The organism is Gardnerella sp. DNF00038 (assembly GCF_049262855.1).
Lineage (GTDB): Bacteria > Actinomycetota > Actinomycetes > Actinomycetales > Bifidobacteriaceae > Bifidobacterium > Bifidobacterium vaginale.
On the sequence record NZ_CP058407.1, the window covers coordinates 749,728 to 807,398 of the forward strand.

Here is a 57,671-nt window from a genome sequence, read left to right on the forward strand (position 1 = left end):
CTCGAAGGGTACGGAATGACAGAAACATGTGCTCCGTCAATGGTAAATCCAACGAAAGGCTATAAAATCGGAACAGTTGGTTTGCCAGTACAGGGAGTGTCTGTAGCAATAGATGATGAGGGAGAGCTTTGTATTAAAAGTCCCGCTGTTTGCAAAGGATATCATAATCATCCAGAGATAACTGAAAAACAAATAGTAAATGGATGGTTGCATACAGGAGACTTCGGATCTTTAGATTCCGACGGTTTTGTAAAAATTACTGGTCGCAAAAAAGATCTGATAATAACAGCTGGCGGGAAAAACGTTTCACCTAGCATACTCGAAGCATCAGTTATGACTTCTTCAATTATTTCTCAATGCGTTGTTATTGGAGACAGAAAACCTTTTATCTCTGCGATTATTGCGTTAGATCTTGCAGAAGTGAATTCTTGGCTGAAATCTCGAGGAGCAAGCCCAGTGCGCTCACTGGAAGAGGCAAGAAAAAATTCAATCGTCATAAGTTCCGTAGAACAAAGCATAGTTAAAGCAAATTCTAATGTTTCTAGAGCAGAATCAATCAGAAAATTTGAGATTGTTCCAGATGCTTTTACTCAAGAAAATGGTTTAGTTACACCAAGCCTTAAAGCAAAGCGCAATGCTGTTATAGAACGTTATAACGATCTTATCGAAAATAAGATTTACGCTCCAAGACCAAGAAAATAACGTACTTTACAGTCCTGCATCTGCAAGAGTTACGTATCCAGGGTCAATCAAAAGAGCTTTAAGATTAGTTGCGCTTACAGCGAGAATTGGTTCTGTTATTACAGGTATATCTTTTTCTGATCCACTGTTATTTACAAAAATAGAAATATCTTCGAGTTGAGATAATTTTCCATTAACATTTAGAGAACTACATTCTTGAGCAACATCAGTAGAGATTTTCTGAATGTTTTCGATAGAAGTCATCCATTGCTTTCCATTTACAAGATTTGGTAAGGCATCTTTGTAAGCGCCGTAGCCAGTAATAACAGGCCATTTTGAGTCGTTTAACAATTCATTCGCTGAATCTTTAAGCTCAGAATCTTCAGTATTTTTATTCTCTTTATTGGATTCAGATGAATTCAAATCATTATTTTTTGTGGTAGATTTTTGTGATTCATTATTTTTCGCAGTAGAAGCAGGCGTTGGAACCTTTTTCTTAGTCAAATTTCGTTTTCCTATAAAGCTTCCGATTATATCTGGAAGAGTAAAGGAAGGGTTAATATCTGCAGAGCTTCCCTTATATCCAAGGTCTTCAAGAGCTTTTTCCACTTGCATAACAACTTGATCATCTAAAGCAATAATGCCATCTACGTGTTTTGTGGAAGTTGTTCCGTTATCATTCTTTATTACTAATCTCGAATTAAGTTCTGCCTTAACAGAGTCAGAATTATCTGCGTCGAAAGCAGCATTTTCCCAGTCATTCTCTGTTGAATCCTTACTAAGTTTTCCAGAAGGTGAAATCATTAATCCAGATGCGAAATAAGGTTTTAGAATTTTCCAGATTCCAGCAAAAGCAAGTCGCGCGAATTCATCATCAAATTCTTGAATTTTGGAACTTGAATTATCAGAATCTGAATTACCATGAGTATTTACTCCAAAATGCATATGAACATCTTGTTTTTGATTGTGGCAAGGCAAAAGTACTTCTACGCTTTTTGGATTATCTTTAGAAGCCTGATTTAATGCTAATTTTTGCACAAGAGTATACGCTTGAATTTCTCCAATGCTCTGAGCAGAAGAAAGTTTGAAGAATGCATCTGGCTTAAAATCTCTAGTAAGCCTAGATAACATAACGACATGCATGCCAGCTTTTTTAGCCAAATCTAATGACGATGTAAGTCTATTTTCTGCTTCCTCTTGTGATTTTAGATCTTCTTCTTTTAGTTGCTCTTTAGGTGTTGTGGGTTGAGTTACGTAATCACCATAATTATTATTACCGTTTTTATTACTCCAAGGAGCAACAACAATAGTCGTATTAGAAAGTTGCTTTTTTACGATGCTATGGATATCTCTGATACTTGTTTTCTTGTTTTTATTTTTAGAAGAATTTTTTGTTTTTAAAGATGTAATCATGCTTACAACGTAATCTTGAATATCTTGACTTTGATCGTATAAGCTGCTGGACGATTTAGTAGTAATAGAATTTTCTGAAAATCCTTGCTTTTTTAACGATTTTACTATTTCTGGAACAAGATTATCCCATGTACTTAATGGAGTTTTTCTACTTAAATTTAGACCATCAGAAGGCGTAAAAACTATAACGTTGCCGTGATTCACTTGAGGCTTTGCGCTAGGCGATGCGTTTTTTGCATTGCTCGATCCGCATGCGCAAATCGCAAGAAGCATTGTACTAGATACTACAAGAGCAATAGTTTTGCGCAAAATATGCTTATGCGTGCGAATCATAGTAGTTAAGGCCTTTCGTAAATTTTAGTTTTGTGCTTACTTTTATATTAGTGTCTATTAAATTATCTAATGCAAATTTAGCGATTAAGCAAATCCAAGCACATATCTCGGTATTCGCTAACGTAGCCTCCACCAAAGAAGACACAATGTCCAGCAATAGGGTAGAGCTGCCAAATTGTCATGCGATTTTCAAAACCAGATTTTAATGGATGAACAGATTGATAGCCATCTAAAATCTGCTTAAAATAGCTAATCCCAAACAGTTGCAGCATTGCTAAGTCTTCCTCACGATGGCCGCCGTGAGCTGCAGGATCAATTAAAACAGCTTCTGTGTGTTCGCCATCTTCGCTTTTAGTCCAAAGCACATTTCCACTCCACAAGTCTCCATGGACTCGCGCTGGTTTATCTTCAGATGCTTTTCCCAGCAAATCTGGCATAGCATCAATAACTTTATTTGTAAGATCTAAATCGTTTTTTGTAAGGCTTCCTCTAGAAATACCAAGATTTACCATTGGTAAAAGTCTGCCTTCTGCCAAATAGTCAATAACATTACTCCAAGTGCCACAATCCATTTTTACAGGGTCGCTTAATGGTCCAAAATAGCATGTGCCATCATAATCTGCAGGTGGCTCCCCAAAATATTTCGCACCGAAATCGTGCATATGCGCCAAAGATGCTCCAAATTCAAACGATGCTAAAGGAGTAGGGCTTGTAGTTTCAATGCGTTCAATGTTTAAGTAGTCTTTTCCCCAATCAAAAACTTTAGCTACTTTAGGCCCGCCATAGTCGTAAGCTTCTCGAAGCCAATTAAGGCCACGACCTTCGCATTCAAAGAATCGTTCTGGTGCGTATGATCTACTCTTTTTATACACGTTATTACTCATAGCAACCTTCTTAATGTAGTAGCATATGCGGCTTATAGTTACACACTTAATAAATATTTTATGAATAAACTAAATTATTCCTATCATCACTATTCTAATGAAGTATTAGCACAATGAGCGATGCTGCGTTTAATTTGCAATAAGATTAGTACAATACTTACGCCAAGTAGGATGTGTCCGATTCCTGCTAAACCAGTTATGGAAAAATCTATAGATGGACTGAGATGTAGACGCATTACTTGTGCAATTCCACGAGTAATCATCATTACTGCTGTTAGGTTGAGTCCAATATGATAAGTTATTAAGATTCTCGTAGTTTTTTCGTTACTAAAACTGAAGTTTTTCTCAAATAGTATGAGTAACAGAAAAACAACCATTCCAAGCATAAAGTAGTGTGTGTGAACTATAGCAAGCACAGTCTTTTCATGGAAAGCATTAAATTTTGTAAATTCGCGATAAAAGACGCCGCCAATCATGGCGAAGACAGCATACAACAAAGACGTATTAATATAACGTTTCATAACATGGTTCATAGTAACTTCCTTACGTAGAGTGATAGTCAAATATTTCTTAGTAATGTTGATGTTGTTACAAGTGTTTGTAAGCGCTATTGCATAGTATGAGTGTTTTTGTAACGCGGACATGCAGTTTTAGCAAAATGATACCCAAAAAGCAATCCTGCTAGAGTAAGAGCAGAACCTAATCCCGTATAAAATACGGCTATAAATTGTTCTGGAGCTATATTTGTTGCACGAAGAACAATTCCAAAAGTCATCATAAAAGCCATGATTATAAAAGATTTAACGTCAAAGAATTTAAGGAAAAATTGCTTGTTTTCTTTGTATGCGTTAATCCTAGCAGTATGTTTTTTAACAAGTTTTCCGAAAATAAACACTTGGAATATTGCAAAAACAGCTAAAGATAAAGCGAAATTAATAGGAGATAAAAAGTTTGAGTAAGCAATAATACCAATCCTAAGAATGTTGAATCCGGCAAAACACCATACAATGCATGCGATTAATAAAAGTGTGTTCTTTGATACCTTCATAACTAACCTCGTTAAATCACATTATTCTTAATAAAATCTTATGTTGAACGTTTAAAACAATTGTAGTAATGATTTTCATGAAAAACGCTAAATAAGAGTATTTTGTGAATTGTGCATTAAAACTTTCAAAAAACACAATAAAATATGGATAAAAGTTGTAAAAAGTGTTGCAAATTGACGATATGAGTCGCTATAGTGCTTGTTTATGGAAGACAACGATCAACAGTATTCAACAGCTGACAATAAAGCTACTATTGCTGAGCCAGCTTTTCGTTACAATGCGCAGCTCGCACAAGATATTGAGCAGCGCTGGCAAAAGACTTGGGACGAGCAAGGCACGTTCTGGGCTGCTAATGTTAAGGGCGATTTGAAGGATGGCGAAGGCAGATTGGCTTGTGGCCGTCCTTCTTTCTTTGCAATGGACATGTTCCCTTATCCTTCTGGAAAGGGCTTACATGTTGGACATCCTCTTGGATATTTGGCAACGGATGTTGTGAGCCGATATCACCGTATGAAGGGTGAGAATGTTCTTCACGCGATGGGCTACGACGCTTTTGGACTTCCTGCAGAACAATATGCTGTTCAAACAGGTCAGCATCCTCGCATTACTACTGAGGCAAATATTGCAAATATGCGCAGGCAGTTGCATCGCATGGGATTGAGCTTTGACGATCGTAGATCTTTTGCAACTATTGATACAAACTACGTTCGTTGGACTCAATGGATTTTCTCGAAGCTTTATGACGCTTGGTATGACCCTGATTTTGTACGCAAAGATGGCGGTAAAGGTTCTGCTCGACCAATTGCTGAGTTAGTTGATGAGTTTAAGAGCGCAAAGCGCGAAATTCCTGGTTTTGCTGACAAAAAGTGGGAAGAGCTCAATAAAGTAGAGCAAGCGGATGTGTTGAATGACTTCCGCATTGCTTACATTTCTAAGTCTCCTGTAAATTGGTGTCCAGGATTGGGAACTGTGCTTGCAAACGAGGAAGTTACTGCAGAAGGTAAATCTGAGCGCGGAAACTTCCCAGTATTCCAGCGCAATCTTCGTCAGTGGTCCATGCGAATTACAGCTTATGCTCATCGCTTGGTTGAAGATTTGGATACTATTGATTGGCCAGAAAAAGTTAAGCTTATGCAGCGAAACTGGATTGGCGAATCTCACGGTGCTTCCGTGCATTTTGAAGTTGAATGTGCAGATGGTGAAATGCGCGATTTGGAAGTATACACTACTCGTCCAGATACGCTTTTTGGTACAACTTTTGCTGTTGTTTCTGTAGATCACCCGATTCTTGAGCACGTTCCAGAAGCGTGGGAAGCTAGCGTTCCAGAAAGCTGGAAGGGTGGCTACGCAAGCCTTAAGGAAGGATTGGCAGAGTATCAGGCTCAAGCTCGCGCTAAAACCGCTAAAGATCGTACGGAAGACGCTGGTGCAAAAACTGGTTTGTTTACTGGTCTTTACGCAATTAATCCTGTAACTGGAGCAAAACTTCCGCTGTTTGTTGCAGATTATGTGCTTATGGGTTATGGAACGGGCGCAATTATGGCAGTTCCTGGCGGCGACCAGCGCGATTATGATTTTGCTAAAGCTTTCGGCTTGTCTGTAATTTACACTGTTAAGCCTTTGCCTGATTCTGTCGAAAAGCTAGAAGATTATGATGGCAAAGCTCCGTTTGTTTCTCACGATGGAATTGTTATTAACTCTTCTGTGGAGCATACTTATAAGCTCGGTGACGCTTTGTCTATTAACGGTTTGCGAGTAGATGAAGCTATTAAAAAAGTGACGACTTGGCTTGAAGCAGCAGGCGTAGGCGTTGGTAAGGTTTCTTACAGACTTCGCGATTGGCTGTTCTCTAGGCAGCGCTACTGGGGTGAGCCATTCCCAATCGTTTATGATGAGGATGGTGTTGCTCACCTTGTGCCGGATAGTGAGCTTCCAATTGCATTGCCAGACGTTCCAGATTATCAGCCAAAAACTTACGCTCCAGACGACGCAAATTCTGAGCCTGAAGCACCTTTGAGCCGAAACGAGGATTGGGTTAAAGTTCAGCTTGATCTTGGTGACGGTGTAAAAACCTACTATCGCGACACCAACACTATGCCAAACTGGGCTGGTTCATGCTGGTATTACATGCGTTACTTGGATCCAAACGACGCTGAGCATATGGTTGACAGCGACGAATACGACTATTGGATGGGTACGAATCGACCAGGCAAGGAACATATTTCTGGAGGCGTTGACCTTTATGTTGGAGGCGTAGAGCATGCAGTTTTGCACTTGCTTTACTCGCGCTTCTGGCATAAGGCGCTTTACGACTTGGGTTACGTTGATTCTGCTGAGCCTTTCCATCGCTTGTTTAACCAGGGTATGATTCAGGCTTACGCTTACACGGATGAGCGCGGGCAGTACGTGCCAGCTGATGAGGTTGAGGAAGGCGCTAATAACGGCGTTGGTGAGCCAACATTTACGTGGCACGGCGAAACCGTGAATCGCGAGTTTGGAAAGATGGGTAAGAGCCTAAAGAATATTGTGACTCCAGACTACATGTACGAAAACTACGGTGCAGACACGTTCCGTTTGTATGAAATGAGCATGGGTCCACTTTCTGAGTCTCGCCCATGGAATACGCGTAACGTTGTTGGAGGCATGCGATTCTTGCAACGCTTGTGGCGTAACGTTGTAAACGAAGAAACTGGCGCTTGCGTAGTAACAGAAGATGCTTTGGACGAAAAGACGCTAAAGCTTCTTAACAACACGATTGCAGAAGTAACTGTAGAAATGGAAGCAATGCGTCCAAACACTGCGATTGCTAAGCTGATTGTGTTGAATAATCACTTAACGTCTCTGCCTCACGTGCCTCGCGCAGCAGTTGAGCCGCTTGTTCTTATGCTTTCTCCAATTGCACCGCATATTTGTGAAGAAATGTGGAGCAAGCTTGGACATACTAAGTCGATTGCTCACGCAGATTGGCCAGTTGAAGATTCCCGCTACGTTGGTGCGGATACTGTTACAGCTGTTGTGCAAATCAAGGGCAAGGTTCGCGCAAAGCTTGAAGTTGACCCGAATATTGATGCTAGTGAGCTTGAAAAGCTTGCTTTAGAGGCCGTAGCTGATCGCTTGGGTGGAAAGAAGCCGCGCAAGGTAATCGTGAAAGCACCAAAGATTGTGTCTATTGTGCCAGATGAAAGTTGAAACTCAATGTTTTCTAGGCAAAATAGCCTTTAACCACATTGGTTAATTTTACTTGAAAGATGCTTATCTTCATTTAATAGTGGAGGTAAGCATCTTTTTTTTTTATTTAACAATCAAAAATAAATAGTCTGAAACGAAGGAGGTGGTTAAAATGAACAAAAACAATAGTAACGTTCTAGAAAGATTGGCAGCTATTGATGCTTTAAATAATAATTATGAAAATTCAAATTATTTGCAAAATACTTTGAATGATGATTCTAAAAATCGCATATTGGCACAAGAGAAAAACAATTCTATAGATTATCAGCTTGCTGATTTTTGCATAAGCTCAAAAGATTCTGCTTCAAATATTTATAATCTTAATAAACGAAATAATTTTGAAACAAGAAATCTCGTTAGATTACGAATAAAACCAGTACATGCTTTGTCTATTATGCTAATTCTCGTAGTATTCTTAGCATCAAGTTTAACCATGCTCATATGTCAATCTAGAACTTATAACAAGATTTATTCTTATCAAGCAAAGAGAGAATCTAAAGTTAAATCTTTAAGTAAAAAATTTGAATCAAATAATAAAGATGATGATGAATATAGCAATGATTCTAAAGAGGATTCTAAAAAAGACTTACATACAAATGAGACTAAAGATTTAACTGTTAAAAATAAAAATGAAGATTTTAGTGATAGCACGCACAAAATTAATGAAAATGATATAAGCAAAAATAATAGTGTCAACAAAGATAAAAGCGGTTGCATAAATATAAACACAGCAGGGTTGGAAGAATTACAAACTCTAAAAAGTATAGGGCCAAAAATGGCTCAAAGAATATTAGATATGCGTAAAAAGTTGCGTGTTTTTAAGCGGGTTGAAGATCTTATGCAAGTTAAAGGAATTGGGCAAAAGACTTTTTTAAAACTTAAATCAGCAATCTGCATTAAGTAAATTTATGTTATTTTTAAGGTTGGAAAATGAAAGAATTATATTGGGATCTTGAAAATGGAAACAAAGATTTTAGGCTTGTTCCTATTGCATTTAGCGTATGGTTTGGTTGCTTATTCGCTCGATTTATAGTTGATTCACAACAAGATTTTTTCTGTATGATAATCGCAATATTATCATTTGCTCTTTTGTGCTTTTATACTATTTTTTCAATGGGGAATTGCATTTTTACGTGCCGCTTAAAGAATACAACTGATTACAAAAGTCGCATAAAATCAAAGTTTTATGAGTTAATTAAAAAATTAAAAATAATAGGATACAAGCATGCTTTTTTAACAAGTTTTTGTACGTTTCTAGCAGCTTTTATAATGTGTTCAATTATTCTAAACATAGAACATATGGACCCTGTTTTTAATGCTATTAAAGATCTAAGACAAAGTGATACAGAATATAAATTTAATAGAAAAAACGATGTTCAATCCATCAGATTGCTTATGGATATAACGTCTCCTCCAAGAGTATCGCAATCCTTTAAGGGGGATTGCGTATTAAACGTGAATGTAAAACAGATTGAAATTATGGATAAAGAAAAAGTTATTAGTAGGAGTAAAAGCTTTGTGTCTGCTAAACTTTACGCTTTTAATCCAGATTGCAAAATAATGAACTACGGATACAAGATAAGTAGTTTTGGAAAAATTTCGATTTCAAAATTTGACTCTCATGCGATAGACATTCAAGTTCCTAAAGCAAACAAAACAGATAAAACGAAATTATATAAAGTAGAAGTTATTGAAAAAGCTAATCTTTTTAAGAGATTACTAAATACATTGTGGAAAGAATTTTACAATGTGACTAGTTCTTTAGATGAACAGGGTCAAATGCTTGTTCCTGGTCTTACTGTAGGACTTTTGGGACAAGAGCATTTAAGTGATGTAGAAGATTTACGAAAAGTTAGTATCGATAGCACTTATGCGAATACTATGAAACAAAGATTCAAAATAGCTGGAATAATGCACCTTATGGCGGTTTCTGGAGGACATTTTTTGCTTTTATCTTGCGTTATTCGTAAGACATGTGCTTTTTTGCTTTTGCCAAGAGTAGTGAGCGCAATATTTGAAGCTTGTGGTCATATTCTTTTATCGTGTATTGTGTATCCGTCGGCATCTGTTCTTAGAGCGCTTATAATGGGTTTAATTTCTGCCGGGGCATTAATGTTTTCTAGACAATACCAGTCTGCTAGTGCTTTAAGTATAACTGTTATAAGTGTTCTTTTTATTTGTCCAAAATATGCATGGGATTATTCGTTTGCTCTTTCTGTTTGCGCAACTTTTGGAATAATTGTTTGTGGAATGTCTTTAAGAAGAATCTTTTTAAGATATATGCCGTCTAGTCTTGCAAGCGCATTAAGCATAACGTTGTGTGCACAGTGTTTTACGCTTCCTGTACAAATATTAATGCAACCGCAAGTATCTTTTATATCTGTTATAGCGAATTTAATTGTTGCACCTTTTGTTGATTTTGCAACAATATTTGGTCTGCTTTCGCTTATATGCGCTAATTGGAGTTATTCTATTTCTCTGATTTTTGCCACAATTTCATCTTTTGGAACAAACATTATGGCAAATTGCGCATGGTATTTGGGAGATTTACAAATTGGAACAATACCTTGGGTTAATGGATCTTTAGGTGCGTGGCTAATTGCGTTTGCTGAATTCGCTATCTTTTTATTAGTACTTATCATAAATAAATATTTTAGAAAAAGTGAATCATATAATAGTTTAAGGATACTTTTACAAGTTAAGTCAAATCGTTTTAAGCAGCTTATAAATGATTCAACAAAACTTTTTGAATGATTAAGTGTTTTAAGTTTTATATAGTTTGTACAATTAATAGGCGTGCAAAATTAAGCGGATTAAATAAAAACAAGGATAGTCGCGTTAGTTAAATCGTGAGAATATAAATATTCTTAAGGAGTACGTATGCAAGCGTTAAAAAAATTTGCGCCATTTACAGTTGTGGTTGGCGGTGATGCGTATTTAAATGATTTAAACGCGCGCGACTTAAAAACTCGCATATTAGGCTCCTACCCAGATGCAGATGTTATAAATTTAGACGCATTAAATGCCGATAAATATGCTTTTATAACTGCTACAGGACCATCACTTTTTTCTAGCGGAACAATTGTTGTTATTAATAATCTTGAACAAGCTAATGAAGATTTAGTCGAAGCAATAATAGGGTTTTGTACTAGAGAATCTAAATCTAATAACAATGATTGCTGGGTTATTGCGCGCCACGAAGGAGGTGTTAAAGGAAAGTCAATTGTTACAAAACTTGAAAAAGCTGGAGTAAGTAAAATAACTGTACCAGATCTTAAAAAAGATGATGCAAGATTGAATTTTGTGCTAAGTCTTTTTGAAAGGCAAAATCGTAGTATAGAGCCTGCAGCAGCTGGACGCATAACAGAAGTCTTAGGTGGGAAAACCGATCAATTAGCGGCTCTTTGTTCTCAATTGTGCTTTGATTTTGAAGATAACCCAATCACACTAAAAATAGTTGACCAATATTTAATATCGGATCCGCAAGTAACTGGATTTTTTGTAGCAGATAAAGCTGCAGAAGGTAACTATGCTCAAGCTATTCTTGCATCAAGAAGAGCGATTTTACAAGGCGTTGATGCTATAGCATTGATTGGGGCTTTGGCTGCAAAAATGCGAATAATTACAAAGGCTATAGCTGTTAAAAACGGGGAAATTTCTAATGCTCAAGCAAAAGTTAACCCTTGGGCGTTAAAAATGGCTATGAGAGATTTAGGTGGATGGAACGATGATGGGATTCGTAAGTGTTTTAAATGTTTAGCGTGGGCAGATGAGCAATGCAAAGGCGGAACAAGTGATGCTGATTACGCTTTAGAAAAATGCATTAGCATGATTGCTTGTCGTGGGCGTTAATGTGAAAATTTTAAAAGCATAAAGTGTTAAAACATAGAGTGTTAAAAGTCTAATATGAAAGTGTGTGATTTTGGAAAATCATAATATCAAAAAGCTAGTAATTCCAACTGATTCGTGTATGCGAGATCTTGGAAAAACTATTGCAAAAATAGTGCATGAGACAGATGTTATTTTGCTTTCTGGTCCACTTGGTGCTGGAAAAACAACGTTCGCGCAAGGTTTTGGACAGGGCTTGGGAATAAAAGATCCGATAGTTTCCCCGACTTTTACTATTGCTAGAGAGCTAAAAGGCACATTTTCTGATGGAAAAGTTGCGAATCTTATTCATGTAGATGCTTATAGGCTTGGTGGAAAAGATTATGCTCCAGGGCAAGACACTGTTTCTAGGCTTTTAGATGAGCTTGAATCTTTAGGTTTAGATGAAGCATTGGAAGAACCAGGAGAGGGAACTGTTGTGCTTATGGAGTGGGGAGAACAGATGGCTGGTGTTCTTGCTGATGTTCGTCTTGAAATTCATATTGATAGACCGATTGATAAAGAAAAGTCAAATGAGTTTACAAGTGAAGGCAAGCGCGTTGTAACGCTTGTTCCAGTCGGAGGAGACTGGTGCGATCGCTTAAAAATTCTTGATTAAGAGTAAGCTAAATTGGTTGGTTAATTTAAGGAACAAAAATGAGCAATACGCTGATTATAGATACGTCATATGGTTCAACAGTTGGAGTTGTAGGTTATAAGCCAATAGTGGAAACGGATTCGCGTACACATGTTGAAAAGTTGCAAGTAAACATTGATTTTGCAGTAAAAAATGCTGGTCTAGAGCTTAATCAAATAGACGAGATTGTAGTTGGAGTAGGCCCTGCTCCTTTTACAGGTTTAAGAGCTGGGTTGGTTGCAGCTAAGGCGATTGCTTTTGCGAATAACGCAAAGATTCTAGGATGCAACAGTTTGCTTCCACAAAGTTTAATGATTCGTTCTGGCGCTTTTGAAGAATCGCTTAAAGATGGCGTTATCTCTAATAGTGAAATAGTCGAAAATAATGAATCTTGCGTAGCTAAACACACGTATGTTCTTTCGTTAAATGACGCTAGAAGACGCCAAGTTTATATGAGTTTATATGACGATAGTGGTTGTGCAGTAATAGAAATGGACATTGATTATCCTGCAAATATTGTTGAAAGAGTAAATCAATATTTTGAATCAAATAATATTTGCGATTATTGCGTTTGCGTTGCAGGCCATGGTGCTAAAAAATACGCTGAAGATTGGAAGAAAATCGGGAATATATGCTTAATTACAGAGGCGAGTGCTCTTGATTTAGGCGTAAAAGGATTAGAGATATTTAAGCTGTGCGCAAGTCAAAAAGACGTTATTGAACCGCTTTATTTAAGAAGACCAGACGTATCTGTTCCAAACCCGTTGAAGCACGTTTTGGGATCTGGCGCTGCTACAAAAGTGGCGGAAAAATAGGATTCAAGCGAAGTACACATATGATTGTAGACATAACTCGCTCAAAATATCCAGCTTGTGCATCAAATAGTCAAAGCTGCGCAATAGAGAAAATTGATTATGCAAAATATGAAGCAATAGTTTCTCAAATTGCAAAAATCGAAGCAGACTTGTTTGGACCAGGATGCTGGAACAAGAACATGATTTTGCAAGAGTTACAAGCACCAATGCGCGCGTATTATGCAGATGTTGATCTAAACACAAATACGGTAGCTGGGTATGCGGGATTTTGGTTTGATGGCGACGACGCTCAAATAATGACAATAGGTGTTGCAAAAGAATATCAAAAGCGAGGAATTGCAAGCAATCTTCTAAAAACTATGATTGAAAATGCAAAATCAATAGGCGCAAAACGAATGCTTTTAGAAGTTAGGGTAAATAACAATCCAGCGCTAAAACTGTATGAAAAATTCGGTTTTACAAAAATGGGATTAAGAAAAAGATACTATATGCCAGAAGGAATAGACGCATATACAATGTGCGCACAAATAGACGATTTAGAAGACTTAGAAAATTTAAAAAGCTCAAAAAGCTTAGAAGAATCTAGCGAAGCTTATAACAGCGCTAAAAGTGAGGATAATAATGAGTGAAACAATGAATAAAACAAGCGAGCCAATAGTTTTAGGCATTGAATCAACTTGCGATGAAACGGCAGCCGCAATCGTTAAAGGAAGAACATTAGTTTCTAACGTTGTAGCATCCTCAATGCAAGAACACGCACGCTACGGTGGTGTTATACCAGAAATCGCATCACGCGCGCATGCAGAAGCATTCGTGCCAGTGGTATCAAAAGCATTAGCAGATGCAAATATGGATTTAAGCGATATTGACGCTATAGCAGTAAGTGCAGGTCCGGGATTAGCAGGATGCTTAGCTGTTGGAGTTTCGGGAGCTAAAGCACTAGCAAGTGCAGCAAAAAAGCCGATTTATGGAATAAACCACGTTATTGGACACATTGCAGTAACACAATTGCAATTTGGCGATGTACCTAAAGACGTTCTAGCGCTTATAGTTTCGGGAGGTCACACTTCTCTTTTGCATGTTAATAACATTGCGCGCAGTATAGATGTTGTTGGAACAACATTAGACGACGCAGCTGGCGAATGCTTTGATAAAGTAGCTAGATTGCTTGGATTCCCTTACCCAGGGGGTCCGCATATTGATAGGCACGGGCGCCTTGGAAATCCAAATACTTTGAAAGTTCCACAAGGTCTTACGCAAGGTCGTTCTGGCAAAGAGCATCCTTACGACTTTAGTTTTTCGGGTGTCAAAACTGCTGTTGCGCGTTGGGTGGAAGCTCGCCAAGCACAAGGCTTAGAAATACCAGTTGACGACGTTTGTGCGTCTTTAGCAAACTCTGTTGCGGATGTTCTTTCTCGCAAAGCTATGATGGGCTGCGAGCAATACGGTTCAAAAACTTTGTTGATTGGTGGCGGATTCTCTGCAAACTCGCAACTTAGAGAACATCTTTTAGAGCAAGGCAAAGAGCATGGAATCGAAGTTCGTTTGCCAGAGCTTAAGCTTTGCACAGATAACGGAGCAATGGTGGCAATGCTTGGTGTGAATTTGGTGGAAGCAGGCGTTCGTCCGTCCGCTCCAGATTTTGCAATCGATTCAGCAATGCCACTTACAACCGTTAGCTTATAATAGTAAAAGTCGTTCTGAAGATAAGCGAGGTGTTTTGTGTACGAAAGCTATGCACGTAGAGGAGTTTTGCAAGTTGGTGAAAAAATCCAATTCACCGATAGAAAAGGCAAGCGAATCACAGCACAGCTTACTAAAGGCGGAGTTACACAAACCGAACACGGCATTATTTTGCACGACGATGTTATTGGCAAAACTCAAGGTGTTGTAGTAACAACAGTTAGCACAAAACGTGATTTTGAGCGTAGCAATAAGCAGCTTGACGCATCTAAAGAATCAAACAAGCCATGGATGGCAGCCCGCGCAATAGGCGGATGGGATTATGTAGTTATGCGTCCGCGATTGGCGGATTACGTTTTATCTATGCCAAGAGGCGCTCAAATCATGTATCCAAAAGATATTGCACAAGTGATTTCTTTAGGAGATATTCGCTCTGGAATGCGTGTTTTAGAGTCGGGAGCAGGCTCTGGTGCAATGAGCTTAAGTCTTTTAGACGCTGTTGGTCAAAGTGGTGAGCTTACAACAATAGAGCTTAGACCTGATTTTGCTAGAATCGCGCAACTAAACGCAACAATTTACTATGGCGAAAAACCAGAATGGTGGAATCTTTTAACTGGAGATTTTGACTCAGTAGCAAAGTCTCTTCCAGAAGGCTATTTTGATCGCATTATGCTAGATATGCTTGATCCTTGGAACAGGCTTGAACAGGCTTATAGAGTTATTGCTCCAGGTGGAGTATTGGTTGCGTACGTAACAACCACAACGCAAATGTCTAGAATGGCACAAAGTTTGCGTGCTTCTGGAGTTTGGACAGAACCAGAGATTCAAGAAACGTTAGAAAGAACTTGGAAAGCACAAGATTTAGCAGTTAGACCAGATCACGCAATGATAGGTCATACTGGTTTTCTGGTTATTTCGCGCGCAATGGCGCAAGGATTTAATGCGTTAAAAAAGCGCGATCGTGCTACAAAAGATACTGTTAGCGATATTGATGACTTAACTCCCGAAGAGCGCGCAGAACAGTTAGAAGACTTGTCTCTTAGAGATATATCCGATAGAAAGCTTAGAAAAGTCCTTAGAGATTTAGATTTGCAAATCGCACAATTACCTAACTCAAATCCAAAGCCTGATAAGGCTAACTGAAGACTGAGGAGATTAAAATGGCGGCGTCAATCAAAAAAATCGTTAAAAAAGTAAAGCACGCAAAATATGTGCTGCTACTAATGCGCCACGCAAAAGCACAGCCGCCAACAATGGGAGACGATTGGGGAAGGGACCTTAGCGATAAAGGTTTAAAACAAGCAAAAATCATGGCAAAAGGTTTGCAATCTCTAAAGCTTGTTCCAGACTACATTATTTGTTCAAGTGCAAATCGCACCGAACAAACGATGCACAAAATGCTTAAAAAGTTCGGAGATTCTCCAATAGTAGCGTCAAGAAAAAGCTTATATGATGGCGGAATGCAGTCTGTAATGGATGAGCTTTGTGCGATTAGGAGCGATTCTAGAATAACAATGATTATTGGTCATGAGCCAACAATGTCGATGGCTGCGCAATGGCTTTCTTCTCCAGATTCAGATCCTGATATATTAGGAACAATGCGACTCGGGTTAGCTAATGCTTCGATTATTGTTTTAGTATCCGACGTACCTTTTGCATCTTGCGGTTTGCGAGGAGCTAAAGCGTTGGGAATTATAACCCCAAAGGATTTTGAATAGTAAAATACGCATAAATTTGCATAAAATCCTTATAAAATTTGCATAAAATCCACACGAATCATCTGCATAAATCTGCATATAAGTTTAGGTTATAACGACACCCCCAAATAGCTAATGACCTCATTAAGCCAAATGTTTGCTAGGCTGAATCAGGTTGTTAATTATTTGGAGGATATATGCATACTGTTCTTACGTCCGTACAGGGATTCCCACGAATCGGCGCAAATCGCGAGCTTAAAAAAGTTATTGAACGCTATTGGAAAAAAGACGCAACTCTAGAAGAAGTAAGACAAGTTGCAAAAGATTTGCGCAAAAAGCATTGGAAAATCCAAACAGAATCTGGAATAGAACTTATACCAAGTAATGATTTTAGCTATTATGATCAAATGCTAGACACAGCAATCCTGCTTGGTGCAGTGCCAGAACGGTACAAGAATCTAGAGTTTGAAAATGCAGAAGATACGCTTTTTGCAATCGCACGCGGATATCAAGGTGAACGCGGAGACGTAACAGCGCTTCCAATGAAAAAGTGGTTCACAACCAACTACCACTACATTGTTCCCGAAGTAGAAAATCCGCAAGATTTGCATTTAGCTGGCACAAAACCATTCGACGAGTTCAATGAAGCAAAAGCACTCGGAATTGAAACAAAACCAGTGTTGATTGGACCATACACCTTCTTAAAACTAGCGCGCACCCCGCAAGCACAAGAATTAGAAGCAAACAAAGAGACGATTGAAGCATTAGCAAACGCGTATTGCGATATTGTAAAACGATTTGCAAGTCTTGGAGCAAAATGGTTGCAATTCGACGAACCATACTTGTGCTTAGATAAAGAAGATGGAGATTTAAGGATTTTTAGCGACTTATATAATCCGATTCTTCAAAGCAGATTTGAAAGCGCGGATAATGCTGAAAACGTTAAAATTTTGCTTAACACTTATTTTGGCAATATTTTAGACTCGTACAAAACACTAAACGATTTGGCATTTGATGCAATTGGCTTAGATTTTGTAGAAGGCAAAGAAGAAAACCTTGAAGCTTTGCAAAAATATGGAGTAAACGAGAAAACAACTATTTTTGCAGGAGTTGTAAACGGCAGAAACATTTGGAAAAATGATTACGCGCAAAGCCTTGGCTTGCTAGATGCTTTGCAAAAAAACGTTACTAATCGCATAGCTGTTTCCACTGCATGCTCGCTTTTGCATGTTCCATTTAGTACGGATGGAGAAGAGCTTGGCGAAGACGTATTAAAGCATTTTGCGTTTGCTGTAGAAAAGTTGAAAGAAGTAAGCGAAATCGCTAAGCTTTGCGTTTTGAATGATGATGAGCTTAAAAATAGCGAGGAATTAGCGCAAAATCAGGCATTATTCGATGGGTCTAGAGTAAAAGTAGACGAAAATGTTAAAGCGCGAATCGCAAGTCTTAAGCCAGAAGATTTTGAGCGAAAGCCATCTCGCGCGGAGCGTCAAAAATTACAAAAAGAAGCATTAGGATTGCCTGATTTGCCTACAACAACTATCGGATCCTTCCCTCAAACAAAAGAAATAAGATCGATTCGAGCGCTTTATAGAAAAGGCGAAATTAGCAAAGAAGAATACAACGCGTTTATTGCCAAGCAAATAGACGAGTGCATAGAACACCAGGAGCGCATTGGCTTAGACGTTCTTGTACATGGCGAATTTGAGCGAAACGACATGGTTGAATACTTCGGCCAGCATTTGCACGGATTTAAGTTTACAAAAAACGCTTGGGTGCAGTCTTATGGAACTCGATGCGTAAAGCCTCCAATCGTTTGGAGCGACGTTTCTAGAGCGCAGCCAATCACAGTAGAGTGGAGTGCGTATGCTCAAAGCCGCACAAACCATGTCATGAAAGGCATGCTAACGGGGCCTGTTACGATTCTTAACTGGTCTTGGCCTCGCGAAGATATTACGCACGAAGAGCAAACTCAGCAGCTTGCTCTTGCTATTCGAGATGAAGTCTTGGACTTGGAGCGTGCTGGAATTCGCGTAATTCAAATCGATGAGGCAGCGCTACGAGAAAAGCTTCCGCTTAGACGTTCGGATTGGCATAAGAAGTATTTGGACTGGGCGATTGCAGCTTTCCGTCTTGTGCACTCTGCTGTAGCTGCTACTACGCAAATCCACACTCATATGTGCTATTCGGAATTCAACGACATTATTCGAGACATTGATGCAATGGATGCGGACGTGATATCGTTTGAAGCTTCGCGCGGAGATCTAGTTGTTTTGGACGCTATTCATAACGCGAACTTTGAAACAGAAGCTGGCCCTGGTGTTTATGATATTCACTCTCCTCGCGTTCCTAGCGAAGATGAGATTGTTAACAGGATTCACGAGATTTTGCACAAAATGCCAGCAGACAAGCTGTGGATTAATCCAGATTGTGGCTTGAAAACTCGCGGAAATGCAGAAACTTGGGTTAGCTTGCAAAATCTTGTTTCGGCAGCTAAAACAGTTAGAAGCGAATTGGGCGGTAGTCTAAAATGACGTACAAACCAAAGTTTTCGCTAGAGGTGTTTCCGCCTAAAAGAACATCTCCAATAGGTACGATTTACGACACTTTAGATGGCTTAAGGGGATTGGATCCAGATTTTATATCTGTAACTTATGGAACTGGAAAATCTTCGGATCGAACTGCTACTGCTAGAATCGCCAACACTATTCGATCGGAGTATGGCATTAAAACTGTTGCTCACTTAACAGCAAGATACTTGGATTATGACGATGTTGACGAAGCTTTAGATATGTTTGATAAGGCAGGCGTTAGTGGCGTTTTAGCTTTGCGCGGAGACGTTATTGAAAATCAGAATGCTGCTGGAGTATTTAATCACGCAAGCGATTTAGTATCATATATTCACTCAAAGCGCCCAGATTTGCCTATTTTGGGTGCATGCTACCCAGAAAAACATCCAGAAGCTGTTACTTTGCAAGAAGACATCGATAATCTAAAGCGAAAAGTTGATGCTGGAGTAACTCACTTGATTTCGCAACTTTTTTACAATAATGATGACTTTTTGCACTTTAGGGATTTAGCTAGAAAAGCTGGCATTAACGTTCCAATTGAAGCTGGAGTTATGCCTGTTGTAAATGCTAATCAAGTTAAGCGAATGACAAAAATGTGCTCTTCTAAAATAAGTGAGCCAGTTTTAGCAATGATTGAGCGATGGGGAAGTAACCCAGAAGTCTTGCAAGACGCTGGAAGCATATTTGCGTCTCAACAGATTAACGATTTAGTTGCGGAAGGCGTAGATGGGATACACTTGTACACAATGAATCGTCCTGGTGTTACCAGAAGCATTTGGTCAAACGTTAAGCCACTTTTTACTAAGATAGTGTAAATTTGTAGATTTGTGGTGCAGTGCAAGGATTATGTTGTACTGCACCACAATGTACAGTGGCGGTATGAGCAGTCAAAAAAGCAGTAATAGCGATTTAGATCATAATTTAGGCGCTGATTTAAAACAGCATGCGGATTTTAATTTAAGTTTTGCTAAAGAAACTGACTTATCATACAGAACTCTAGTTAAAGCTGGATTTGCTCGTCCAGAATCTGCTCGTAAAACCATAGAAGATATTTGCAAAAATTGTGAGAATAACTCAATTAATGTGCTCAAAATCTTAGAAAGCATAAATAGAGTAGAAGATCCAGATTACGCAATTTTAGCGTTTAAAGATATATATCAATCTCAGAAAAAAACTGTTGAAAATATTGCGGAGAACTCGAATAATTCATTAATAACAGGCCCACTTGCGTCTTTAATGCAAGTTCTTGGAGTATCTAAATCATTTGCGATGCTAATGAGAACGCACACCGATTTAATAAACGCTGCAGCAAATGACCCAAATCACTTACTACACATGACTTTAGAAGAACGTGTTTCGGATTTACTTCAAGCTATTCAATCTTATAGTGCAACAGTAGTAAACGAAGAAAAAGATGACGAAAAGAATTGCAATTCGTGCACTGTTCCAATAAGCTCTATGCCTTTTGCACAAGCTGTTTCTGCTCTTAGAGCGAGATATCGCCAGCATATTGCCGCAATTATGGCATATGATTTGGCGAGCGCAGACCCTGTAGAATTACAGCCAGACATAAGTCGTAAACTTTCGGATGCTGCGGATGCGGCTCTTGAAGCTGCGCTTGCGATTGCGCGCGGGCAAGTTTCTGGATCTTGTTGCTGCAGGTTTGCAATAATAGCAATGGGAAAATTGGGAGCGCAAGAAATAAACTACGTTTCAGACATTGACTTAATATATGTAGTAGAACCAACTAATGGCGTTAAACAAGATGAAGCTTTGCGAGTTGGGTCTTCTATTGCACTTGTTTTGCAAAAAGTGTGTCAATCGGTTGTTATGGGTTGTGCGGAGCCACCATTATGGCAAATTGATACAGCGCTAAGACCAGAAGGCAAAGATGGACCTCTTGTTAGGCGCTTGGAATCACATCACGAATACTACGAAAAGTGGGCAAGTAGCTGGGAGTTTCAAGCATTGCTGAAGTCGAGGCCAGCTGCAGGAGATGCGCAGCTAGGTAAAGATTATAGACAAATGGCAGATTCGCTTATTTGGAAAGCGTCTGGTAGAGAACACTTTGTTGCAGATTGCCAACATATGCGACAGCGAGTAGAGTCTTTGATCCCTGTGTCTCAGCGAGATTTAGACATGAAGCTTGGGCGCGGAGGATTGCGAGATGTTGAGTTTACAGTTCAAATGCTGCAACTTGTGCACGGAAGTGAAGATAAGTCTTTGCGAGTTAGAGATACTTTAGGCGCGCTTAATGCACTATCTGCTGGAGGATACGTTTCTAGGTCGCAAGCTGCAATTTTGGCAGAACACTACCGTTTTGAGCGTGTTCTTGAACATCGCCAGCAAATGTGGAGTATGCAACGCACTCATTTATTCCCAGATTTAGGTGCCCAAGGAAATGGTGGATTAGATCGCGCTAGAAGCATTAGTGCGGAAGAGCTTAACAATAACGAACAAATCAGGCGTCTTGCTAGATCTGTTAGACTTAAGCCAGAAGAGCTTGTTGCACGATTCGACAAAGCGCGCCGAGAAATTAGGCACTTGCATAAAGATATTTACTACCGTCCAATGCTGCCAATCAATGCGCAAACGGATGCGGATCCTATTGTGTTGTCTGCAGAAGCTGCTCGCGCTCGCTTTGCATCGATCGGTTTTGCTGATGCAAAAGCTGCACAAATGCATGTTGAAGCGCTTACTGATGGACTTTCACGCGCTGCTAAAATCCACAGAATTTTGCTCCCAGCAGTGTTGAAATGGCTTGGAGAAGGGCAAAATCCCGACATGGGTTTGCTTGCTTTTAGGCGACTTTCCGAGCGTTTTGGTGGAAAAAACACATATCTTGGATTTTTGCGTGATTCTCCTAGCGCAGCTCGCAGGCTTTGTCATGTTTTGTCTGATTCGCGTTATTTAGGCGATGCAATGATGAAGTCTATACAGTCAATAACTTGGCTTGGAGACGATTCGGCTCTTACACCTAGAGGCAGAGAAAGTCTAGATATGCAAACGCGAGCAATGGTTGCAAGATATTCAAGCAGTATTGCGGATTTTGCACAATTTTTGCGCGCTTTAAGAAGGCAAGAAATTGAGCGAGTAGCACTTGCTTGGATGTGCGGGATTATCGACGATGATACTTCTATGCAAGCGATGAGTGATGTGTTTGATGCTGTACTTGATGCTGCTCTGCAATGGTCTATGAAAGATGCGTCTTTAAAAATGGGCTTAGACGAGAGTAAAGCTTCGATTGCCATTATTGCCCTAGGACGTTATGGCGGAAGGGAAGTTAACTTCTGCTCGGATGCGGATATGATGGTTGTTTATAAGCCGACGTCTAATGGTGATGATTGCAAGATTGAATATGATTCCGTATCTGATCTTGCTCACCGTTTCGCGCAGACTACTGTAGACATATTGCGCAATATTCTGCAAGGTCCTCTTACTTTAGAACCAAAAATCATGGTCGATTTAGATTTGCGACCAGAAGGTAAAGATGGTCCGCTTGTGCGTTCTCTAGAATCGTGTGAGCATTATTACCAGAAGTGGGCTAGTACGTGGGAAAATCAAGCACTTTTGCGCGCGCGTTTTGCTGCAGGGTCGAAAGATTTGGCAGATGATCTGCTAAGCGGAGTAGTAAACGACTTGCGCTATTCACCAGATCCTCTTAGCGAATCTCAATTGGTGGAAATTCGTAAGCTTAAAGCGCGTATGGAAGCAGAACGCTTACCAAGAGGCGTTAGTAGAGACAGACATTTGAAGCTTGGCCGCGGTGGTTTAAGCGATGTCGAGTGGACTGTTCAGCTTCTGCAATTGCAATATGCTGGGAAACACGAGTCCTTGCGCGTAGTTGGCACAATGCAAGCGTTGAAAGCGCTTAAAGAATTGAATTTGATCGAAGATGAAGACGCAAATGTGTTAGAAAAATGCTGGCATATGTGTTCTGCAGTGCGAAATGCGAACTTCTTGTGGTCTGGTTCCTTGGAGCGCGCGGATGTTATTCCAACAGACTCTTATTCTTTAGGCGGAATCGCAACTTATCTTGGGTACGATCCAAACCAAGGTCGCGTTTTTGAAAACGATTTAATGGCTGTTATGCGTCAATGTCGCGAAGTCATGTCTCGTATTTTCTACTGTCGCTAATATTTAGAAACATTTTTATTGTGTCGCTAAGTCTGACAAATCGTGTACAATCTACAAGGTCGCGTGTGGTCGCGGTCGTTTGCCAACTAGCGAAAGGTAAGCGGTTCTATTATGACGAACGCATTTTCTGATTCTTCTAATCAAGTTTTTTCTCGTTGCGCAATTGCTCAATCGTTAGCAAACAAAAGCGTTGTTACTTTAGACGATATTTCCACGGCGCAAATACGAATGCTTTTAGACAAAGCCCGATATATTGACGAGCACAGAAAAGAAGTGGCCCACACTTGCGATGGCAGAGTGTTGGCCACTCTTTTTTATGAGCCGAGCACGAGAACGCGACTAAGCTTTGAAACAGCAATGCTTCGCTTAGGTGGAAAGGTGATTGGTTTTGCAGGCGCTCAGCTTTCTAGTGCAAGCAAAGGCGAAACAGTTAGCGACACTTTAAAAGTGGTGTCAAATTATGTAGATGTTGTAGCTATGCGTCATCCTAAAGAAGGTGCTGCATTTGTGGCGTCGCATGCAGGAAGTGTTCCTGTTGTTAACGCAGGAGATGGTGGTCATATGCACCCTACTCAAACTCTTGCAGATTTAGCTACAATTCTTGCACGATTTGGCAGGCTGAATAATTTAACAGTTGGTTTATGTGGAGATTTAACATACGGCCGCACTGTTCACTCGCTTATCGAAACTTTATGCCGCTTTGGAAACGTTCACTTTGTGCTAATTAGCCCAGATGAGCTTAAAACTCCTCAGTACGTAATCGACCGCATTAATGATACACCTTCGTGCTCTTACGAAGAAACGCGCAATTTGATGGAAGTTATTGGCAGTCTAGACGTTCTTTACATGACTCGCGTGCAAGAAGAGCGTTTTACAGATCGCGAGCAATACTTGCGACTTCGTGACACTTACATTTTGACAGAAGAAAAATTGCAAAAAGCAAAATCTTATATGCCAGTGCTTCATCCACTTCCTAGAATTAACGAAATCGCTGTTGATGTTGATGACGATCCTCGTGCAGCATATTTTGAACAGGTTAAGAATGGCATGCTTATGCGAATGGCATTAGAAAGCTCTGTTCTTGGAGATGATCTTCCAGGATATGAACCGACTGATTTTGTCAATGTTCCTAAAGATGAGTTGGAAGCTTACGATGCTCATGGAATTTCGTTGGCTAATCCTCGCGTTCACATATTTGACGAGAATGCTCCAGAAAATCTTATATGTCCTAACTCTCGTTGCATAACAAATAGTGAGTTGACTCTTAAGCGTAGATTCTATAAAGCTGAGTCAGATAAACATGAGTATCATTGCTTGTATTGTGATGAAGAATTGCAGTGAATCCAAGTAGAATATACGTGAATAATATAATTCAAAATTAAAAATAAAACTGAATAAAAAATAGAAATAAGCAAAACTAGGAGCAATATGAACGACTCACGCATGTTAACCTTGCGAAATATTGCCGTTTGGGATACTGGCGAGCGAATCGATTTGGTTGTAGATGGCGTTAGACAAGACGCTTTAATTGAGCAAAATGCCCGAATTTACGGGGAAATTGATGCAAGCGATTGGATTGTTGCTCCTGGTTTTGCAGATCCGCACGTGCATTTTAGGGATCCTGGTCAAACTGATAAAGAGACAATGATGACTGGGGGCAATGCTGCGGCTGCTGGAGGATATACGAATGTGTTGATTATGCCAAACACAATTCCAGCTGTTGACGGTGAGCCTTGGAATGATGCTCCTTTTGATGTAGAAAACGTTATAGATTTTTTGCAAAGATACGGGTGTATTTATGGCGTAAAATTGCCAGTCCACTACGATTTAAGTGTTTGTGCTTCAATAAGTAGGCAAGGTTTAAAACCAAGCAATATTGAACTTTGGAAAAAATATGTTCATGGTGTTGATGATAATCAAAAAACTTCGCCTATGAAAAAGCATCCAATTACTGCCATAAGTGATGATGGTTCTGCTGTTACAAATTCGATTTTGCTAGACGTTCTTAAAATGGCGAAAGAAACAGGATTACCGCTTCTTGAGCATTGTGAGCACCATGATTATGGCTCGGTAAACGAAGGACCAGTTGCTAAAATTCTAGGTGTTGGCGGAATTCCTGCGTCTACGGAGCTTGCGATTGTTAATAGGGATATAGAAGCAGTTCGCAAAACAGGTGTTCACGTGCACTTCCAGCATGTTAGTACGGCTGCTGCTTTTGAAGCTATTCGCAAAGCCAAGAAGGAAGGTTTGCCGATTACTTGCGAAACAGCCCCACATTACGTTGCTCTTTGCGATGAGGATGTGCTTAAGTATGGGTCAATGGCAAAGATGAATCCACCACTAAGATCTAAAGCGGATCGACAGGCAACTCTTGCTGCTATTGCAGATGGCACTATAGATATGATTGCCACAGATCATGCTCCTCACACAGCAGGTGATAAAGCTGGCGATTTTGCTAATACTCCAAATGGGATTATTGGTTTGGAATGTGCTTATGGTGTATGCCGTAAAGTTCTTGTTGATGCAGGATATACGGATGATAAGCACTTAATTGAACTTATGTCGATTAATCCTATGCAATTTATGAGTAGAAGGCCTACAGATGTTGCAGCTTTGCTTAACGTGTCTTCGCGTTGTGCCGTGAGACGAACATTAAAATTAAGTGAAACTGAACATCCAGAAAATATTGATTTAGTGCTTATTAATATGCGTGAAAAATGGAGCGTTGATGCGAATTCATTCCATTCAAAGGCTCGTAATACTCCATTTGAAGGATGGCAGTTACAGGGAAGACCAGTGGCTACTATTGTTGGCTCAGAGATCGCCTTTTCTCGTATGTAATTTGTGTATTTTATAAGTCGTGTTTTATAAGTAAAGACAAAGACTAAAAACTAAAAAATAGTTTGCGGCTAGTAGAGGAACAATATGGACGAACTAATAGAAGAAATAGCAGCGAAGCAAAACCCTACTGTTGTTGGATTAGATCCAAAGCCTGGGATTTTGCCTGCGCAAATTTTAAGTGGATTATCTGATGAAGTTTTGCAAGAAGTCGAAGATGAAGAGGCTTTGCCAACCTTGCTTGCTGCATCGTACTTTGAGTTTAATCGTGCGATTATTGATGCGATTTATGACATTGTTCCAGCTGTTAAGCCGCAAATTGCAATGTATGAGGCGCTTGGTTCAGCTGGAATAGACACTTATGCTATGACTTGTGATTATGCAAAATCACGTGGGTTATTTGTTATTGGTGACGCAAAACGAGGCGATATTGGTTCCACTGCAGCTCAGTATGCAGCACATTTGCGAGGATTCGCTAATCTTGATTCGTATTTCAAAGATGATTCTTACGATTTTAACGAATCTTTAGTTAATCTTCTTAAAAGCGCTAGTACAAAAGATGTGTGGCACGAGGATTCGCTTACTGTAAACCCGTATATGGGTTCAGATGGTGTTAAGCCATTTATAGATGAGGCAGTAGCGCGTAATAAAAATATTTTTGTTCTTCTACGCACATCTAATCCTTCTAGCAAAGAGCTTCAAGAACTTGTTGTTGAAGATGGCAAACCAGTTTATGAGCATATGGCAGGTTTGATAGAAAAATGGGGTGAATCAAATATTGGGACTAGAGGGTATTCGCGAGTAGGAGCAGTAGTGGGAGCAACTCATCCAGAAGAAGGTAAGCGTTTGCGCGAGATTATGCCGCACACTTTCTTCCTTGTTCCAGGTTATGGCGCACAAGGTGGAACGGCACAAGATGTTGCTGGAATGTTTGATGAAAATGGTCGAGGTGCAATAGTGAATTCTTCTCGCGGAATTATTGGTTCTTGGCGAAAATCGCAAGATTATGTTAAAAACAAGTCTTCTCTTTCTCTTAATAATATTCTTGAGATTGTATCTGATTCTGCTCGCAAATCTGCTTTAAACATGAGGGATGATTTAAGACAAGCAGTATATAAATAAATCGTGTGTTAGTGTTAATGCAAAGCGAATCACAATTCGGAAATGTTTCAAGGTCATTGTGTCAAAATTGTGAATATGCGCGTGTAAAAACAATTATGCATGTATAACTAAATATAACTAAAACTAAAAATAGCTAAAGATAGCTAAATTACGCAACGATACGACTACATAAGGTAGGGTAAAACTAGATGAGTGATGGCATGTTTATTCAAACTCGAAAATCTTTGAGAAACGCCATATTTACGTTACGTGAAGACGCTTATGATTCTTCGGGCGCAGATTCTTTTAGTGCAAAAAGTTTGCACGCTGATGATTTAAAATACACTCGTCTTTTAGGTCGCCGTGCTATAGAAGTTCTTGATAATCAAAAGCTTGATGAAGGTGTGTATCGCTTAGTTTTGCGCGATGATGCTATTGCTAAAACTGCCACTCCTGCGCAATTTGTTAACTTATATTCTCCAGATTCTACGACTATGCTTCCTCGACCATTTGGTGTTGCAAGCGTTGATGGAGATACTTTTACTCTTATTTTTGCTGTGATTGGTAAGGGCACTGCCGAGTTTGCGCAGCTTAAAGCAGGAGACACTGTAGACGCTTTAGGACCATTAGGATTGGGCTTTGATATTTCTAAGCCAGCGCACTATGTTCTTGTAAGCGGGGGATTGGGTGTTCCTCCTTTGATTTGTGCTGCACAGGCGATTGCAAAAAACAAGAATTGCAAAGTGACTGCGGTTCTTGGATATCGCGATAATCATTTTGCTGACTCATTTATGAAGGAATACGTTGATAATGTTTATAGCATTAGCAACGCGCAAGGAACTGTTATTACTTTGCTTAATGAACTAGAGCAAGAAAATCATTTTGATTTTAATGGCGATTTGCCTATTGTTGTTCTTTCTTGCGGTCCTATGCCAATGATGAAGGCTGTAGCTCATTGGACGCATGAGCGTAATGTTAAATGTCAATTAAGCCTAGAAGCAAGAATGGGATGCGGATATGGAACTTGTGTTGCTTGCGTTGTAGATACTTTAGAAGGCAGACTTAAAGTTTGTAACGAAGGACCAGTGTTTGACTCTGAAAGATTAGGCTGGGAGTAAAAAGATATGAGTAACGAAATGAATAATACTTTAGAGAATGTGCAAAATAGCGCGCAAAATAATGCATCAACTCTGGGATTTGACACAAGCCACGTTTGGAAGCACTCAACTAAAGTTGCTGGAGTTGAATGGAAAAACATGGTTGGAACAGCGTCTGGCACGTTTCAGCTTGCGGCTTGCGCTCACTTTTACGACGTGAGTCAGCTTGGTGCAATTTGCACAAAAGGTGTTTCACCTGTTCCTTGGCAAGGAAATCCTGCTCCGCGCACTGCTGAATCGCCTTCTGGAATGGTGAATGCTGTTGGTTTGCAAAATCCTGGAGTTGACCACTATTTAGTAGACGAGCTTCCAAAGTTAAAAAAGCTTGGAGCGCTTGTAATCACAAATGTTGCTGGCCACAGTGATGACGATTATGCTCAAGTTGTTGAAAAGCTTGCAGATTCTTCTGCAGACATGCTTGAAATTAACGTAAGTTGCCCAAACGTGACTCACGGCGGAATGAGCGTTGGCACGGATCCAGTGGCATTGCACCGCTTAATTAAGCGACTTCGCGCAATGACAGATAAACCAATGATTGTAAAAATGACTCCAAACGTTACTGATATAGTCTCGATTTGCAAAGCTGCAGTTGATGCTGGAGCGGATGCTTTAAGCATGATTAATACGCTTGTTGGTTTGCGAATTGATATTCGAACAGGCGAGCCGATTATTGCAAACCGTACTGGCGGTGTTTCAGGTCCTGCTATTTTCCCGATTGGACTTGGGTTTGTGTGGCGAGTGCGTCAAGCTATGCCAGATATTCCAATTATTGGCATTGGTGGCATTGATTCTGGCGAAAAAGCTTTGGAATACTTGTATGCTGGCGCGAATGCTGTAGAAGTTGGTGCTGCCGCTTTGGTAGATCCTACTGCTCCTATTCGCATTGCACGCGAGCTTGACGATTTGCTTGATTCGCGTCCAAAGCTTGCGTCTTTACTTGCCGAAGGAAAGACTTGGCGCTGAAATTAAGTATTTAGAAAGTATTTAGAAAGTATTTAGAAAGTATTTAGAAAGTATTTAGAAAGTATTTTAAGAAAGAGAGCTAATTATGGCAGAATTAGACGAACGTTTTACAAAGTTTTTGCTTGATTCAGGCGCACTTAAATTTGGTGACTTTACGCTAAAATCTGGTCGTCAATCACCTTATTTTATTAACGCTGGAGCTTTTGACGACGGAATGAAAATCGCGAGCTTAGGGGCATATTACGCTCAGCGCGTTGTTGCAGCAATTGAAGATGGCAAACTTCCGAAAGATATTGATACTGTTTTTGGTCCTGCTTATAAGGGTATTCCGCTTGCAGTTTCTACGGCAATGGCTTTGACGAATAATCACAATATGCCTGTTGGTTTTACTTTCGATCGCAAAGAGCGAAAGGACCATGGCGACGGCGGAATTATGGTTGGAAAACCGTTAAAAGACGGCATGAAAGTTCTGTTAGTTGACGACGTGATGACAGCTGGAACTGCAGTTCGTGAAACTTTGCCAAAGCTTAAAGCGGAAGCAAATGTGCAAGTTGTAGGCTTGATTTTGGCAGTAGACAGAATGGAACGCACGAAAGATAGTGAGCTTTCTGCAGTAAAAGCAGTAGAGCAGGAGTTTGGATTCCCAGTGTTGCCAATTGCTAACGTGCGTGAAATTTTTGCTGCAGCACAAAAACTTACTAATAATGACGGAAGTGCTGTTATGGATGAGAATTTAGCTGCTCGAGCTGAAAATTATTTGCGAGAATATGGTGCGTAAATTGTTTGTGCAATATAGACTTATACAATTATAGACTTATATAATCAAGCAATTATATAAGTCATGTATGAGTTGTGTTCTTGCTATTTTATTCATACATAGGTTTGTTAAACAGGAATGGCGGATTATGAAAGAGGACAATAACGAATATCAGAATTTGAATGATATAGCTTCATTTAATAATCCGCCTGAGTATGAGCAAGATGTCATTTTTGATCGGTCTAGTAATGATTCAAACAGATCATTATTAAGCGATAAGAAAGCTATTGCAGTGATTATATCTATTTCACTTACTGCAGTGGCAATTGTTATCGGAATATGGTTGTCTTTGTTTGCGAATAGTTCTAAGAGTAATATAAACGCGGGCGAGCCATCTAAAAAGTGCGTGCAGTTGCGTACACAAGTTCTTTCAGCTAAAGCTAATCTTAAAAAAATCATTTCAAGCCAAAACGTGCATGATGCTTCTGAAATAAAATCTTCCGATTTTGATGCTGATTTTGATTCAGTTAAGGATGCTGTTGACGATTTTCAATCTTCCTTAAATTATGCCAATGATGATTTGAAAAATGATATTTCAGATTGTCCAGTTGGAGCCAGTTCTTACGATTCACCATCAGTCGAAAATAAGCTTTCCAACCAGTTGGATACTTTGAGTAAAGATGCTGATTCGCTTAAAAAATCTTCTGATAATCTTTTAAAAACAAGCAGAACTTCTTTTGGCGATCAATTGTTAAATCTTGTTAAAAAAGCTAGAGAGCTTGTAGAAAAAGCGAAAGATTTGCCTATTTTAGCTGTTGCTTCTAAAAGTCTAGAAAATGCTATTAATGATGCTGGTAATGCTCTTGCTAAAAGCAGCAATAATTATCAAGAGTTAAGACAGTCTTATCAAAAAATAAAAGCTGTTATAAGCCAGTATGAAGATAGAATTAAAAAAGTGAGCGATAGATTTTTAAGTAGAGATGGCAATGGGTATCCTTTTGATGCTCCACATCCTCAGGATGATCAAGGTGGCTATATTCCAATGGGTCGTAGTCAAAACTCAGAGTCGTCGGAACAAAACGATCAAGAGTGACGAATAATCGCGTTAAATGCGTGTTGTTATTTTAGTTGTTATTTTTAATTAGTTGACGCTTTGTGGCATAATAGGCAAGGTTTATTTCTTAGCTGTGTAAATTGCAGCTTTAATTAACGAAAGAAACGGGTAACTCGTGGCACAGACTACCAATGATATTAAGAATGGATCGGTTTTGAACCTTGAAGGTCAGCTTTGGACCGTCATCAAGTTCCAGCATGTTAAGCCAGGTAAAGGTCCTGCTTTTGTGCGTACCACCATTAAGAACGTGCTCTCGGGCAAGATTGTCGACAAGACTTTTAACGCCGGCATGAAAATGGAGTTCGAGACCGTTGATAATCGCACGTTGCAGTACTCTTATGAAGATGGCGATAACTTCGTCTTTATGGATATGAACACTTATGATCAGGTTTATATTCCTAAGGACTTAGTTGGTGAACAAAGCAAGTATTTGCTTGAAGGCACCGACTGCATCGTAAGCTTCCATGACGGCACTCCTTTGAGCGTTGAGCTTCCAGCTTCCGTGATTTTGACTATTACTCACACTGAGCCAGGCTTGCAAGGCAATCGTTCTAACGCTGGTACTAAGCCTGCAACCGTGGAAACCGGTGCTGAAATCCAGGTTCCACTCTTCGTGGGTGAAGGCGAAAAGGTGAAGGTCGACACTCGTGACGGCTCTTACCTTGGTCGTGAAAACTAATTAAATTTTTTGTATAAAGCGACTCGGCGGCGATTCTTGTTGCTGAGTCGTTTTATTTTGCAATAGCTATTTTGTGCAATATTTGATATATATTGATGTAAGTTTAATTCTTGTAGACTTTAATGATCTATAAGACTATGTAGTTTGATAGAAAGACGATACTATGGCACGTTCCACCGCTCGCAAAAGGGCTTTGAATACGCTGTATGAAGCAGATGAAAAGAATCAAAATATTCTTTCTTTGCTTGAAGAACGTTTGAAGGAGCCAGGTGCGCAAACTCCTCTTCCAGATTATGCTGTTGATATTATTCGAGGAGTTGGTGAACGTAGAAATAGGATTGATAAGACATTGAATCGTTATTCTACTGGCTGGAAAGTCGGAAGAATGGCTGTGATTGATCGTAATATTTTGCGAATAGCCGTATGGGAGATTCTCTTAAACGACGAAGTTCCAGATAAGGTAGCTATCGATGAGGCTATTTCTCTCGCAAAAATGTATAGTGATGATGATGCTATTGCGTTTATTCATGGCTTGTTAAGCGCGATTATGGCAGACAAAGAAGCTTGCTTAGCAAAGTTTAATGGTGAGGCATCTGCGGAAGATACTGCTGGAGAAGTTAATGAAACTGAAGCAGCTGATTCTTCAGATGTTGAACAATCTTCTAATGAATTTAATACTGATTCTGCTGAGTGAATTTAAAATTGCGTATAATCCGTTTAGTGCAGTAGCGTTAAGCGGATTTTTTTTTATTATGAATTCGTAATAATGAATTCGTAATAATGAATTCGTAATAATGAATTCGTAATAATGAATTCGTAATAATAATTTGCATTGAGAAATTGTTGATAGCTATTATCGGCGCGTCGCCGTCCGCCAATCTGAGTAGACTTGCCACGAATAACCTAAAGCCATAAGGGGGTTAAGGTGGGCTATAACGACACCTTCGCCGGATTCGGCACTGATGATGCAGTATTAGTATTGGAAGACGGACAAGTTTACGTTGGTAAACCATTTGGCGCAAAAGGTTCTACGCGCGCTGAAATCGTGTTCTCTACAGGAATGACTGGTTACCAAGAAACGCTTACTGATCCAAGTTATGATCAACAAATAGTTGTTCAAACGTTCCCACACATAGGAAATACGGGAATTAACAATGAAGACCCAGAATCTTCAAAAATATGGGTTGCAGGATACGTGGTAAAAGCTCCAAGCCCTATTGTTAGCAATTGGAGATCCACTGGTTCCTTGGAAGATGATTTAGAAAAACAAGGGATAGTAGGAATCAGTGGTATTGATACAAGAATGCTGGTACGACATTTACGCTCAGTTGGCGTTATGCGTGCCGGCATTTTTTCTAATGATGCTCTTATAGACAAATCTACTGGAGCAATTCGCACAGTTGCGTCTTTTGTGAATGAGATTAAACAAACTCCTCAAATGCAAGGCTTGCGACTAACTGACGAAGTTAGCACGCAAGAAGCTTATACGATTGAGCCTTGTGGAGATTACGAAGGCAAGGAGCCTCTTTACACTGTTGTAGCCGTGGACTTTGGTATAAAAGCCATGACTCCGCATCGTTTGGCACAGCGTGGATGCCGTGTACACGTTGTAAGCTCCTCAATAAGCTTTGAGTCACTTCAAGCGCTTAATGCAGATGGCGTGTTCTTCTCGAATGGACCAGGTGATCCTGCTCAAGCAAATCGAGAAGTGGAATTATTGCGTAACGTGTTAGACGCAGGATACCCATTCTTTGGAATATGCTTTGGAAACCAGCTTTTAGGTCGCGCGCTTGGGTTTGGAACGTACAAGCTTAAGTTTGGTCATCGTGGCATAAATCAGCCTGTAAAAGACGTGACTACTGGAAAAGTGGAAGTTACGGCTCATAATCACGGATTTGCTGTAGACGCTCCTATTGGTGAGACTATCCAATCGCCTTACGAAAATGGCCATTTTGGTCGCGTAATAGTATCTCATGTAGATCTTAACGACAATGTTGTAGAAGGCTTACAATGCCTTGATATTCCAGCTTTTTCTGTGCAATATCATCCAGAAGCAGCCGCAGGACCTCATGATGCATCGTACTTGTTTAACCGCTTTGTAGAACTTATGCAAAATCACAAGAATAAAAGCGAAAAATAGTAGGTATAAAGGGATAAAAGGAATTTATAATGCCAAAACGTGCTGATATTAAATCCGTAATGGTTATTGGTTCTGGTCCAATCGTAATTGGTCAGGCTGCAGAATTCGACTACTCTGGAACGCAAGCTTGCCGAGTCCTTCACGAAGAAGGAATCCGCGTAATTCTTGTAAACTCTAATCCTGCTACTATTATGACGGACCCAGAGCTTGCAGACGCAACATATATTGAGCCAATAGACACGGCAATTTTGGAGCGCATTATTGCTAAAGAGAAGCCAGATGCGCTTCTTCCAACATTAGGTGGTCAAACTGCTCTTAATGCCGCAATGGACTTGGGTCGTGCAGGAATCTTAGAAAAGTATAATGTAGAGCTTATTGGTGCATCTCTTGAGGCAATCGACCGCGGAGAAGACCGTGAGCTTTTCAAAAAAGTTGTTGAAAAAGCTGGGGCAGAAAGTGCAAAATCCTTTATTGCTCACTCAATTGAAGAAGTAGACAAAATTGTTGAAACACTAGGGTACCCAGTTGTTGTGCGTCCAAGCTTCACAATGGGAGGTTTAGGCTCTGGAATTGCTCACAATCAGGAAGAATTACACCGCATTGCAGGAGCAGGCATTCACTATTCTCCAACAAACGAAGTGCTTATTGAAGAAGGCATTGAAGGTTGGAAGGAATTTGAGCTTGAGCTTATGCGAGATTCCAAAGACAATGTTGTTGTTGTGTGCCCAATCGAAAATGTTGATCCTGTAGGCGTTCACACAGGCGACTCGATTACAGTTGCTCCATGCTTTACGCTAACAGATCGCGAGTATCAAAAGATGCGCGATATTGGCATCGCGATTATTCGAGGTGTTGGCGTTGACACTGGCGGATGCAATATTCAGTTCGCAATCAATCCTCGAACTGGTCGCATTATCGTAATCGAAATGAATCCGCGAGTTTCGCGTTCTTCTGCGCTAGCATCTAAAGCAACTGGTTTCCCGATTGCAAAAATCGCTACAAAACTTGCCCTCGGATACACTTTGGACGAAATTCAAAACGATATTACGCGTTCAACTCCTGCAAGCTTTGAGCCAACGATTGACTATGTTGTAACTAAGATTCCGCGTTTTGCTTTTGAAAAGTTCCCTGGAGCAGACACTACGCTTACAACTTCTATGAAGTCAGTCGGCGAAGCAATGGCTTTGGCTGGGAATTTCCAGGAATCTCTTGGCAAAGCAATGCGCTCAATAGACAAGCGCCACGCATGCTTTAACTGGGACGGCGAGCGCCCAAGTAAAGAAGAAGTTGCTAAGCTTCTTGAAGAAATTCATACTCCAACCGAGCACCGCTACTTGCAAATTCAGCGCGCGCTATGGGGTGGGGCTACGCCTGAGCAGATTTTTGACGCAACAAAGATAGACCCATGGTTTGTTGAGCAGCTTTCGTTAATTAACAAAACAGCTTTAGATGTTCGTGAAGCAGAAAATTTGACGCCAAAAGTGTTAAAGAATGCTAAGCTTGCTGGTCTTTCGGATGTTCAAATTGCGCATTTGCGTAATCTTGGCGACGAAGGCGAAAACATGGTTCGAGAGCTTCGCTGGGCGTATGGATTGCATCCTGTTTACAAAACGGTTGACACGTGTGCTGCCGAGTTCGACGCTGTAACACCTTACTACTATTCTTGCTACGCTGACGAAAGCGAGCTTAAGCCACGCGATCGTGAAGCTGTAATCATTCTTGGCTCTGGTCCAAACAGAATAGGTCAGGGTATTGAGTTTGACTACACTTGCGTTCATGCTGTTCAGGAATTGGGTAAGGATTACGACACAATTATGGTCAATTGCAATCCTGAAACAGTTTCTACAGACTACGATATGTCGGATCGCCTTTACTTTGAGCCGCTTACTTTTGAAGACGTGCTCGAAATTTATCAAGCAGAAAAGAAGCTTGGTCCAGTTAAAGGTGTGATTGTGCAACTCGGTGGTCAGACGCCACTTTCGCTTGCTGCACGTCTTAAAGCTGCAGGAGTTCCAATTTTGGGCACTACGCCTGAGGCTATTGATTTGGCAGAAAATCGTGAGCTTTTCGGTGAGGTTCTTCGTCAAGAAGGCATGAATGCTCCGCGCTACGGAACTGCATTAAGCCTTGAAGAGGCTAAGGATGCTGCTCACGCAATTGGTTACCCTGTTCTTGTGCGACCAAGTTATGTGCTTGGCGGTCGAGGAATGGAAATCGTGTACGATGATTCTCAGCTTGCAAAATATGTGGATCGTGCTTTACAGGAAGCTCAAGCAGACACTGTTGTTTCTGGTCGTTTGCCTTCGCCGCTTTTGATTGATAAATTCCTTCAGGACGCTATTGAGATTGATGTTGACGCACTTTACGACGGCAACGAGCTTTATATTGGCGGAATTATGGAGCATGTTGAGGAAGCTGGCGTACACTCTGGTGATGCTGCTTGTACTCTTCCTCCAAGCACGCTTTCCGACGATCAAATTCGTAGACTTCGCGAGGGCACGCTTTCGATTGCTCGCGGATGCTCAGTTCGTGGTCTTATTAATGTGCAATACGCTTTTATGGCAAACACTTTGTACGTAATTGAGGCAAATCCTCGAGCATCTCGTACTGTTCCGTTTGCTTCTAAAGCTACAGGCGTTGCTCTTGCTAAAGCTGCTGCTCGAATTATGTCTGGAGAAACAATCGCACAGCAGCGAAAGCGCGGTCTTCTTCTTCCTAAGGGAGATGGTGGAGATATTCACCCAGGCCAGCAAGTTGCTATTAAAGCTTCCGTCTTGCCTTTCAAACGTTTCCGCACGCCTGTTGGTCGCACAGTCGATATTTTGCTCGGACCAGAGATGCGCTCTACTGGAGAAGTTATGGGCTTTGACCGCGACTTCCCACATGCTTTTGCTAAGAGCCAGCTTGCAGCGTACAAGGGCGGTTTGCCTACAAGCGGCAACGTGTTTGTGTCTGTAAGTGATGCAGATAAAAGGCAATTGCCGCTACTTGCAGTGCGCCTAGTAGAGCTTGGATTTACTATTTGGGCTACCGAAGGTACAGCATCTGTTCTTAGACGCTACGGCATTGATTCCGTTATTGTTGATAAGCTTTCTAGCCTTGGCGACACGGCGAAGGATGTGCGAAATGCTGAGCCTTCGCATGAAAGAATCGGCAAAAACGTGGTTGAGCTGATTGAGAATGGTAAGATTGATATGGTGTTGAACACGCCGAATTCCAGAGGGTCACGTACGGATGGTTATGCTATTCGTGCAGCTGCTGTTGCAGCAGACCTTCCGCAATTCACTACAATTACGGAGTTTGCACCAGTTCTTATGGCTATAGAAGCTGTTAAGAACAACGATTACCAGGTGATGAGCATTCAGGAGCATGCCAAGCAACTGTTTGCAATCGAAAAGGCAGAAAACGAAGAAAGTCGGGCTTAATACATGACCGAAAGCATACGAGAGCAGGAATTGCAGGCGCAAAGATCCGATTTTGGATTGCGTCTAAAAAACGCTATGGCAAAATATGGGCCATTATGCGTTGGCATAGATCCGCACCGCAAGATGCTGCTTAATTGGGGATACAAGATGGATGCTCAAGGAGCAGAATTGTTCTCCATGCGTATGCTTCAGGCCATGAACGGCAGAGCTGCTGCCGTAAAATTCCAGTCGAGCATGTTCGAGCGTTACGGGTCTAAGGGGTTCGCGGCGCTCGAACGAGTGCTGTATGCTGCAAGACAAATGGATGTAATTACTATTGTTGATTGTGGTCATGGTGGTTTGTCTACAACAATCTCTGCGCTTGCCGACGCATACTTTAAGCCAGATGCGCCTCTTCTTACTGATGCTATTACACTTCTTCCGTATTACGGAGCTAGGTCAATGGGTGGGTTGATTAATGAGGCTCTTAATAATGGCAGGGGCGTGTTCATTGCTTCTCTAACGTCTAATCGCGAAGGCGCTAGCTTGCAAACTGCTATTCGTCAGACTGGTTCCTACCGCGGCACAACTGTTGCTCATGGTATTGCTCAAACTGCGCAAATTTTTAACAATAATACAAAGGGCATGGGTTCCGTTGGCTTAATTGTTGGAGCCACTATTGGAGATTGGATGAATGGCGGTGGAATCGATTTAACGAGTTTTACTGGTCCTATTCTTTCTCCAGGTTACGGTTGGCAGGGAGCGGAAGCTAACGATTTGAAAACGGTTTTTGCTGGTACGCATGGAAATGTTTTAGTAACAGTTTCTAGGTCTATTGCTTCTCATGGTCCAGATATTGGTGCATTATCTACTGCAACTGAACGAATAGCTTGGGATATTCGTCAAGCTTTAATGGATTCATGAAAATTATTTAAGAGAGTCAAATATGGTTAGTTTAAACGATACACAGAGTATGCCAGTCGCTACTAAAAGGCGTTTGATTGTTCTTACTGGTCCTACTGCAGCTGGTAAGGGCACTGTTGAGGGAGTATTGCGCGAAAAACATCCTAATATTTGGCTTTCTGTTTCTGCGACTACCAGAAAACCTCGTTATGATGAGTTTAATGGAATTCATTATTGGTTCATTGATGAAGAAGAGTTTGAGCGCAGGAAGAGGAACGGAGAGTTTCTGGAGACTGCTCTTGTTCATGGAATGGCACATTATGGCACTTTAATTCAGCCTGTTTTAGATCATCTTGCTCAAAACGTTCCAACGCTTCTAGAGATTGATCTTCAGGGAGCTAGGAGAGTTAAGCAGGAAGCTTCTAGATTAGGTTTAGAAGTCGTATACGTATTTATTGCCCCTCCTAGCTTTGAGGAGCTTAAGCGTCGACTTATTGGTAGAGGCACTGAAACTCCTGAGCAGCAGGCTAAGCGTTTGCAAACCGCTAAAGTAGAAATGGCTGCGTCTAGCGAGTTTGATTTTGTGATTGTTAATGACGATGCTCAGCGCGCTGCAGATGAACTTTGGAAGATAATAGCTAAAGAATACGATTTAGATTAATTTAAATTAATTTAGATTAATCTAAATGAGTAATTCCTAAATATCCTTGCAATAGCTTACAATAGTCTACTTGGAAACTATTGTGGCACCATAGAATATGGAGAACATTATGGCATTGGGCACTAAGCCAACACCTACGGGACTTGCAAATCCGCCTATTGATGATTTGATGCAGCATGCGGATTCCAAGTATGCGCTTGCCTTGTTTGCCGCAAAACGAGCACGGCAGATTAATTCTTATTTCACTCAGCTTAACGAAGGATTGTTGCAGAACGTCGGTCCTCTTGTTGATTATAGAAACCAGGAGAAGCCTCTTTCTATAGCATTCCGAGAAATTAATAAAGGTTTGCTGGTGGAGAATCTTGGTGAAGATGATATGAATGAGGGAAATTAAGTTTTCTTTACATTTTTAATTGCAGCCGTATTATCCTATGCTTGTTGGTATTGGATATGCGGCTGTTATTGGTTTTAGCGCATAAGTTTTAATTTTTTAATTAAAGGGGAGTTATGTCGGAAGCTAAACTTATTTCTGCAGAATCTGTTACAGAAGGTCATCCTGATAAGCTTTGTGATCAGATTGCAGATGCGATTCTAGATGATATGCTTCGTCAAGATTCTCATGCGCATGTTGCTGTTGAAGTTTGTGCATGCGTAGGACAATTTGTAGTCTTCGGGGAAGTTAGGGGAGAAGTATACACCGACATACCAGGCATTGTTAGAAAAGTTGTACGCGAAGTGGGATACAACAGTTCAACTGTTGGCTTGGATGCTGATTCATGTGGAGTAATGGTATCTTTAACTGAGCAAAGCGCGGAGATAAATCAAGGTGTTTCTAGATTAGATTTAGAATCCGAAAGTATTGCGTCTAAAGAAGATCGTTATAAAAGCCAAGGCGCAGGCGATCAAGGCGTTATGTTTGGATATGCTAGCGATGAGACAGACGCTTATATGCCACTTCCAATATATCTAGCTCATCAGCTTGCCCAGCGCCTATCCTACGTGCGAAAATCTGGAATTGTATCTAAACTTAGACCAGACGGTAAAACACAGGTTACAATCGAATATGATGAATTTGGGAACCCTGTTCGTTTAGATACTGTTCTTATTTCAACACAGCATGACCCAGATGTGAGTCATGATTGGCTTAGAAATCAACTTGTCCAAAACGTTGTAGAGCCTGTTCTTAACAAAGTGTTAGGGAAAAACGTAAATCATAATGATTACAGAATGCTTGTAAATCCAACTGGATCTTTTGTTTTGGGTGGTCCTGCAGCAGATTCTGGTTTAACAGGCAGAAAAATTATTGTAGACACTTATGGAGGGGCTGCACATCATGGTGGTGGAGCTTTTTCTGGCAAAGACCCTAGTAAAGTGGATCGTTCTGCAGCCTATGCTGCGCGTTGGGTTGCTAAGAATCTTGTTGCCGCAGGTTTAGCCCATAAAATAGAGGTACAAGTTGCATATGCGATTGGAATTGCAGAGCCTGTTAGCGTGAATGTAGAAACTTTTGGAACCGAAGCTAATGGAATTACTCGTTCAGATATTTCTAAGATTGTTCGAAAAGTCTTTGATTTACGCCCAGCAGCAATTATCGACGAGCTTGATTTGCTTCGACCAATCTACTCGAAAACTTCTGCTTATGGACATTTTGGAAGAACAGATGTTGATTTTCCTTGGGAAAGACTTAATCGTGTTGATCAGATTAAGAATGAGGTAAAATCTTTAAAAAATTGATTTGAGGATTTAAAAGGATGTGCTAATGCTTGAGCAGCCTTCACTTGATGGTTTAGCGCGCAAACCACGTAGGCGTAAGAAGAGTGATTCAACCCAGAGTCAAGCTGATAATTGCCCTATTGCTCATATTGTGCTGGATGTTCAAGCATCTCATCTCGGTAAAACTTTTGATTACATTGTTAGCAAAGATCAGGATGATTACGCTAAGCCAGGGTGTATGGTCCGCGTAAAATTTGGTACTAGACGCGTAAATGGAATTATTTGGAGTAGGAGTGAATCAAGCACAACACCAATATCTTCATTAAAGTTTATTGAAAAAATTATTCCAATAGGGGAAGTAGTTTCTAAATCTTTTATGGAAGATATTTCTTCAATAGCTGATGCTTATGGTGGAACAAGAGCTAATATTATTAGACTTGCTTTACCTAGAAGAATTGCTGGTGTAGATAAAGAAAATTTGCTGGACGATATTCATTTATCTAAAAGAGTAAAATGGATTAATGAATTACAAAAAAATTTTAGGTCTAATGATACTTGCGCGATATCTCAATACGATGGAAGTGAGAATCTTAGAAAAACAACATATGCTCGTATGATTGCAACATACAATAATGCGAATCTTCTTAAACAATCCTTAGAAGATGTTCATAAACCGTATTATTTGCATCATGAAAATAGTTCGCTTTCGAATAATTATAAGAATAATTGCAAAGCTTTTCTTATAGATGCCTTACCAGGAGCAATGAGATGGGCTCAGGATTTAGCGTGGATTATTGTAACTGCAATAAGAGCTGGTCGTCAAGTTGCTGTTGTTCTTCCTACAATTCGCGAAGTAAACGATGTTATGCGTGCCCTTATGGTTTATGGTCTTAAACCTTATAAAAAATCGCAGAATCCAAGTGGAACTTTAAGTGGAGATGTTGCTCGTCTTTGCGCATATGATTCTCCAGCAGACAGGTATAGAGCGTGGAGAGCTATAGAAAAAGGAATTGTTCCATGTGTTTTAGGAACAAGATCTGCAATGTATGCACCAGTTGAGTCGCAAGCGCTTTTTGTGATTGTAGAAGATGGCGCATATCAGTACGCAGATGGTATGATGCCTTACGCTCAAGCTAGAGGAGTTATGCGATTGCGCACACAAAATCATAATGGCGTTTTCATAACAATGTCTTTTGCTAGAAGCGTAATAAGTCAAAACGAATTAAAAGGAAAAAATCTTGCTGCAAAAGTAAGTGGACCTTTAATTGAAATTAAACCATTTAATACTATTGTTAGTAATGCTTGCCCATGGGTTCGTCTACTTAATTTGGATAACCTTAATAAGATAAATGACCCGAGTGCAGGATCTAGAATACCGTATACTGCACTAGCGTCGATTAGACAAACTTTAGACGCAAATCTGCCTGTTTTACTTGTTACAGCACAAGACGATACTGTTCAGCGTGCTGCATGCAAAAAATGCCATAGTATGGCTCGTTGTAAACGCTGTACAGGTCCTCTTGACTTACCTATAGATGGTTCTGCTCCTAAATGCGCATGGTGTGGAAGTGCTGCGATTGGCTGGAAGTGCTCGAATTGTTCTAGTGGATCTAACTTTATCGAGGCTATTCGTGTTGGCGTCAATTTTACTGCCAAAGAAATATTTAAGATTTTCAATGATGTTCCAATTATTATATCTTCCGCGAAGCAGAAAAGTGGTGTTATAGAGTGGATTGACCAGAAGCCGATGATTGTCATTTGTACTTTAGGAGCAGAACCTCGAGTTTTAAGCTCATCTAAAAATTCTTGCGGAGAATATGGTCTTGTTGCGATTTTAGACGCGTGGACGAGTCTTTACAACACTGGTTTAGATTCTCGAATAGACACTTTGAATGCTTGGATGAAAGCAGCTTCAATGTGTGCGTCAAAAAACAGAGGTGGAAGCGTTCTTATTTTGGGTGAAACTTACGATATTCTCGCTAAATCTTTGGAAGAATGGGATTCATCAATTCTTTCTAAACAAGAGTTGCAAGAAAGAAGTGAAGCACTTCTTCCGCCAACTGTATGTGTCGCAAGAATATGGGGTTTTAGGCAGGCTGTAGTAGATACGCTTAATGCGATTGGCGCAATGAGTGTAGATGTAAGCGAAGATATTACAAAAGTTGTAAGCAAAAATGGTGATTTAGATAGTTCTAGTAATCTTCCAATGTTAAAAGTCGAAACTAAAGATAGTGAATCTGTGGTTTCAGGCGATTCGAGTGAATCCGAATATCTTCCACCTTTACTTGGAATTGTTCCAATGAAGCCTCCTTCAACATTGCACGAGCAAAATTCTCAACGCTTTGAAGAGTTAAACGACAGAGTTAAAGCAGTTGTAAGAGTGCCATTAGAGTATAGAGATGAATTAGTTAATCGTTTGAAAAAAGAATGTGCAAAGCATTTTGCAATGCGAAAAAATGGTGAATTAAAATTTAGTGTGGATCCTAAGGATTTGTAAAATCGCATAAACTTATTAATAAAGACTTATAAATAAAGAGGTTAAAATGGTTGAAAAATGCTACAATTGCGCGGTTTTGGGCAATCCTATATCGCACTCTCTATCTCCAGTTCTACACAATGCTGCATATAAGGCATTGGGCTTAAATAATTGGCATTATGGTAAAGAAAAAGTTAGCGAGGAAGACTTAAAAGATTTTATTGCAAATCTTGACGATTCTTGGAAAGGCTTAAGCCTTACAATGCCACTTAAAAAAACAATTATGAGCCTAGGTGTAGCTTGCGATTATTGGTCTAAAACGCTTGGTGTTGCAAATACTGCTGTGTTTAGTAAAAAGCCATGCTTAGAAAATCCTGAGACGATTGAGCTTTGTAACACAGATGTAAATGGTATTGTAATGGCGTTAATACACTCTTTAAAGTCTCAAATATTAAACGCTAAAAGTGCGGTTATTATTGGCAGCGGAAACACTGCGTCTTCTGCAATGGCAGCTTTAATAGAAATTGCTCAAGGTTCAAAATTGAGTAAAGTTAGTGTTGTTGCAAGATTGCAAAGCGATGGTAAAACTGTTAAAGGCGTTAGTAGATTTAACGATTTAGTAGATAAATATAAATTGGATTTTCCAAATAGCAGAAGAATAGAGCCGTCTAACTTGAATCTTAAAAACAAACGTGGCTACAAGCCTGTTTGCGGTATAGAATTCCCTACTATTGATCCTGAGTTTATAAAAATATCGCAAGATATAGAAAAATGTGATAAATCTCACATTCTAGAATCTATTTCTTCGTTGGATGCAATTGAAGCAATTGTAAACGCAGATATTGTTATAAGCACTGTTCCTGCTCATATAGCAGACGGATTAGCGCTCGCTTTGTGTGAATATTGCAAGGAAAAGTCAATAAAACATTTAGGAGCTTTGCTAGACGTTGTATATGATCCTCGACCAAGCCAGATGCTTAAAGTTTGGAGAAAATATGGCATGGGTATTGGTGGAGAAGAAATGCTTTTATATCAAGCACTAGATCAAGTAAAACTCATGACTTTTGATTATAGGCATTCAAGTGATGATTCGTGTGATGATTCTTGCATAATCAAACACCAATCTGACAAGGCTACAGATTACGATTACATAAGAAGTTGCATGGAAAAAGCATTGAAGGAGGCGTTATGATCACTGAAAATAGTGAATTCTCGCAGGTGGCAAGCGATTTTGAAGTAATGCTCATTACTGGCATGAGCGGCGCTGGCAGATCTCATGCAGCAAATGCTTTGGAAGACATGGGCTGGTATGTTATTGATAATCTTCCTCCAAAGTTACTCATCCCTCTTGTAGACATGATGACATCTTCTGGATCTAAAGTTCATAAGCTTGCAGCAGTTATTGACGTAAGATCACGCGGATATTTTGATGATTTATTTGTTGTTTTGGGTCATATAGATGATTTAGGCGTAAAAACTCGAATACTATTTTTAGATGCATCTGATTCTGTGCTCATTAAAAGATATGAGTCAGTGCGCAGGCCACATCCTTTGCAGCGCGGAGGAAGACTTATAGATGGTATTTTGGAAGAGCGTGAGCTTTTATGTCATCTTAAAGATTGCGCAGATATTATTATCGATACTTCAAATCTTAGTATTCATCAGCTTTCCACTAAACTTTATGAGGGGTTGCTTGGAAAAGGATCTTCTACAGTATCTGTTCACATTTTTAGTTTTGGGTTCAAGTACGGAATGCCTATGGACGCCGATTTTGTGGCAGATATGCGATTTTTGCCCAATCCATTTTGGATTCCAGAGCTTAGGGATTTAACTGGAAAAGATAAAGCAGTTAGCGATTATGTTCTTAAAAATCCAGCGGCAATAGAATTCTTAGACTATTACGAAAAAGCTCTTCTTACGGCAATTGATGGTTTTGCAAAAGAAGATAAGCATTATGTAACAATTGCTGTTGGATGCACTGGGGGTCAGCATAGGTCTGTAGCTATTAGCATAGAGCTTGCAAGAAGACTAAAATTAAGAGGATTGCAGGTTACAGTATCTGCTAGAGAGATGAGATCTAGAACATGATTTAATTTCTCCTATAGGATTATGTAATATAAAAAGTAGAACTATAAAAAGGTAAAATGTCCAAGTCATTGGGTATCACAGAAAGCCGAGCATGTAGGTGTTTTGCACATCGTGCAACGGCATCTTGTATGAATCCCAACGCATACTCTAAGAAGAACAAAATAGGAGGTTTCCCTTGGCTCTTCTTGACGACGTAAAGAACGAACTCGTCGCAAATAATAGTGAGCTACCAGCGGTTGTTATGGCTCAGGCAGCAGCAATGATGCGTTTTGGTGGCGGCTTAAGGCCGGTTAATAATCAGGCTGTGATTCGTGCACAGTTTGATTCTCTAAGCGCAGCGCAATGGCTTGTAGATACGCTTGTGACATGTTTCCAAAGAGAAGCAACGATTTCTCAAACTACTCGTCAGACTCCTACAGGTGTTGTTACTCGTTACGATGTTCTTGTGGAGCGAGGTGCTGCAGCTTTGGCTCTGCAATCAGGTTTGTTGGACCGTCGTATGCATATCGTTGCTGGTCTTGCCCCTGAAATTGTTGGTGGAAGTATTGCGCAGGTTAAAGCTGCGTGGAGAGGTGCTTTCTTAGCTCATGGGGCTATATCCGATCCTGGAAAGGCAAGCTATTTAGAGATTGTTTGCCCAACTCATGAGGCTGCTACAGCGTTGCAAGCAATGGCAGCACGACTCGGAGTTGGTGCAAAGGCGCGCAAAGTTAAAAGCTCTGAGCGTGTTACTTTGAGAGATTCTGACGCTATTGAGCGTATGCTGATTTTGATTGGAGCTCCTCGTTCTGCTCGAGAATGGACTGGTAAGCGTTCTGATGGTGAAGCAAGAGGCAAAGCTAATCGACTGGCAAACTTTGATGATGCTAATATGCGCAGAAGTGCTAAAGCTGCTGCAGAAGCTTGCGAAAAGGTTCGTCACGCTTTCGATGTTCTTGGGGACGATATTCCAGAAAATCTTTTGATGGCAGGAAAGTTGCGACTGCAGCATAGTGATGCAAGTCTAGAAGAACTTGGTCATTTAGCGGATCCTCCGATTACAAAGGATGCTGTTGCTGGTCGTATTCGTAGGCTTTTGCAGCTTTGCGCTAAGGTAGAAAAGTCGCGAATGTAATTGCTTTTTTGACTGAGTATTTATTCGTATTGGCCGCATACTTTGAGTATGCGGCATTTTTTGTAGTTTTTTATTATCTAATTTTGGGCGTGCTTGTTGCGCACATGCGATATAATTGCTCATGGAATTTATAGACGTTTTAGCTTTGCTTTCGTCTTTTTTCTTGTTAAATTCGCCATCATGATTGGTTGAATCATGTTTTGGAAAGGATACCAATGAAGACACTTAAAGATTTGGGAGATTTGAGCGGCAAGCGCGTACTCGTTCGTGCTGATTTTAATGTTCCTCTCAAGGGCACGACTATCACAGACGATGGTCGAATCAAGGCTGCTTTACCAACGATTAAAGCTTTGCGTGAGCAGGGTGCCAAGGTTATTTTAATGGCCCATCTTGGACGTCCAAAGGGTCAGGTTGTTCCAGAGCTCTCTTTGGCTCCAGTAGCGGCTCGCTTAGGTGAACTTCTTGGTGTTAATGTTGTTTTGGCTGCAGATACTTATGGTGAAGATGCTCAGGCTAAGGTAGCTGCCATGAATAATGGCGACGTTGTGTTGCTTGAAAACGTTCGTTTCAACGCTGAAGAAACCAGTAAGGATGCGTCCGAACGCGCTGAATACGCTAAGAAGATTGCTGCTCTTGGAGAAGTTTTTGTTTCCGACGGTTTCGGTGTTGTACACCGCGCCCAGGGTTCAAATTACGATGTTGCTGCCGATCTTCCAGCTGCTGCTGGCTTGCTTGTTGAGAAGGAAGTTAAGGCACTTTCTCGCGCAACCGAAAATCCAGAGCGTCCTTTGACTGTTGTGCTTGGTGGATCTAAGGTTTCCGACAAGCTTGGCGTTATTGAAAACTTGCTTTCTAAGGCTGACCGTCTTGTTATTGGTGGCGGAATGGTGTTCACATTCCTTAAGGCTTTGGGTCATGAAGTTGGTACTTCTTTGCTTGAAGAGGATCAGCTAGAGAAAGTTAAGGGATATATCGAAACTGCTAAGAAGAATGGCGTTGAGGTTGTTCTTCCAACCGATATTGTTGTGAACGCTGGCTTCCCAGCAGGCGATACTCCTGTTGCTCCAGAAGTTGTTCCAGCGGATGCTATTCCAGCAGACAAGATGGGCTTGGATATTGGCCCTGATTCTCAAAAGCTTTTCCACGACAAGATTGTTGATTCCAAGACTGTTGTTTGGAATGGACCAATGGGCGTGTTCGAAGTTGCAGAGTTTGCTGCTGGTACTCGCGCTGTAGCTCAGGGTTTGGTTGATGCAACGAAGAACGGCACTTTCACTATTGTCGGTGGTGGAGATTCCGCTTCTGCAGTTCGTAATCTTGGATTCCCAGAAGATGGCTTCTCTCACATATCCACTGGTGGTGGCGCTTCACTCGAGTTCTTGGAAGGTAAGACGCTTCCAGGTTTGAGCGTGCTTGAGTAAGTGACTTTAAAATATTGTGCCGACTTCGATTTTATAAATTCTTTTTGTAGATCGGGGTCGGCATAATGTTAATTTTATCTTTATAACTAATTCTTAAGGGTGATTATGGTTGTCAATAGGAAACCGCTAGTTGCAGGCAATTGGAAGATGAATTTTAATCACCTCGAAGCCACTCATTTTATTCAAAAATTCTGGTGGCGTCTATGTGATTCTCACTTCGATTGTAAAAAATGCGATATTGCTCTTATGCCATCGTTTACGTCCTTAAGAAGCGTGCAAGTATTAGTCGAGTCTGATAATCTTCCTATTCTTTATGGCGCGCAAGCAGTTTCCGTTACAGCTCAAGGCGCGTTTACTGGAGATGTTTCTGCAGATATGCTTGCAAGCTTGGGCTGCTCAATGGTGATTGTAGGTCATTCTGAGCGACGTAAGTATCATCCAGAAGATGATGCGAATATTGTTGACCAAGTGCGAGCTGTGCTTGCTGCTGGAATGCAACCTATTCTTTGCGTTGGTGAAAGTTTTGAAGAGCGCAAGCAGGGTATAGAGCTTGATTTTGCAGTTGGACAGGTTCATGACGTTACTCGCGATTTGGATTCTAAGCAGGCAGAGCGTTTGATTATTGCATACGAACCAGTTTGGGCTATTGGAACTGGAATGGTAGCTACAGCACAGTCTGCTCAAGATGCTGCTAAGGCTATTAGGGATGATTTGCAGGAAACTTTCGGGGATACTGTATCACAAAAAGTTAGAATACTTTATGGCGGCTCTGTAACGTCTTCTAATGCAGCAAGTCTTATTTGTGAGCCAGACGTTGATGGATTTCTTATTGGTGGAGCTTCTTTAGACATTGAGGAATTGGCTACTATTGTTCAATTGTCGTCTTACAAAAATCGAATTTAATACATAGGTCAATGGCTTTTACTATGCTTTACAAAGTACTCTAAAACAGGAGGTTACTTGTGTCCGCTGTGAAAATTGTTTTGCAAGTGTTGCTTGTGCTGACCAGCATTTTGTTGACATTGTTGATTTTGATGCACAAGGGCAAGGGCGGCGGTCTTTCCGACATGTTCGGCGGCGGTTTAACGAAGAACGCTGGTAGCTCTGGTGTTGCAGAAAAGAACTTGAATCGTTGGACTGTTATTATAGCGTTGATTTGGGTGGCTGTTATTGTTGCCTTGAATCTTATGACTAAGTTCTCACTTATCTAAGTATTCTTTTAAGCGCGTAATCGATTAGGTTATGCGCTTTTTATTTTATAAGCAGAGCAGGTGTACATTTTGCTATGCTTTTTAAGATGTTAGAAGATGTTAGACTAATTAAAATACATTAGGTTATTGTTATGCTTCATTTTTCTCCTTCTCTTGTGGTAGCAGATCTTGATGGCACTATGCTTCATGATGCTAATGCTTTTGAAAGCAGATATTTAAGCCAAGAAACTGTTAGCGCTTCTAAGCGTTTGAGTGAATGTGGAATTCCGCTTGCGATTATTACTGCTCGACCTGTTGGAAGTGCTTTTGATTTTATTCACGATTTGAATGCTCAAGTTTGCGCGTACCTTAATGGTGCTCTTATTGATTTTGACTGTGCTCACAGCACGATAGGTGAGCTTACTTCGCAAAGAAGCCTTGATACTCTTACGCGTTTTGGATTTGATTCTCAACATGCTTGTAGTGTGTGTTTGCGCTTGCTTAATGAGATTCCTACGCTTCGCATTGGCGTTGTTATGAACGATGTTCGTTACACTAATTTTGATGTTCGTATGCTTTGGAACGAGCAGGATTTTGTTATTACCGATTTTTCTAATGTTCCAAGTGGCATTGCAGACAAGATTATTATTGTTCCTCGAGAGAGTGAGAAGGAAAAACTTCAGAGCATTCTTCCAACCGATTTTTCGCTACACATTAGCGAAGATGTTTTGTGGATGCTTACGAATCCTCTTGCAAACAAGGGGCATGCTTTGAACGTTATTTGCAATCGTTTGGGTGTGAAGCCTAGTCGCACAGTCGTTTTTGGAGACGATATTATAGATATAGACATGTTCCGCGCAGGGGGATACGGTGTAGCGGTATCGAATAGTAATCCTCGGTTGCTTGCGATTGCGGACGAGGTTTGTGATTCCAACAACAATAATGGCGTTGCTACCTGGCTTAATTCAAATCTTTTTACTAGATTGTGAATAACCCACCTTTCGTTACCGGCGAAGTTGTGTGACGAATTCTTTCGTAGAGAGTCAAACGGAAAGCTTGGTGACATTATCAGTGAAGAGAAGAAATCTACCATTAAAGTCGGAGCAGCTAAAGATCTCAATGGAGAATACCCATTTTTCATTAGTGGTGATGCTGTACTTTCTTGTGATAAACCACTAGTTAATAATCGACCCATTTATATTCCAAATGAGATTGAACTTAAGGTGTTTAATAGCATTGGATATGCCTGCTTATACGACTATATCGTATAATCAACGTGAAAATAGAGCTTTGATAGCTCTCCGTGATTGGCTTTTACCTATGCTCATGAACGGGCAAGCGACAATCGAAGATTAGGCAGCTAAATTATCATTTCTCTATCCATTAATTTCTTCTCCTTAATCTATAAATTTCAATTAAAAAAGCGACTGAACTTATATTTCAATCGCTAAAAGTCTTATATGTTAAATTGTTTTAAGTGTGGCTTCTTATCCTTACCATTTTTACATCCTAATTTTGAGTATAAAAAAGACGATAGAGTTTTAACTGTCTATCGTCTAATACCTTTACTATGATATTTTTAAATCTTTTTTGACCAATATACTTTTAATAATTTAGAAAATATTATTTGCACAAATGCAACTATTATTAACGCTAAAAAGGCTTCATAACTTACATATGCTACAAATAAAGAAACAGTTACAATAGCCATTGAAAATATAGGTATTATATTTGATCCTGACTTCATCTTTATTAATATCATTCTTTCATCTGTTTCTTTAGTATGCATCTTCTCCAATATATCTCTATTTCTATATGCTCTACCAAGCATTGACATGTAGAATACAGATACAAGTTCAAGTCCAATAAAAAATACTGCTACATAATATGTCACATCTTCTTTTAATGGGAATTTATATTTTAAGTAAAAATTTCCAATAATAACTGCGAGTAAGGCAACCATACATAATAAGACTAAAATACTAATTCTAAATCCTATTTCTTTTTTATATTTTTCTAATTTGTTCATATTAATCATCCTCTTCTATACTAAATATTTCTTCAATACTCATATCAAAAAACTTAGCAATTTTAAAAGCCAACGGCAGTGACGCTATATATTTTCCAGTTTCAATGGAAGTTATGGTCTGCCTTGTAACTCCAACTTTATTTGCCAATTCTTCTTGAGTTATTTTATGCTGTTTTCTTAATCGAAAAATTGTATTTTTCATTTTCCTCCTTCAACAGCAAGCTAACTTTACATATAAAGTATAGCTCGCTTTGCTTTTTTTGTAAAGCGTACTTTGCTTTTTGTAATTTCTTAAACTAAAAAGACGATAGATTTTTATTATCTATCGTTTATTGCTATATTCAATCCTATAATTAGTTTTTTTATATTTTTATTTTTAATACATTAGATTTTGAAGTTAATTTAGCTTTATCCCTATTTTTCAAAAAATCTTCACAATCAAACCAATTCTTTTTATCATAATCTTCAAGTAACTTGTAATTCTTGAACAGGAAGCAAAAGTAGTAAGAAGAATTTATAGAGAATATTTAGAAGGAGCAAGCCTTAGAGACATAGCGGAGGGCCTTGAAAAAGACGGCATTAAAAACGGTGCCGGGCATTTAAAATGGCACTTGTCTAATATTAAAACCATTTTGCAAAACGAAAAATATATTGGTGATGCTCTTTTACAAAAAACCATCACGACAGATTTTATTAACCATGTTCGTATAAAAAATGATGGAAAAGAGCCTCAATATTATGTAAAAGATAGCCACGCGTCTATTATTCCAAGAGATATTTTCTTTAAAGTTCAAGAAGAAATGGTAAGACGAGCCAACATGTTTAGCGGTGAGGAGAACAAAAAAAGGAGAGTTTATTCCAGCAAGTACGCTTTATCCAGCCTATGTGTTTGTGCTAAATGCGGGGATGTTTACAGAAGAATTGCTTGGAACAACCGAGGAGTGCATTCTGTTGTCTGGCGTTGTTGTACCAGATGGGAAAATGGTCCTAGTGCTTGCGATGCTCCGACAGTAAAAGAGGAAGAGCTGCAGTCTGCCATAGTGAAAGCCATAAACAAGGTGTTTAGTATATCGGATGAAGTATTAGACATGTTGAAGAATAATATTAGAGAAATTATCGCGGGCAATAACTTAAACGAGATTGAAACGGTTGATAAAAGAATTGCAGATAAACAAGCGATACTATTAACCTTGCTTAAAGCTAAAAAAGACTATACGAAAACTGCCAACGAGATTGATGAGCTGAAAGGTAAGAAACAGCAGCTTCTTATAGAAAAAGCAGGTCAAGAAGATGCTAAAAGACGAACCAGAGAAATGGAAGATTTTCTGAAAAGTGAGCGTCACGATATTAGTGAGTATGACGAGAAGCTGGTAAGAAAGTACATCAAGAAAATAAAAGTTTACGAGGACAAGTTCAGCGTAACTTTTAAATCAGAGATTAGTGTGGATATTGAAAGAGCATCATAAAAGCCAAAGTACTTTTAGCATTTGAAATGTTACAAAAGTCAGCCTAGGGGAATCATCTCTAGGCTGTTTTTTGTTTTTATGCTCAAAAATCAAGCTATTAAGCCAATCTTAAACCTTTTAACGATAGCTTTTTCTATCGTTAAAAAGTGCACCCACTATCCATAGTGTGCACTCAAAAAAGTGTAGCTATACTAGGAGTTCTCTCAATCCACGTGGAAACTATAGCGTTGATACAAAAGATATAAATTTAGAAATCCTGCATTTTAAGCAGTTTTATAAGCATTTTGTCTTTGAAAAAGATGAAGAAGGATACGTCAAAAAGACTCAAAAACACTACATGGACGTAAGAATAGTTTTGCAACTGGTATAAGGAGACATAAAGAAAAATATAATAAGATAAAACCCATTTTATACTTTCTACAAGAGTAGCTTAAAAGGCCGCTCTTTTTGCAATTTGAATACCCAAGGTTGGATCAGGACTTTATGTTTATATTTAATGATGAAAAAAGACTTGATAAATAAGAACTATCAGAATTGTATTAAAATAATTTAATAAAAAAGGCTAATGAAATTATTTAAGCATTATAGATTTAAATTATATAATTTTCTTGATTATGTAACTATATAGAAATTAAGAAATAAGAGATTGAAGAGAAAATTAGGAACCATAGTATTTTAAAATTTGATTGCTTATGTAAGAACATGTTATTTATTGTGTGTTGACTAATTGTATTCAACAATGATAAAATATCAAAAGAATAGAGGTGGTGCATAATGGATATCATAGAAGTTTTTTCTAAAAATGTTAAAAAATATCGAAATGAAATGGGTTTATCACAAGAAGCTTTTGCTGAAAAATCCGGATTGCATAGAACATATATAAGTGCATTAGAGTGTAAAAAAAGAAGCATTGCTTTGGATAATGTACAGAAAATAGCAGATGCTTTGGAGATAGAACCATATTTATTATTTAAGGAATAAATAGTAAGAAAGAGGATGGTATTAAGTGAAAAGGACAAATTATTTTAATTACATAGAAGAAAAATTAAATACGTTAGCATATAGAATAGAAGTAAGAAGTAAACTAAACCTTTTGGAACTTAATATTCATTCGGAAAATTTTTTCGCCAATTTGTGTAATATTATTTTTGATTTAGAATTAGAAAATTTAAATTTCTCATATCAAAATATAGATGGTATAGATTTAATAGATCATAAAAATAAAATTGTCGTGCAAGTTTCTTCAACCTGTACAAAAATAAAAATTGAAAATTCTCTAAGCAAAAATGTATATGCTAAATATAAAGATTATAAATACAAGTTTATGTCTATTTCTAAGAATGCACCTTCTTCTTTAAAAAATAAAACTTTTAAGAATCCATATAGTATGCAATTTAATCCAAAACAAGATATATGGGATGTTGGGTTACTTCTTAAAAAAACTTTAAATCAAACAGTTTCTAAGCAAAGGTGTTTATATGATTTAATAAAAGCTGAGTTAGGGCAGGACGTTGATTGCGTTAAAATTGAGTCAAATTTAGCCAAAGTTATTAACATTTTAGCAGAGGAGACACTTGATATTAATGCTGATTCTCCAGAAATCAACTCTTTTGCTATAGAAGATAAAATTTTATTTAATGATTTAGAATATGCTAAAGAGATAATTGATGAGTATAAAATTTTTTATCACAGGCTTGATGAAATATACAGTGAGTTTGATAGAGAAGGTAAAAATAAAAGTTTTTCTGTATTACAGGAAATTAGAAGGCAGTATATAGAATTAAATAGATTAAATCATACTCCTACAGATATTTTTTATGAAATAATTAATTGTGTTATGAAAGTTATAATTGGAAGTAGTAATTATATAGAAATACCGATGGAAGAACTACAATTATGTACGGATATACTGGTTGTAGATGCTTTTATTAGATGTAAAATATTTAATAATCCGGAGGGATATAACCATGTTATTACCAGATAATATTCATCCTGAACTTAGTATTTATTATAATGGTTATGTTATTTTAACAGAGCTTGAAAAGAAAACAGAACAAATGCTTTTAGAATTATACTATAATGTAAAAAAGTCAAATAACATGTCATTTTCCGTGTTCGTATTGAGTCTTGACTGGTTATATTTAATACAATTAGCTCAAATAAGTGAGAAGGGGGTAGTAAGAAAATGTTTATAGAAAAACTGAAAATTTCTACTAAATATGAAACGATTCGAGAGATGAAATTTCATACAGGTATGAATTTAATAATTGATGACACCCCTTTAACAGATGACTTAAAATCAACAGGGAATAATGTAGGTAAAACAACAGTTTTAAAATTAATTTATTTTTGCCTGGGAGGAGAAGGTAAGGATATTTACACAGATGAAGAAAATAAAAATAAAGTATATGAAGAGATTAAAAGTTTTTTAATAAATCAGGAAGTGTTAGTAACATTAACCCTTATAAATGGATTTAACATGCAAGAAAAAGAACGATTAGTTATCGAGCGTAATTTTTTATCAGGGGAAAATGCTATAAGGAAAATAAATGGTAAATCAATATTGAAAAAAGATTTTGAAAACGAACTATTAGCAAAAATATTTCCAGAACATAAAAAAGAAAAACCTTCTTTTAAGCAAATTATATCTCATAACATTAGATATAAGGACAATAGTATTAATAAGACATTAAAAACATTAAATTCTTATACTACTGATGTTGAATATGAAACTCTATATTTATATCTTTTAGGATGTGGATTTGATAGTGGAGCCAAAAAACAAGCACTTACTAATAAGATAAAGCAGGAAAATGCATATAAAGAAAGGCTTGAAAAAAAACAAAAGAAAAATTCATATGAGGTTGCATTATCTATAATTGAAGATGAAATAGTTGAGTTAAATAACAAAAAATCTTTATTAAATATAAATGAAAATTTTGAAGAGGATTTAAATAAACTAAATGAAATAAAATATAAAATAAATAGGTTAAGTTCACTTATTACTAAACTAGAAATAAGAAGAGACATGATCATTGAAGCAAAAAATGAGATGGAAAAAGATGTGTCTAAAATTGATTTAGATCAATTAAGATTGTTGTATATTAAATCAAAAGAATATATCCCTAATTTGCATAAAACATTTGAAGATTTAGTCGTATATCACAATAAAATGATAGTGGAGAAGGTTTCATTTATAACAAAAGAATTACCTGTATTAAATGATAGAATTAAAAATGAGAAGAGAACTTTAAAAGGATTGTTAAGAGATGAAAAAATATTATCTATAAAAATTTCCAAGAGTGATTCTTTTAATGATTTGGAAAATATTATTTCTGAAATAAATGAAAAATATAGATTAAAAGGTGAGTATGAAAATACAATTTCACAAATAAACGAGGTAGATTCAATTCTCGAAACAACAGAGAATGAACTTAAAAACATTGATCAATATTTATATTCTTCTGATTTTCAAGAAAAACTTAAGAAGCAAATAATGAAATTTAATAGATATTTTTCTTCGGTATCATATGAGTTATATGGAGAAAAATATGCTCTGACATATGAGATTATTAATAATAAAAAGACAAACAAGCCAGTATATAAGTTTAGCACATTTAACTCAAATATGAGTTCAGGCAAAAAACAAGGAGAAATTCTATGTTTTGATTTGGCATATATAATGTTTGCTGATGAGGAAGGAATATCCTCTTTGCATTTTTTATTAAATGATAAAAAAGAATTGATGCATGATAATCAATTGGTGAAAGTTTCGGATTTTGTTATAAAAAAAGACATTCAATTAGTAATTTCAATATTGAAAGATAAGTTGCCTGCAGACCTATTGAGTAAAGCGAATATTATTGTGGAATTATCACAAACTGATAAATTATTTAAAATTAAATAGTAGTATAAAAGAGTAAGAATCCCTTACTCTTTTATATTGTAGAAAATATGTATGTAATACTTGATACAAGGTAGGAATTGTATATACCATATAGAACTTATACCAAAATACAGCACAGAATATTTTATGTGAGCAAAAGATTAGAGGATTAAGCAAACAGTGTAGTTGGAAATAAATAAGTAGGATAGAAGTTGAAGTATGTAAAACCGTAAACACATATTACTATAGATATCTACCCAATTAGAATATTAAGTTAATAAAGAATAATTTTAGAAAGGATGTAAGGATTTGTTACATCCTTTTTTAAATACAGCATTTGGATTGCTGAAGAGGGAGTTATTCCCAGCTGATTCAAGATGCTTTCAGCATTTTCTTTAAGTGTGGTGTCGATTCGCGCATATACAACATTGGTATTTGCCATGATATTCACACTCCTTTCTGCCTGCATTTTACAAATGATAGCAAGCAATTGAAAGCGAGCGAAAGCAATATATTTATTTTAGTGAGATAATCCATCTCAAACTTTTTAACGATAGCTCGCTTCTATCGTTAAAAAGTGCACCCACTATCCATAGTGTGCACTCGAAAAAGAACTGACGTACTAGGAGTTCCCTCCATCCACGTCGAGAGTGTTGTATTGATGTCAAAGGCTGATTAGGTGGGTGCATTGAAGGCTTTGTGTAGCAGGGGTTTGCAGGGTCTATCGTTAAAAGGTTTAATGCGTGGCGGCTTTAGGCTGTGTTCTCGTGATTTTTGAGTGCGATTTTGCTGTATGAGGAAACATATCAACGCTCTAGGGTCGAGTGCACAGGATGTTAACGTTAAAAAGTGCACCCACTTTGCACCCAGGCTGTGAAGTGGGGTTTTATAATTCTTCATGCTGAATTATTCTTTTCTTTTTTGAAATAATGGTGTTCAAAAAAGGAGTAGATAATAAGTATGCGCTATGGGTATGCGAGGGTGTCTACAAAGGATCAGTGTGTAGACAGACAGTTTAAGGCCTTGGAAGACAATGGCATTAGAAAAGGCTGTATTTATGTTGACAAGGCATCAGGGAAGGATTTCAACCGTAGAAATTATTTGAGATTGTTTAGACGTTTGAGATCTGGTGATGAGTTGTTTGTGAAGTCGATTGACCGTTTAGGTAGAAACTATGATGAGATTATTGAGCAGTGGAACAAAATCACGAAAGAAAAAGAAGCAAATATTGTAGTGTTGGATTGTCCTTTGCTGGATACGAGAAAACATGTAAATGGTGTAACAGGTAAGTTTATTGCCGATCTTGTATTGCAGATTTTATCGTATGTTGCTCAAGTTGAGCGAGAAAATATTCATCAAAGACAGATGGAAGGGATTCGTGTTGCCAGACAAAGAGGTGTGGTGTTTGGTAGGTCAAAGATTGAGGTTCCTGATGATTTTTATGCTGTGGCGGCTAGGTGGCAGCGTGGACAGGTAAATTTGCGTGAGGGTGCAGAAATGCTTTCTGTTTCGCATACTACCTTTTCTAAGTGGCTACATGCAAGAAAAATTGAAAAAATTTGTAAATAAATCTAGGA

Annotated in this window: 49 protein-coding genes and 1 pseudogene (1 of these 50 running past the window's edge); 43 read left to right on the plus strand and 7 right to left on the minus strand. The window is 39.0% G+C overall.

All coding sequences use genetic code 11. The annotated features are described in order from the left end of the window. On the plus strand, window positions 1-702 hold the end of the coding sequence (locus tag HXT19_RS02860; protein ID WP_004111801.1) for an AMP-dependent synthetase/ligase. It extends 1,113 nt beyond the left edge of the window; 702 of the gene's 1,815 nt are visible here — the last part of the coding sequence; its start codon lies beyond the left edge, outside the window; it ends in the stop codon at window positions 700-702. 6 nt (window positions 703-708) lie between these two features. On the opposite strand, the gene HXT19_RS02865 is transcribed toward HXT19_RS02860, so the two are convergent. The 4 genes from HXT19_RS02865 to HXT19_RS02880 form a co-directional block, all read right to left on the minus strand. Continuing rightward, on the minus strand, window positions 709-2,427 hold the full coding sequence (locus HXT19_RS02865) for a hypothetical protein (RefSeq protein ID WP_285068768.1): 1,719 nt from the start codon (window positions 2,425-2,427) through the stop codon (window positions 709-711). A gap of 77 nt (window positions 2,428-2,504) precedes the next feature. Next, the gene (locus HXT19_RS02870; protein ID WP_014554619.1) at window positions 2,505-3,311 is read right to left on the minus strand and encodes a fructosamine kinase family protein; all 807 of its coding nucleotides are present in this window, start codon (window positions 3,309-3,311) and stop codon (window positions 2,505-2,507) included. A gap of 89 nt (window positions 3,312-3,400) precedes the next feature. After that, entirely contained in the window at window positions 3,401-3,844 is a 444-nt protein-coding gene (locus HXT19_RS02875) for a DUF2871 domain-containing protein (RefSeq protein WP_004111798.1), read from the minus strand. Window positions 3,845-3,918: 74 nt separating this feature from the next. Continuing rightward, window positions 3,919-4,359 carry a hypothetical protein gene (locus HXT19_RS02880; RefSeq protein WP_004111796.1) on the minus strand — a complete coding sequence of 147 codons (441 nt, stop codon included), beginning with the start codon at window positions 4,357-4,359 and terminating at the stop codon, window positions 3,919-3,921. A 205-nt stretch (window positions 4,360-4,564) separates the two neighbouring features. On the opposite strand from HXT19_RS02880, the gene leuS reads away from it, so the two are divergent. The 36 genes from leuS (at window position 4,565) to HXT19_RS03060 (ending at window position 49,702) form a co-directional block, all read left to right on the plus strand. Continuing rightward, a complete protein-coding gene (leuS, locus tag HXT19_RS02885; protein ID WP_422119748.1) occupies window positions 4,565-7,549 on the plus strand; it encodes a leucine--tRNA ligase in 2,985 nt (994 codons plus the stop codon). Between the two features lie 151 nt (window positions 7,550-7,700). Next, entirely contained in the window at window positions 7,701-8,492 is a 792-nt protein-coding gene (locus HXT19_RS02890; protein ID WP_004111792.1) for a ComEA family DNA-binding protein, read from the plus strand. Window positions 8,493-8,518: 26 nt separating this feature from the next. Next, complete coding sequence (locus tag HXT19_RS02895; RefSeq protein WP_101887819.1) at window positions 8,519-10,342, plus strand: ComEC/Rec2 family competence protein; 1,824 nt, start codon at window positions 8,519-8,521, stop codon at window positions 10,340-10,342. A gap of 126 nt (window positions 10,343-10,468) precedes the next feature. Beyond that, window positions 10,469-11,440 (plus strand): DNA polymerase III subunit delta, encoded by a 972-nt coding sequence (holA, locus tag HXT19_RS02900; protein WP_004115218.1) that lies wholly within the window; start codon window positions 10,469-10,471, stop codon window positions 11,438-11,440. Window positions 11,441-11,558: 118 nt separating this feature from the next. After that, on the plus strand, window positions 11,559-12,074 hold the full coding sequence (gene tsaE, locus HXT19_RS02905; protein WP_020760277.1) for a tRNA (adenosine(37)-N6)-threonylcarbamoyltransferase complex ATPase subunit type 1 TsaE: 516 nt from the start codon (window positions 11,559-11,561) through the stop codon (window positions 12,072-12,074). Between the two features lie 38 nt (window positions 12,075-12,112). Then, a complete protein-coding gene (gene tsaB / locus HXT19_RS02910; protein ID WP_004117227.1) occupies window positions 12,113-12,907 on the plus strand; it encodes a tRNA (adenosine(37)-N6)-threonylcarbamoyltransferase complex dimerization subunit type 1 TsaB in 795 nt (264 codons plus the stop codon). 20 nt (window positions 12,908-12,927) lie between these two features. Further along, window positions 12,928-13,536, plus strand: a complete 609-nt coding sequence (rimI, locus tag HXT19_RS02915) for a ribosomal protein S18-alanine N-acetyltransferase (RefSeq protein ID WP_004111784.1) — start codon at window positions 12,928-12,930, stop codon at window positions 13,534-13,536. Continuing rightward, entirely contained in the window at window positions 13,529-14,593 is a 1,065-nt protein-coding gene (tsaD, locus tag HXT19_RS02920) for a tRNA (adenosine(37)-N6)-threonylcarbamoyltransferase complex transferase subunit TsaD (RefSeq protein ID WP_013399577.1), read from the plus strand. The genes rimI and tsaD overlap by 8 nt, the downstream gene beginning before the upstream one ends. A 36-nt stretch (window positions 14,594-14,629) precedes the next feature. Further along, window positions 14,630-15,733 (plus strand): tRNA (adenine-N1)-methyltransferase, encoded by a 1,104-nt coding sequence (locus HXT19_RS02925; protein WP_020759509.1) that lies wholly within the window; start codon window positions 14,630-14,632, stop codon window positions 15,731-15,733. 17 nt (window positions 15,734-15,750) lie between these two features. Then, window positions 15,751-16,308, plus strand: coding sequence for a SixA phosphatase family protein (locus tag HXT19_RS02930; protein WP_004117220.1), 558 nt, complete (start codon window positions 15,751-15,753; stop codon window positions 16,306-16,308). A gap of 176 nt (window positions 16,309-16,484) precedes the next feature. Continuing rightward, window positions 16,485-18,821: a 5-methyltetrahydropteroyltriglutamate--homocysteine S-methyltransferase gene (metE, locus tag HXT19_RS02935; protein ID WP_004138028.1), complete on the plus strand. Its 2,337-nt coding sequence runs from the start codon at window positions 16,485-16,487 to the stop codon at window positions 18,819-18,821. After that, window positions 18,818-19,672, plus strand: coding sequence for a methylenetetrahydrofolate reductase [NAD(P)H] (metF, locus tag HXT19_RS02940; protein WP_004137981.1), 855 nt, complete (start codon window positions 18,818-18,820; stop codon window positions 19,670-19,672). Before metE ends, metF begins: the two co-directional genes overlap by 4 nt. 49 nt (window positions 19,673-19,721) lie before the next feature. After that, window positions 19,722-22,994 carry a bifunctional [glutamine synthetase] adenylyltransferase/[glutamine synthetase]-adenylyl-L-tyrosine phosphorylase gene (locus HXT19_RS02945; protein ID WP_004138075.1) on the plus strand — a complete coding sequence of 1,091 codons (3,273 nt, stop codon included), beginning with the start codon at window positions 19,722-19,724 and terminating at the stop codon, window positions 22,992-22,994. Window positions 22,995-23,105: 111 nt separating this feature from the next. Further along, entirely contained in the window at window positions 23,106-24,335 is a 1,230-nt protein-coding gene (gene pyrB / locus HXT19_RS02950; RefSeq protein ID WP_004137971.1) for an aspartate carbamoyltransferase, read from the plus strand. Window positions 24,336-24,422: 87 nt separating this feature from the next. After that, window positions 24,423-25,835, plus strand: a complete 1,413-nt coding sequence (locus HXT19_RS02955) for a dihydroorotase (RefSeq protein ID WP_004111776.1) — start codon at window positions 24,423-24,425, stop codon at window positions 25,833-25,835. 84 nt (window positions 25,836-25,919) lie between these two features. Beyond that, window positions 25,920-26,954, plus strand: a complete 1,035-nt coding sequence (gene pyrF / locus HXT19_RS02960; protein ID WP_004111775.1) for an orotidine-5'-phosphate decarboxylase — start codon at window positions 25,920-25,922, stop codon at window positions 26,952-26,954. A 188-nt stretch (window positions 26,955-27,142) separates the two neighbouring features. Further along, a complete protein-coding gene (locus HXT19_RS02965) occupies window positions 27,143-28,051 on the plus strand; it encodes a dihydroorotate dehydrogenase electron transfer subunit (protein WP_004138030.1) in 909 nt (302 codons plus the stop codon). A 6-nt stretch (window positions 28,052-28,057) separates the two neighbouring features. Next, on the plus strand, window positions 28,058-29,053 hold the full coding sequence (locus HXT19_RS02970) for a dihydroorotate dehydrogenase (RefSeq protein WP_004111773.1): 996 nt from the start codon (window positions 28,058-28,060) through the stop codon (window positions 29,051-29,053). Between the two features lie 85 nt (window positions 29,054-29,138). Next, window positions 29,139-29,831 (plus strand): orotate phosphoribosyltransferase, encoded by a 693-nt coding sequence (gene pyrE / locus HXT19_RS02975; RefSeq protein WP_004111772.1) that lies wholly within the window; start codon window positions 29,139-29,141, stop codon window positions 29,829-29,831. A 127-nt stretch (window positions 29,832-29,958) separates the two neighbouring features. After that, window positions 29,959-30,903, plus strand: coding sequence for a hypothetical protein (locus HXT19_RS02980; protein ID WP_174191086.1), 945 nt, complete (start codon window positions 29,959-29,961; stop codon window positions 30,901-30,903). 136 nt (window positions 30,904-31,039) lie between these two features. Continuing rightward, on the plus strand, window positions 31,040-31,603 hold the full coding sequence (gene efp, locus HXT19_RS02985) for an elongation factor P (RefSeq protein WP_004115197.1): 564 nt from the start codon (window positions 31,040-31,042) through the stop codon (window positions 31,601-31,603). 163 nt (window positions 31,604-31,766) lie between these two features. Beyond that, complete coding sequence (gene nusB, locus HXT19_RS02990; protein ID WP_101887816.1) at window positions 31,767-32,297, plus strand: transcription antitermination factor NusB; 531 nt, start codon at window positions 31,767-31,769, stop codon at window positions 32,295-32,297. Between the two features lie 231 nt (window positions 32,298-32,528). Beyond that, window positions 32,529-33,743 carry a glutamine-hydrolyzing carbamoyl-phosphate synthase small subunit gene (carA, locus tag HXT19_RS02995; RefSeq protein ID WP_004115192.1) on the plus strand — a complete coding sequence of 405 codons (1,215 nt, stop codon included), beginning with the start codon at window positions 32,529-32,531 and terminating at the stop codon, window positions 33,741-33,743. A gap of 29 nt (window positions 33,744-33,772) precedes the next feature. Further along, window positions 33,773-37,168: a carbamoyl-phosphate synthase large subunit gene (gene carB, locus HXT19_RS03000; protein WP_101887815.1), complete on the plus strand. Its 3,396-nt coding sequence runs from the start codon at window positions 33,773-33,775 to the stop codon at window positions 37,166-37,168. 3 nt (window positions 37,169-37,171) lie between these two features. Further along, window positions 37,172-38,071 (plus strand): orotidine-5'-phosphate decarboxylase, encoded by a 900-nt coding sequence (gene pyrF / locus HXT19_RS03005; protein WP_004111765.1) that lies wholly within the window; start codon window positions 37,172-37,174, stop codon window positions 38,069-38,071. 22 nt (window positions 38,072-38,093) lie between these two features. Further along, complete coding sequence (gene gmk / locus HXT19_RS03010; protein ID WP_004111764.1) at window positions 38,094-38,711, plus strand: guanylate kinase; 618 nt, start codon at window positions 38,094-38,096, stop codon at window positions 38,709-38,711. A gap of 109 nt (window positions 38,712-38,820) precedes the next feature. Further along, window positions 38,821-39,105, plus strand: a complete 285-nt coding sequence (gene rpoZ / locus HXT19_RS03015; RefSeq protein ID WP_004111763.1) for a DNA-directed RNA polymerase subunit omega — start codon at window positions 38,821-38,823, stop codon at window positions 39,103-39,105. Window positions 39,106-39,218: 113 nt separating this feature from the next. Continuing rightward, window positions 39,219-40,445 carry a methionine adenosyltransferase gene (gene metK, locus HXT19_RS03020; protein ID WP_004138151.1) on the plus strand — a complete coding sequence of 409 codons (1,227 nt, stop codon included), beginning with the start codon at window positions 39,219-39,221 and terminating at the stop codon, window positions 40,443-40,445. A gap of 25 nt (window positions 40,446-40,470) precedes the next feature. Beyond that, window positions 40,471-42,921, plus strand: coding sequence for a primosome assembly protein PriA (locus HXT19_RS03025; protein WP_009994738.1), 2,451 nt, complete (start codon window positions 40,471-40,473; stop codon window positions 42,919-42,921). A gap of 46 nt (window positions 42,922-42,967) precedes the next feature. Further along, a complete protein-coding gene (locus HXT19_RS03030; RefSeq protein WP_004117195.1) occupies window positions 42,968-44,092 on the plus strand; it encodes a shikimate dehydrogenase in 1,125 nt (374 codons plus the stop codon). Continuing rightward, window positions 44,089-44,988, plus strand: a complete 900-nt coding sequence (gene rapZ / locus HXT19_RS03035) for an RNase adapter RapZ (RefSeq protein WP_009994741.1) — start codon at window positions 44,089-44,091, stop codon at window positions 44,986-44,988. The genes HXT19_RS03030 and rapZ overlap by 4 nt, the downstream gene beginning before the upstream one ends. A gap of 175 nt (window positions 44,989-45,163) precedes the next feature. Continuing rightward, window positions 45,164-46,102: a DNA-binding protein WhiA gene (whiA, locus tag HXT19_RS03040; protein ID WP_004111755.1), complete on the plus strand. Its 939-nt coding sequence runs from the start codon at window positions 45,164-45,166 to the stop codon at window positions 46,100-46,102. Between the two features lie 215 nt (window positions 46,103-46,317). Continuing rightward, entirely contained in the window at window positions 46,318-47,523 is a 1,206-nt protein-coding gene (locus tag HXT19_RS03045; protein ID WP_014554603.1) for a phosphoglycerate kinase, read from the plus strand. A 105-nt stretch (window positions 47,524-47,628) separates the two neighbouring features. After that, complete coding sequence (tpiA, locus tag HXT19_RS03050; protein WP_004111753.1) at window positions 47,629-48,426, plus strand: triose-phosphate isomerase; 798 nt, start codon at window positions 47,629-47,631, stop codon at window positions 48,424-48,426. 59 nt (window positions 48,427-48,485) lie between these two features. Continuing rightward, the gene (gene secG / locus HXT19_RS03055) at window positions 48,486-48,734 is read left to right on the plus strand and encodes a preprotein translocase subunit SecG (protein WP_004115170.1); all 249 of its coding nucleotides are present in this window, start codon (window positions 48,486-48,488) and stop codon (window positions 48,732-48,734) included. A 131-nt stretch (window positions 48,735-48,865) separates the two neighbouring features. After that, window positions 48,866-49,702, plus strand: coding sequence for an HAD hydrolase family protein (locus tag HXT19_RS03060; RefSeq protein ID WP_246943274.1), 837 nt, complete (start codon window positions 48,866-48,868; stop codon window positions 49,700-49,702). Between the two features lie 590 nt (window positions 49,703-50,292). Here the strand turns inward: HXT19_RS03060 and HXT19_RS03065 are convergent. Beyond that, window positions 50,293-50,742 carry a hypothetical protein gene (locus HXT19_RS03065; protein ID WP_004111746.1) on the minus strand — a complete coding sequence of 150 codons (450 nt, stop codon included), beginning with the start codon at window positions 50,740-50,742 and terminating at the stop codon, window positions 50,293-50,295. A 1-nt stretch (window position 50,743) separates the two neighbouring features. Next, entirely contained in the window at window positions 50,744-50,944 is a 201-nt protein-coding gene (locus tag HXT19_RS03070) for a helix-turn-helix transcriptional regulator (RefSeq protein ID WP_004133084.1), read from the minus strand. 310 nt (window positions 50,945-51,254) lie between these two features. Here HXT19_RS03070 and HXT19_RS03075 point away from each other — a divergent pair, with 310 nt between their 5' ends. The 5 genes from HXT19_RS03075 (at window position 51,255) to HXT19_RS03095 (ending at window position 56,115) form a co-directional block, all read left to right on the plus strand. Next, entirely contained in the window at window positions 51,255-52,208 is a 954-nt protein-coding gene (locus tag HXT19_RS03075) for a recombinase family protein (protein ID WP_246943416.1), read from the plus strand. A gap of 774 nt (window positions 52,209-52,982) precedes the next feature. Next, window positions 52,983-53,189 (plus strand): helix-turn-helix domain-containing protein, encoded by a 207-nt coding sequence (locus HXT19_RS03080; protein ID WP_101887814.1) that lies wholly within the window; start codon window positions 52,983-52,985, stop codon window positions 53,187-53,189. 25 nt (window positions 53,190-53,214) lie between these two features. Next, entirely contained in the window at window positions 53,215-54,192 is a 978-nt protein-coding gene (locus HXT19_RS03085) for an ABC-three component system protein (protein WP_101887813.1), read from the plus strand. After that, a complete protein-coding gene (locus tag HXT19_RS03090) occupies window positions 54,176-54,403 on the plus strand; it encodes an ABC-three component system middle component 6 (protein ID WP_036747199.1) in 228 nt (75 codons plus the stop codon). Before HXT19_RS03085 ends, HXT19_RS03090 begins: the two co-directional genes overlap by 17 nt. Then, the gene (locus HXT19_RS03095) at window positions 54,394-56,115 is read left to right on the plus strand and encodes a DUF2326 domain-containing protein (protein ID WP_101887812.1); all 1,722 of its coding nucleotides are present in this window, start codon (window positions 54,394-54,396) and stop codon (window positions 56,113-56,115) included. The genes HXT19_RS03090 and HXT19_RS03095 overlap by 10 nt, the downstream gene beginning before the upstream one ends. A gap of 307 nt (window positions 56,116-56,422) precedes the next feature. Here the strand turns inward: HXT19_RS03095 and HXT19_RS03100 are convergent. Beyond that, window positions 56,423-56,536: pseudogene (locus HXT19_RS03100) on the minus strand (type II toxin-antitoxin system RelB/DinJ family antitoxin); the annotation flags it as partial. Window positions 56,537-57,054: 518 nt separating this feature from the next. Between HXT19_RS03100 and HXT19_RS03105 the strand changes: the two are divergent. Then, the gene (locus HXT19_RS03105) at window positions 57,055-57,663 is read left to right on the plus strand and encodes a recombinase family protein (RefSeq protein ID WP_101887810.1); all 609 of its coding nucleotides are present in this window, start codon (window positions 57,055-57,057) and stop codon (window positions 57,661-57,663) included. The last annotated feature ends 8 nt before the right edge of the window (window positions 57,664-57,671 follow it).

Bases quoted from the DNA above. Each gene is read 5' to 3' on its own strand.
- metE (WP_004138028.1), top strand. From the start codon at position 16,485: ATGCATACTGTTCTTACGTCCGTACAGGGATTCCCACGAATCGGCGCA.
- HXT19_RS03105 (WP_101887810.1), top strand. From the start codon at position 57,055: ATGCGCTATGGGTATGCGAGGGTGTCTACAAAGGATCAGTGTGTAGAC.
- metK (WP_004138151.1), top strand. From the start codon at position 39,219: ATGTCGGAAGCTAAACTTATTTCTGCAGAATCTGTTACAGAAGGTCAT.
- rpoZ (WP_004111763.1), top strand. From the start codon at position 38,821: ATGGCATTGGGCACTAAGCCAACACCTACGGGACTTGCAAATCCGCCT.
- HXT19_RS02970 (WP_004111773.1), top strand. From the start codon at position 28,058: ATGAGTAACGAAATGAATAATACTTTAGAGAATGTGCAAAATAGCGCG.
- gmk (WP_004111764.1), top strand. From the start codon at position 38,094: ATGGTTAGTTTAAACGATACACAGAGTATGCCAGTCGCTACTAAAAGG.
- HXT19_RS02980 (WP_174191086.1), top strand. From the start codon at position 29,959: ATGAAAGAGGACAATAACGAATATCAGAATTTGAATGATATAGCTTCA.
- carB (WP_101887815.1), top strand. From the start codon at position 33,773: ATGCCAAAACGTGCTGATATTAAATCCGTAATGGTTATTGGTTCTGGT.
- metF (WP_004137981.1), top strand. From the start codon at position 18,818: ATGACGTACAAACCAAAGTTTTCGCTAGAGGTGTTTCCGCCTAAAAGA.
- pyrF (WP_004111775.1), top strand. From the start codon at position 25,920: ATGGACGAACTAATAGAAGAAATAGCAGCGAAGCAAAACCCTACTGTT.
- tpiA (WP_004111753.1), top strand. From the start codon at position 47,629: ATGGTTGTCAATAGGAAACCGCTAGTTGCAGGCAATTGGAAGATGAAT.
- HXT19_RS02870 (WP_014554619.1), bottom strand. From the start codon at position 3,311: ATGAGTAATAACGTGTATAAAAAGAGTAGATCATACGCACCAGAACGA.
- HXT19_RS03095 (WP_101887812.1), top strand. From the start codon at position 54,394: ATGTTTATAGAAAAACTGAAAATTTCTACTAAATATGAAACGATTCGA.
- HXT19_RS03070 (WP_004133084.1), bottom strand. From the start codon at position 50,944: ATGAAAAATACAATTTTTCGATTAAGAAAACAGCATAAAATAACTCAA.
- holA (WP_004115218.1), top strand. From the start codon at position 10,469: ATGCAAGCGTTAAAAAAATTTGCGCCATTTACAGTTGTGGTTGGCGGT.
- pyrE (WP_004111772.1), top strand. From the start codon at position 29,139: ATGGCAGAATTAGACGAACGTTTTACAAAGTTTTTGCTTGATTCAGGC.
- HXT19_RS02965 (WP_004138030.1), top strand. From the start codon at position 27,143: ATGAGTGATGGCATGTTTATTCAAACTCGAAAATCTTTGAGAAACGCC.
- pyrB (WP_004137971.1), top strand. From the start codon at position 23,106: ATGACGAACGCATTTTCTGATTCTTCTAATCAAGTTTTTTCTCGTTGC.
- HXT19_RS02955 (WP_004111776.1), top strand. From the start codon at position 24,423: ATGAACGACTCACGCATGTTAACCTTGCGAAATATTGCCGTTTGGGAT.
- HXT19_RS02945 (WP_004138075.1), top strand. From the start codon at position 19,722: ATGTACAGTGGCGGTATGAGCAGTCAAAAAAGCAGTAATAGCGATTTA.
- HXT19_RS03025 (WP_009994738.1), top strand. From the start codon at position 40,471: ATGCTTGAGCAGCCTTCACTTGATGGTTTAGCGCGCAAACCACGTAGG.
- rapZ (WP_009994741.1), top strand. From the start codon at position 44,089: ATGATCACTGAAAATAGTGAATTCTCGCAGGTGGCAAGCGATTTTGAA.
- HXT19_RS02890 (WP_004111792.1), top strand. From the start codon at position 7,701: ATGAACAAAAACAATAGTAACGTTCTAGAAAGATTGGCAGCTATTGAT.
- nusB (WP_101887816.1), top strand. From the start codon at position 31,767: ATGGCACGTTCCACCGCTCGCAAAAGGGCTTTGAATACGCTGTATGAA.
- HXT19_RS02895 (WP_101887819.1), top strand. From the start codon at position 8,519: ATGAAAGAATTATATTGGGATCTTGAAAATGGAAACAAAGATTTTAGG.
- HXT19_RS03080 (WP_101887814.1), top strand. From the start codon at position 52,983: ATGGATATCATAGAAGTTTTTTCTAAAAATGTTAAAAAATATCGAAAT.
- HXT19_RS02875 (WP_004111798.1), bottom strand. From the start codon at position 3,844: ATGAACCATGTTATGAAACGTTATATTAATACGTCTTTGTTGTATGCT.
- HXT19_RS03065 (WP_004111746.1), bottom strand. From the start codon at position 50,742: ATGAACAAATTAGAAAAATATAAAAAAGAAATAGGATTTAGAATTAGT.
- HXT19_RS03045 (WP_014554603.1), top strand. From the start codon at position 46,318: ATGAAGACACTTAAAGATTTGGGAGATTTGAGCGGCAAGCGCGTACTC.
- HXT19_RS02930 (WP_004117220.1), top strand. From the start codon at position 15,751: ATGGCGGCGTCAATCAAAAAAATCGTTAAAAAAGTAAAGCACGCAAAA.
- leuS (WP_422119748.1), top strand. From the start codon at position 4,565: ATGGAAGACAACGATCAACAGTATTCAACAGCTGACAATAAAGCTACT.
- tsaE (WP_020760277.1), top strand. From the start codon at position 11,559: ATGCGAGATCTTGGAAAAACTATTGCAAAAATAGTGCATGAGACAGAT.
- HXT19_RS03060 (WP_246943274.1), top strand. From the start codon at position 48,866: ATGCTTCATTTTTCTCCTTCTCTTGTGGTAGCAGATCTTGATGGCACT.
- tsaD (WP_013399577.1), top strand. From the start codon at position 13,529: ATGAGTGAAACAATGAATAAAACAAGCGAGCCAATAGTTTTAGGCATT.
- pyrF (WP_004111765.1), top strand. From the start codon at position 37,172: ATGACCGAAAGCATACGAGAGCAGGAATTGCAGGCGCAAAGATCCGAT.
- HXT19_RS02865 (WP_285068768.1), bottom strand. From the start codon at position 2,427: ATGATTCGCACGCATAAGCATATTTTGCGCAAAACTATTGCTCTTGTA.
- rimI (WP_004111784.1), top strand. From the start codon at position 12,928: ATGATTGTAGACATAACTCGCTCAAAATATCCAGCTTGTGCATCAAAT.
- HXT19_RS03090 (WP_036747199.1), top strand. From the start codon at position 54,176: ATGTTATTACCAGATAATATTCATCCTGAACTTAGTATTTATTATAAT.
- HXT19_RS03030 (WP_004117195.1), top strand. From the start codon at position 42,968: ATGGTTGAAAAATGCTACAATTGCGCGGTTTTGGGCAATCCTATATCG.
- tsaB (WP_004117227.1), top strand. From the start codon at position 12,113: ATGAGCAATACGCTGATTATAGATACGTCATATGGTTCAACAGTTGGA.
- HXT19_RS02880 (WP_004111796.1), bottom strand. From the start codon at position 4,359: ATGAAGGTATCAAAGAACACACTTTTATTAATCGCATGCATTGTATGG.